This window comes from Duganella sp., assembly GCF_039595735.1.
GTDB lineage: Bacteria > Pseudomonadota > Gammaproteobacteria > Burkholderiales > Burkholderiaceae_D > Rugamonas.
The window spans coordinates 115,343-167,362 of record NZ_JBCNLB010000012.1; the positions used below are offsets into that span (position 1 = coordinate 115,343).

A 52,020-nucleotide genomic window follows, 5' to 3' on the forward strand; every position below is an offset into this window, starting at 1 on the left:
AACCTTCCTTGTAGCGCGACGCTTCGTCGCCGGCCTCGATCTCATACTTGTCGATGCGGTGCTCGATACCAGCCGCCACATTCAGCGGCTTGGCCCAGCCCACGTCAAACTCCTTGCTGGTCTCCAGCGTGGTGGTCAGCTGGCTGGCGATGAAGGCGCCGGCCCGGAACACGGTCGGCGTGTAGCCGGTGTCGTTGAACAGCGAAACGTTGCCCGAATCGGCCACGCCGATCTGCGCCTTGTCGCGGCCATAGGTCGAACTCAGGTCGGTGTTCCAGCCGGCCACCTTGCCCTTGATGCCCACCGTCAGGCCGAAGTCCTCCTGCTTCATGGTCTCCTTGGGCGAGAAGCCGGTCGGATAAATCTTCGGCAGGCGGCTCGGCAGACGGTAATTCTCGAACGCGCGCGCTTCCTTGCGGCCGGCGGTGAAGATGGTGTAGAACTGGCTGTCCGGCGCGAAGTCGTAGCCGAAGTTGGCGGTCATCACGTTCAGGTGATACTGCGCGTCGCCGGCAATGTGGTTGACGTGCGGGTAGTCCGGATGCTGGAACATGCCCGGATATGCCGCCATATTGGCCGGGTTGACCACGCGCGGATCGAGGCCGCCGCGATCGCTGTAGCCGTGGTACTTGGATTCCGCCGTCAGGCTCAGATAGGCGTCGGCAAACGGCTCCAGGCCGATATTGGCCGAGGCATCCGCCGTGCGGCCGCCGCCGTCCACATAGCCGCCGCCGGTGGCGCTGACCGTGCCGCCGTGGTTGTTCGACTTGAGAATGATGTTGACCACGCCGGCAATCGCGTCCGAGCCATACTGCGCGGCCGCGCCATCCTGCAGCACCTCGATGTGATCGATGGCCGACACCGGGATGTAGTTCAGATCAGCCGCCGCGCCGCCCTGGTACGGGCCGCCCAGCACCGCCAGGTTCGAGGTGCCGTGGCGGCGCTTGCCGTTGATCAGCACCAGCGTGTTGTTCGGGCTCAGGCCGCGCAGACGGGCCGACAGCGTCAGGTTGGCGGTGTCGCCGCCGAAAGCCTGCGCCGTGAACGATGGCAGGTTCTGCGCCAGCGCCTGGATCAGGTCCGGCTGGCCGGTGCGCTGCAGCGACGCCGCGTCCAGCACCTGGATCGGCGAGGCGCTGTTTTCCACCTTGATGCCGCTCGAACGCGTACCCGTCACGATCACCGCTCCCGCGTTGGGCGTGACGCCTGCATCGGCCGCTGCTGGCACGTCCTCGGCGTGCGCAACAAACGTCAGCGTGGACAACACGGCTGCAACGCCGATCTTGAGTGTGGCCTTATGCATATTTAAATCCCCATTTTTGAATGAAAAAAAGTAAGACCTCAACCGCAAACAACAAACTTATTTCTTGGCCGCGACCACCTCGATCTCGACCAGCCAGCCCGGATTGCTCAGGCCCGCCACCTGCACCACGGCGCGCGCCGGCAGGTTCGGTTGCGCACCACCGAAGTACTGGGTGTAGGCTTCCATGAAGCCCTTGGTGTCGGCCTTGCCGCCCTTGGCCGGATCGCCGACCAGGAACACCTGCATCTTCACCACGTCCGACATCTCCAGCTTCATGCCCTGCAGGATTTCCTTGATCTTCTTGAGCACCGTTTCAGACTGGGTCCTGGTGTCGCCGAAGGCTTCCAGGGAATCGCCCGGCGCATCCTTGTTGACCACCGCCGGCACCTGGCCGCTGATGAAATGGATGGTGGCGGTCGGCGGTATGGTCACCGCCAGCGCGATCGGAAAATCGGAGTTCGGAATCTTGTGGCGCACGATATCGGCCTTCGGTGCGGCGGCGGCGCTGCCGCAGGCGGCGGCGATCAACAAGGTGGCCAATGCTTTTTTCATCGTCATGTTCTCTCTCAGTGTTTGTTGGACATTACGGAATTGCCGAACGGGTCGACGCCCAGCGCGGTGCGCAGCGCGCCGACATCGGCCTCGCTCACACCATCGGCCTGGTTGCCCCAGTTGGAGCGCACAAAAGTCAGCACGGTGGCGATATCGCGGTCGCTCAGCGACTCGCTGAAATCCGGCATGCCGCCGCGCCCCTTCAGCAGCACGGTCGCCACCTCGCTGCCCTTGCCCTGCACGAACTTGCTGCCGGCCAGCGCCGGGAAGGCGCCGGGTATGCCTTTGCCGGTCGGCTGATGGCATGCCGCGCAGTTCTTCAGGAACAGCGCCTTGCCGTCCGTCTGCTGCGCCTGCGCCTGCGCGGCCAACGCCGTCAGCGCCGCCAGCGCCGTCATCAAAAGCTGCTTCATGCGCTGGCCCTTTCATGGATTTTGGCGATCTGCTGCCATGCCGATTCGATGGCGCCGGCCTGCCAGCCGGTCAGATAGCTCAGGTGCTCGCCGGCCAGCAGGATGCGGCCCTCGCCTTCCAGCAGCGTCGGATAGGCGGCGGCGCGGGTTTTCTCGGTCCACTCGGCCCAGCCGCCCAGGTTGTACTGCACCCGGTGCCACGCCACCGAGAACGCCGTCTCGAAGCTCTCGGTGTATTGCGGGAAGATCTTCTGGCCGGCCGCCAGTGCGAACTCGGCGCGTTCCTTGGGCGACAGCGCACTGATTTCAATGGCCTGCGTCTGGTACTGGTAATAACCGAGCAGCACGCCCTTCTTCTTCTGGAAGCCATACGACGGCACCGAAATGGTGTTGATGCCTTTCAGGTCGGTCATGATGTGGCCGCCGTAGATGTGGTCATCCTCCTCCCAGAAGCGGCGCTTCATCTGCAGGCCGATCTTGCCCACCGGCGCATACGCCACCGCGGCCACGGCCTTCTTGAATTTGTCCGAGAAATCGGTATCGATCTGGCGCAGCACCGACAGCGGTATCGCGCACAGGCAGTAGTCGGCGCTGATCGCGCTGACCTTGCTGGTGCCGGTGTCCTTGTAAGTCACCGTCACCCCCTTGTCGTTCTGACGGATGGTCTGTACCTCGGCCTTGTAGCGGATATTCCTGCCGACGCGTTTTTCAAACGCCCTGGCGATGGCATCCATGCCGCCCACCGGCTGGAACATGGTGTTCTGCATCGGGAAGTCCTGCACCGCGCTGTAGACGTTGCCCAGCTTCGACGCCAGCAAATCCTTGAAGCCCAGCGGGTCGGACGGCGTGCCGGGGTTCGCACCCGCACCGGGATTGACCGCCCAGCCACGGCCGCTGCGGCCCTTGTACTGCAGGTCGCCGGCGGACAGCGCGCCCTCGTGCTGCAGATAGTCCAGCAGCAGACGCTGATCATCGGCGCTCAGTTCCTGATCGAGCGCGTGATTCTTGACCGACTTGGCCAGCAACTCGGCCACATGGCCGCGCATATCGGCTTTCACTTCCTTGATGCGCACCCGCTTGCCGGCCAGCGGCCCGGCGTTTTCCGAATACACATAGGCGTGATCGTTATCGTTGATCATCACCTCCAGCGGGACCTCGAACAGCCTGGTGTAGTGCAGCGTCGACTGATGGTGCAGCGGAATGCGCCATGGGCCGTGGTTGATGTAATGGCCGTCATCGAAGGCGCAAGTCTGCTTCTCGCCGCCCAACTCGGTCAGGCTGAAACCCTTGCGCGCGGTCTGGCAGCGGCCGCCGGCAAACGCGCGCGCTTCCAGGATCTGCACCTTGTAGCCCAGCTTTTCCAGCTCGAAGGCGGCAGTCATGCCGGCCAGGCCGGCGCCCAGTATCAGCACCTTCTTGCCTTTGCCGCTGCCGCTCAGCGCCGGCGGCGCGGAAGCGGTGGAGGCAATCCCCATGCCCCACGCATTCATGGTATTCAACAGCAATCCGGTGCCGCCCACCGCCGCGGCCCGATACAGAAAATCCCTCCTCGTAAATGAACTAAACGATTTATACGGTTTTACTGTTTTACTATCCATCTGCTTCCTCACCAGTCTGCTGAAAGATCCTTGGGAGACTTGCGATCCCATAGTTCCTCTTTAGCAAACGGCGTGCCACTGCATGGACAAAAAATAAACCTGTTTCACGTATTTGTATCTATGTCCTTACATGCGCCCGCGGCGGGGCCGCAGGCGCAAGGACTTTATTTATGGGCCGCTCAGTTGACCAGACTGCGGAAGCCCTGCGTAGTGCTACGTAAGGCCGCGCCGGGAAGCGCTTTTTGAGTGCGCGGCAAGCGCGCGATTTCTGCTGCCGACAGATGTTGGTGCGCGGCACTGGCCTCGGCCAGGTGGCAGGCCTGGAACTGCAGCGGCGCGGCCGCGTCCAGCAGATACACCATATCCAGATTGGCCGGATCATAGGCCAGCTTGACGCTCCAGCTGCCGCGCAGGCGTGCCCGTTCGAACCAGCGCTCGTTGATGGCGCGGGCGCAGGTGTACAGGCTGTCGAACAGGGCGATGCCCTCGGCCGTCACGCTGGCTTGCGCCACCGGCATCAGGCTGCAGCGCAGCAGCTGCTCGGGATAGATCTTCAGGCCGCCGCCGCGATGCTCGCGCCCCCAGTCCCACAACTGGCGCGGGGTGGCGTTGCCGGCATGCGCCAGCTGCTGGCGGCCGTTGTAATACAGGATGCAGTCGATCACGATGCGGGTGAACTGTTCCACATCGAGCACGCCATCCAGCCGGCACGACGCCCTCGGCATGCCCGGCGCCAGCAGGCGGAAGCGCTTTTCCAGCACCGCGCGCCAGTCGTCCGGCCCCTGCTCCACCGCCATGCTGCGCAGGTTGAAATTATTCAGCAGCGTATCGCCGCTCCAGCCCAGCGTCAGCGCGGCATTGGCCAGCAGCGCTTCCGGCAGATGACGGCACGGCCACTGGTCAGCGTCGATGTTGCGGCCATAGCGCTGGCTGTAGTGCTGCTTGTCGGCGCCGCAGTTGGCCAGCGCCAGCATGGCCTGCGACCAGTGCACCTCGCCCAGGCCGACATACACCCCGCACACCATGCGGCTGAAGACGTCGGTCACCACATAGATCAGCGGGCGGCCGATGGCCTGATTGCGGTCCGCGCGCGACACCAGCTGCACCTCGGCGCGCAGCGCGTCCAGATAAAAGCCGTCGCCGGGCCGCCCCGGCGGCAGCGCGGACGCCGCCAGCGCCGGCGCCGCCGCCTGCAGCATGGCCGGCAGCGCGCGTGCCGCGCGCCGCGCCACCTCGGGCGGACGGTCGTCATCATGATCGAGCCAGTAATTGAACTGGCCAAAGGTCGGCACCGCCTTCATCAGGCCGGACGGCGTGGTCAGCACGCGGCCGGCGTCGGCGTCGATGCGGCGCTCGACAAAGAAATCCGCCAGCATCTGCTGGTACGCCCCCAGCCGCGAGAACTTGGCATGGGCGGCCGCATAGCGCGCCGTGGCGACGCGGAACACGCGGCGGATCTCCTCGTCCGCGTTCAGGCCCGGGCCGGCCTCGGTGCCGTTTTTACGCGGCCTGCCGCGCTTCACCCCGGCCGAGGACTGGCGTACCTTGCCGCGCCCGCCGGAGTTGCTGTAATCGGGCAGCAACGCATTGGGCGTCTGCCCGCGCTGCCAGTAGCGGCGCAAATAGCGGTAAATGGTGGGATGCGAGACGCCGTGCTGCGCCGTGGCCTGGGCGATCAGCGGGCCGCGCAGGCGCGCCTCATAAATCTGCGGCTCCTGCGCCACCAGCCCGGCGATGATGTCCCACGCGCGGGCGCGCAGTTGCAGGTGCTTGGGCGGCAGCAGCTCCTGGCTGACCACCACCAGGTAAGGGTCGGCCGGCAGCACGCTGGCGTGGCCGGCCTGGATGTCGGCGTGCAGCGCCGACAGCTGGATCAGCTCCACCTCCGCCGAACTGGCCGCCACGTCAAAGACATAGGCGTGGTTTTGCTCGGGAGCGATCCACAGGATGCGGACGGTGCGCGGCGACGGATGCGTATAGTGCAGCAGGTCGTTGCGCAGCAGCATTAGCGCTCCCGCGAGGAAAAGGAGGAGACATTAAACGGCCGCGTATCGACATAAATCGAGTGCAAGCCGGCCGGATTCGCCTCGCGCAGCATTTGCGGCTTGATCGAATCAACCAAGGTCGTCCACAGCTTCCTGAATGAAGTCATTGCCATGCTCCCATGCGTAACGTCTCCAGGTTGAAGGCGCTGATGCTGCCGCCACTTATCACGATTGTGCTATCACATATGCAATAAGTGGGCCAGCCGCCCTGCCGCTATGGAAGCCGCGGCGGACGCGGCCCGCCAAGCTTGCTTTTGGTGCAATGCAGCACCAGCATGGGGAAAGCAAACGGGGCCTTGCGGCCCCGTGGTGATCAATACTTCTTCTTCGGCTTGGCGCCCGGCGCCGGCTTCTTGGGCGGCGTGTGCTTGGCCGACTCCGGCGGCATGCGGTCGGCATGGCTGATCTTCAGCTGCGCGCCGCCCACCCACACCTTGCCCAGGTTGCGGAACATATCGTCCGGCATGCCGTCCGGCAGTTCCAGCATGCTGTGGTCGTCGAAGATCTCGATGCGGCCGATGTACCTGGCTTCCAGCCCGGTCTCGTTGGCGATGGCGCCGACAATGTTGGCCGGCGTGATCTCATGGTTGCGGCCCACCTCCACCCGGAACGCCGACATCGGCACCGCCAGCTTGCCTGGCTTTTCCTTTTTCTTCCTGGCGGGCGCCTCGTCGCTATCGTCGGCGGCCGCGCGCACGGCGCGGTCCAGCGGCGAGCCGGCCGCCTTGGCCGGTTTGTCGGCGCGCGCCGGCTTGGCGGCGGCTGGCGCGGCGGCCGGAGGCGGCGCCCCCTCGCCATCGACACTGATGCGCAGCGCCTGGCCGGCCACGCGGATGCCCGCCATCAGCTCCAGCGCTTCCTTGCTCAGCGTGTCCGGCATGTCCAGCACCGTGAAGTCATCGAAAATCTCGATGCGGCCGATGTTCCTGGAGTCGATGCCGCCCTCGTTGGCAATGGCGCCGACGATATTGCCCGGCTTGACGCCGTGCTGGTAGCCGACCTCGATGCGGTAGGTGCGCATGCCCGGCTCGGACTCGCGCGGCATGCGTTCCTTCTTGCCGAAACGCTCGCTGCGCTCCGGCCGCTCGGCGCGCTCCGGACGGTCAACGCTCTGGCGCGGCGGACGCTCTTCCCACTGGGTCTGCTGCTTTTTATCCAGCAGCAGCGGCACGTCGCCACGCGCCAGCTTGGCCAGCGCGGCGGCGATTTCCACCGCTGGCACATTGTGCTCCTGCTCGAAGTCCTCGATCAGCGACTGGAACTGTTCCAGGCCGCCCTCGGCCAGGGTATCGGTGATCTGCTGCTTGAAGCGGGCAATGCGCACATCGTTCACCGCCTGGATGGTCGGCAGCTCCAGCTGGCCGATCGGCTGGCGGGTGGCGCGCTCGATCATCTTCAGCAAGCCTTTTTCGCGCGGCGTGATGAACAGGATCGCCTCGCCGCTGCGGCCGGCGCGGCCGGTGCGGCCGATGCGGTGGGTATAGCTTTCCGGATCGTGCGGCACGTCGTAGTTGACCACGTGCGAAATGCGCTCCACGTCCAGGCCGCGGGCGGCGACGTCGGTGGCCACCAGGATATCGATCTTGCCGTCCTTGAGCATCTGCACCGTACGCTCGCGCTGCGCCTGCTGGATGTCGCCGTTGATGGCGGCCGCCGAGAAGCCGCGCGCCTGCAGCTTCTGCGCCAGTTCCTCGGTGCCCAGCTTGGTGCGCGAGAAGATAATCATGCCGTCGAAGTTCTCGGCTTCCAGGATGCGCGTCAGCGCGTCCAGCTTGTGCATGCCGGACACCAGCCAGTAGCGCTGGCGGATGTTCTCGTTGGTGCCGGTCTTGGCCGCCACCGTGATTTCCTTCGGATTGCGCAGATAGGTGTTGGCGATGCGGCGGATGGCCGACGGCATGGTGGCCGAGAACAGCGTGGTCTGGCGCGATTCCGGCGTCTCCTGCAGGATGCGCTCGACGTCGTCGATAAAGCCCATGCGCAGCATTTCGTCGGCTTCGTCCAGCACCAGCGTTTTCAGTTTGGACAGATCGAGCGAACCCTTGTCCAGGTGATCGATCACGCGGCCAGGGGTGCCGACCACCACGTGCACGCCGCGGCGCAGGGCCGACAGCTGCGGGCCGTAGCTCTGGCCGCCGTAGATCGGCAGCACGTGGAAGCCGGGAATGTGGGCGGCATAGGTCTGGAACGCCTCGGCCACCTGGATCGCCAGCTCGCGGGTCGGCGCCAGCACCAGCGCCTGCGGTGCGCTCTGTTTGATATCGATGCGCGCCAGGATCGGCAGTGCGAAGGCGGCGGTTTTACCGGTGCCGGTCTGGGCCTGGCCCAGCACATCCTGGTTATTCAGCAGCAGCGGGATGGTCGCCGCCTGGATCGGGGATGGCGACTCATAGCCGACATCATTCAGCGCTTTTAACAGCGGCGCGCCGAGATCGAGGTCGGAAAAAAGGGCAATTGGGGATACTGGGGAGGCAGACATGGCGTCACTCACAAAAATTGTTCGAATCGCCTAATTGCGAAAGAAATTGGTGCGTAGTTTACTCTGTCTGGGCCAACTCAGTGTTTTTTTGCCAGAATTAACCTCCAAATGCACGCTTTTCAGGAGTTTTCCATGATTCGTCCCTTGCTTGCCACCCTGTTCCTCGCCGGTTCGGCGGCGGCCGCCAGCTACGGCCCCCAGCTGGAAGGCTTCGCCTATCCGCACCCGCTGCACAAATACAGTTTTGCCTCCCAGGGCGTCAACCTGGAAATGGCCTACATGGACGTCGCGCCGGCCGCCGCGGCCAATGGCAAGACCGCCGTCCTCCTGCACGGCAAAAACTTCTGCGGTGCGACCTGGGAGCAGACCATCAGCGTGCTGACCAGGGCCGGCTACCGCGTAGTGGCGCCCGACCAGATCGGCTTCTGCGCCTCATCCAAGCCAGCGCACTACCAGTACAGCTTCCAGCAACTGGCCGCCAACACCAACGGCCTGCTGAGACACCTCGGCGTCCAGCAAGCCATCGTGGTCGGCCATTCCACCGGCGGCATGCTGGCCACGCATTACGCCCTGATGTACCCCGACGCCGTGACGCGGCTGGTGATGGTCAACCCGATCGGGCTGGAAGACTGGAAAGCGCTGGGCGTGCCGCCGATCAGCGTCGACCAGTGGTATGCGCGCGAACTGAAACTGTCGGCCGACAGCGTGCGCGCCTATGAACGCGCCACCTACTACGGCGGCAACTGGAAGCCGGAATACGAAAAATGGGTGGACATGCTGGCCGGGTTGAATAACGGTCCGGGCAAACAACTGGTGGCGTGGAACTCGGCGCTGATCTACGACATGATCTTCACCCAGCCGGTGGTGTATGAATTCCCGCTGCTGAAAGTGCCGACCACGTTGCTGATCGGCGATGCCGACACCACCGCCATCGGCAAGGACGTGGCGCCGCCGGAAGTGAAAGCCAGGATCGGCCGCTACCAGCTACTGGGCAAGGAAACCGCCAACAAGATCCCGCAGGCGCGGCTGGTGGAATTCAAAGGAATGGGGCACGCGCCCCAGATGGAAGATCCGGAAGCCTTCCATCGCGCGCTGCTGGCGGAACTGAATCGATAAATGCAGAAAAGACGGAGTTGGAATCCGTCTTCCCTCTTGCGCCGCCCAGGCCCGGAGGGTCCGGGGCGGCACGTCAGGCACGAGCGCTGCTTATGGGCTTACTTGCTGGCTGCAGGCGCCGAAGCTGCCGGGGCCGGGACCGAAGCTGCCGGTGCCGAAGCGGAGGCAGAAGCCGATGCGCTGGCCTTGTGTGCCTTCTTGTGCGTCGCCTTCTTGGCAGGTGCCGAAGCGGCTGGTGCCGAGGCGGCTGGCGTCGAAGCGGCGGCCGAAGCCGAGGCTGCAGCCGAAGCGGCAGGTGCTTGAGCGAAAGCAGCGGAAGCGAACAGGCCGGCGATCAGGGTGGCGATTACTTTTTTCATGATTCAGTCCTTTTAAGAATAATTTATATCGTTTATATCGTTACTTACTTGGCTGCGGGTGCTGCGGCGACGGCTTCTGCCGCTTTGGATTCTTTGACTTCCTTCTTGGCCGCGTGATGGACTTTCTTTTTGGCGGCGGGCTTCGCTTCGGTTTTTTCCGCCACTGCAGGCTTGGTTTCGGGAGCGGCAGGAGCGGTCGCAGGCGCTTGAGCGAATGCTGCGGTTGCGAACAGGCCGGCGATCAGAGAAGCGATTACTTTGGTCATGATGTTTTCCTTTTCGGGGTTTCGGCATCGGGACAATTCCCGTGTCGCATGAGCAAAAAACGCGACCCGCCACAGCGGAGTTGACGGCTATTACAAATGCTTACAATCAACAAGATTCGGGGTCAGCTCTGACATTCGGACACGGACTTCGCACAATTGATGAATATCAAAGCACGTCTATAAAAATCGAAGATGACTTCGCAGTCTGCCAGGACAGCGAAATTTAAGGACGCATTGATATTTCTCAAACGTCTTGCTGCGCTGTCCGAATGTCAGAGCTGACCCCGAATCTGGTCCTTGAGCGCCGCCAGCGCCATTTTTTCCACCAGCCCCGGCGCGATCAGTTTCAGCCAGCGCCCCAGCTTGCCCTTGGCCGACATCACCACCTCGCGCCGGCGCGACGTCATGCCTTCCACGATCAGCGACGCGCACTGCTCCACCGACATCGCCTTGTCCTCCTTCAGGCTGCTGCTGCCTAGCGCACCGCCAGCCGCGTTGAAGCCGCGATGGCGGATCTGGGTCGCCACCACACCCGGATAGGCGATGGTCACGCTCACGCCGTGCGGCTTCATCTCGATGCGCAGCGCTTCAAAGAAGCCGCCCATGGCGAACTTGGTGGCGCTGTAGGCCGTGCGTCCCGGCACGCCCACCAGCCCCGCCAGCGAGGACACCGCCACGATGCTGCCACGCGCCTGCTTCAGATACGGCAGCGCCGCATGCGTGCACCACACGCTGCCCCACAAGTTAATCCGCATCAGTTCCTCGTACCACGCCAGGTTTTCCACCTCCGAGAACAGCGCATGGGCCGAGCGCCCGGCGTTGTTCACCAGCGCATCGATGCGGCCGAAGCGCTGCACGCACGCCGCGATCAGGGCCACGCACTGTGTTTGCTGCGCCACATCGGTCGGCACCACCAGCGTCTGCGCGCCGGACGCCGCACACCGCGCCGCCACCTGCTCCAGCATGGCCGCATTGCGCGCAGCCAGCACCAACGCCACGCCAGCGCCGTGCCGGCGCGCCAGCTGACGCGCGATTTCCGCGCCGATGCCGTCCGATGCGCCCGTGATGATGATGGTTTTCATAGGTCTCCTTTGTTTGTGTGATTTACAGTAAGATTACCGCCTTCTGCATCACACCATGGAGTAAATATGCGTCTTCCACTGATCGCCCTCGCCGCGGGCCTCACTCTGCAAGCCCACGCCCAGCAACCGGTGGTGGCCGAGGCGCCGTTGCGCGCCCACCTGTCGCTGCTGGCCGACGACCTGTTTGAAGGCCGCGGCACCGGCCAGCGCGGCGGCGACCTGACCGTGCGCTACCTGGAGACGCAGGCCGCGGTCCTCGGCCTCAAGCCGCTGGCCGACGGCACCTACCGCCAGCTGGTCAAGGCCGAAGGCAGCAAGCTGCTGCCGGGCAGCTTCGCCCGCTTTACCTCGGACAGCGGCAAGATTCTCACCCCGGCCACCGGCAGCGAGATTCTGATCGGCACCATGGGCGGCAAGGAAGATATCACCATCGATGCGCCGCTGGTCTTTGTCGGCTACGGCGCCGTCGCCCCGGAAGAGAAGTGGGATGATTACAAGGGCGTGGACGTCAAGGGCAAGATCCTGGTCATGATGGTCAATGATCCGCAGCCGACCGCCGAAGAACCCAACCGCTTTGGCGGCAAGGCCTACACCTACTACGGCCGCTGGATGTACAAGTACGAGGAAGCGCTGCGCCAGGGCGCGGCCGGCGCCCTGCTGATCCACACCACGCCGTCCGCGTCCTATGGCTGGAGCGTGCCGGCCACCAGCTTCTCGCACGAGCGCTTCCACCTGGCCGGCAGCGGCAATCCGCTGGAAGGCTGGCTGCAGGAGGACACCGCGCGCGCCCTGTTCGCCGCTGGCGGCTTCGATCTCGACACCCTGCGCGCCCAAGCCGAGCGCCGCGACTTCCGTCCGGTCGACCTCAAGCTGAAGATGCATGCTGAAGTCAAAAGCAAGATCCGCCAGATCGAGCAATACAACGTGGTCGGCATCGTGCCCGGCACCGATCCCAGGCTGAAGTCGGAGGCGGTGGTGTATTCGGCCCACTGGGACCATCTCGGTATCGACGAGAGCAAGCAAGGCGACAATATCTGGAACGGCGCCATCGACAACGGTTCCGGCGTGGCAGCCCTGCTGGCCATGGCGCAGGCGGCGGTGCAGCATCCGGCCAAGCGCGCGCAGGTGTTCCTGTGGCCGGCCGGCGAGGAAACCGGCTTCCTCGGCAGCAGCGCCTATATGCGCAATCCGGCCTGGCCGCTGGATAAAACCACGGCCGACCTCAACCTGGATTCAATGAACTTCGTCGGCAAGACGCGCGACATCGGCGTCGCCGGCGCCGAGCGCAGCAGTCTGTACGATGCCGCCGCCGTGGTGGCCAAACGCATGGGACTGAAGCTGGCACCCGCGATTCCGGATCTGTCCGGCGCCTACTTCCGCGCCGACCATTTCAGTTTTGCCAAGGCTGGCGTGCCGGCGTTCAATGTCGGCTCGGCGGTGTTTTCAGGCGACGGTTATTTCGACTTCATCAAGGATCAGGAAAAATCGCGCGCCCGTCTGGTGGCATTTAAACAAGATTACCACCAGCCGTCCGACCAGTACCACGCCGACTGGGACCTGTCCGGCATGGTGCAGCAAGCGCAATTCACGCTCAACCTGGGCTACGAAGTGGCCAACGCGCCGAAAATGCAGACCTGGAAGGCCGGCGATCCGTTCGGCAAGGTCAAGCGTTAAAAAACTGCCACACGGAAACTGAGGATGTCCGCCTATAATTCAGGCAGACATGTTCAGGTGAACTATGAAATTCAAATCCGTGTGGCTTATTGTTTTGACCATGTTGACGGCGGCCGCTGCGTCCGCCGCCAACGTCAACTTCAACGGCGGCGCCGTCAGCAACTGCACGCTCAACGCCAGCACCTATAACTGCACCAATAGTTTCGCCATGGGCGCCACCGATGTGGCCGTGATTGCCAGCGGCTATACGGTGGTGATGACCAGCTTCTCGCCCAGCTACAACCAGGGCCTGAGCATCAGCGGCTCGGGCGCGCTGCAAACCAGCGGCAACATGGACCTGTCCAGCATTAATCCGGCCAATGTCAGCACCGGCGGCACCACGCTCACGGCCGGCGGCAGCTTCAAGCTGGGCTCCAGCACCACCATCAACGGCTCGGTGGTGGCGGCCAGTATCAGCACCAACTCGGGCGATACCATTACCGGTTCGGTCAGCGTGACCGGCCTGGCCGACCTGGGCTCGGCCATCAACATCAATGGCAACCTGAACGCGGGCTCGGTCAAGACCGGCTCGCCCGGCACCATCGGCGGCGCGATCACCGCCAGCACCACCATCGACATCGGCTCCCATCTGACGGTGGGCGGCAACATCAGCGGCACCACCATCACCACCACCAGCCCGGTCACGCTGAATGGTTCGGTCACGGCCAGCGTGGCGTTCACCCTGGCCTCGGGCAGCTCGGTGTCGGGCAATATCACCGCGCCCAAGGTCACGCTGAATGCCTCCGGCTCGACCGTCACCGGCAACATCTCCACCAGCGGCACGCTCGACATCGGCAGCGGCAACACGGTCAACGGCACGGTGAACGCCGCCACGCTGAACATGCGCGCGTCCGGCGCGGTCATCAACGGCGCCACCACCATCAGCGGTGACGTCGACATGGAATCGGGCAGCACCATCAATGGCGATCTCAAGGCGCGCAACGTCACTACCCACTCCGGTAGTGCCGTCATCAATGGCAATGCGGCGGTCAATGCGATTTATATCGACTGGAACAACAGCGTGACCGGCACCATCACCTGCACCGGCGCCCTCAGCGGGTCGGTGCCCTGCAGCTGCGTCAGCAAGCCGCAGTATTACGACTACACGCCACGCTGCGGCCCGGCCAGCGGCGGTGTGCCGCACCACTTCCAGATCAATCACAGCGGCAGCGCGCTGACCTGCCAGCCGCAGACCGTGACCGTCACCGCCTGCGCCAACGCCACCTGCACGGCGCCGCACTACAGCAGCAATGTCGATGTCACGCTGCAGCCGGGCGGCAAGACTTTCACCATCAGCGGCGGCGTGAACAGCGCGGCCACGGTGGAAGCCAATGTCGCCAAGGTTTACACCCTGTCGGCCGCCGCCAGTGGCGTCAGCAATGCCACCACCTGCGTCAACAGCGGCAGCGGCGCGGCGTGCGATATGGAATTCAAAAGCACCGGACTGACGGTGACTGGCACCAAACACGTGTCGATGGCGTCCGGCGCGCTGGTGACGCTGCAGGCGCTGACCGCCTCGCCCGGTGCGCCCAGTTGCATTCCACTGGTAAGCAACCAGACCGTCGATATCGACATGGCCTGCAGCTACCAGAACCCCGCCAGCGGCACCGTCGCGGTCGGCATGGGGGCCAAGAGCGTCAGCTGCGGTGCGAATGCTTTCGGCAGCACCGTCAGCGTGCCCTTCACCTTTGACAGCAACGGCAAGGCCACCACCAGTTTGCAGTACGCCGACGTCGGCAAGGTCGGCCTGAGCGCCAGCTATACCACGCCCCGATTCAACGCCACCGGCAACGGCGACTTTATCGCCGCGCCGGCGAAACTCCTGATCAAGGCAGACAGCGCAACAGCCAGCATCGGCCCGGACGTGGCGACCGCGGTGCCGACCAACGTCTTCGCCAAGGCTGGCGAATCGTTCAAGCTCACGGTCACCGCCGTCAACACCAGCGGCGGGAATACACCGAACTTCGGCAAGGAAAGCCCGGCCTCCAAGGTCAAGTTCGCGGCCAGCATCAACAACCCGACCGAAGTACCAGTGCCGACCGGCACCGGCAGCCATGGCGCGCTGAGCTACACCTTGCCTGCGTTGGGAGGCGGCAGCGGCACGACCGCCAATTTTGACAATGTCGGCTACCTCAAACTGACCACCGCGCTGGACGATGGCACCAGCGGCAACGGCTATTACCTGGGCCAGCCGCTGGCCAGCTTCCAGCCCACCGGCACCCAGTTCGTCAGCCGCTTCATTCCCGACCACTTCGATACCGCACTGATGACGGCCGATGAAATCAAGCTGGTTGGCACCAACACGCATATGGATTGCACCAACCTGGTGGACGGCGTCAATCCCTGCAAATACACCGGCGCCGGCAGCAGCTTCATCCACTCGAATCAGGCGTTCTTTGTGAAAGTGCTGGCCTACAACAAAGCAGGTGGGCTGACCAACAACTATTTCGGCGCGCTGGCCAAAGTCATCGCCATCAGCGCCATGAGCAGCAAAGGCGGCGCTACGCCGGTCAACGCCGCCGACGAGGCCATTACCTGGAGCGGCGGCGCCAGCGCCGTGCGCTTCACCTTCCCGGCCGACGCGCCTGGCGTGCCTGCCTCCGGTATCGGCTTGCTGACGCCCCCGCCGGCAGGCAGCGCCGCCAACCTGCCAGTCTTCAAGTTTTCCTCGGCGTACCCGGCCAACGTCCTGCCGGCCACCATCTACCTGCGCGCGTCCGACGCGGACGGCGTCAGCTCCAAGCGCACCGTGGCAGCGGACTCGGTGGAGGCGCCCCTGAATGTCGTGAGCGGACGTCTGCTGGTCGCCAATACTTACGGCTCGCCCAACGCAGCGTTGCCAGTCAAAGTCATGGCGCAGTACTACATGCCGGCCGGCTATGTGTTCAATGCGCTGGCCAATGGCAGCGGCATTGGCAAGACCGGCTTGTATATCAAATTCTATAACTGCCAGAAAGCACTGAAGGCCGCCGACGGTAGTTGCCTGGGCTCGGCCAGGCTGGCTGACGCCAATGCGACCCTTGCCATCACCAAAGGCGTCGGCAGCTTCAAGCTGGCTGCGCCGAACATCTCCAGCATTGGCACCGTCGATGTGCAGCTGATCAACGACAGCAACGCCCACCTGATTCCCTACCTGCCCAGCACCACCGGGCGCGAAACCTTCGGCGTCTACCGCTCCGGTCCGGTGGTCTACCGGCGCGAGGTGTATAACTGAGCGGCGCTGCAAGCGCGCGCAAAACGGAGTACGATGCCGCTTTCTGGACCACCCATCAAGGAACAGCATGGAAACCAACTCCAAATGGATCGATATCGAAACCGCTGACGGCAAGTTCGGCGCCTACCTGTCGCTGCCGCGCGGCGGCAAGGGCCCGGGCATCGTGCTGCTACAGGAAATCTTCGGCGTCAACCAGCATATCCGCAACGTGGCCGACCAGTATGCGGCCGACGGCTACGTGGTGCTGGCCCCGGACATCTTCTGGCGCCAGGGCCAGCGCATCGAACTGGGCTACGACGACGAGCAGTGGAAGCGCGCCTACGCGCTGATGCAGGCCACCGACTTCGACAAGGCCCAGCAGGATGTCGCCGCCACCGTCAAGGTGCTGCGCAGCCACGTCGGCGACGCCAGGGTGGCCTCGCTCGGCTTCTGCTTCGGCGGCCGCCTGTCCTACCACACGGCCGCCAACGGCCTGGTGGATGCGGCCGTGGCCTACTACGGCGGTGGCATTCAGAACGCGCTCGATCGCGCCCCGGACATTCAAGTGCCGGTGCTGATGCACTTTGGCGCCGAAGACAGCCACATCCCGCTGGATGCGGTGAAAAGCATTGCCGAACGCTTCGACCACAACGAGCAGGTGGAAATCCATGTCTACGACGGCGCCGAGCATGGCTTCAACTGCAACCACCGCGGCTCCTACCATCAGCGCGCCGCCGCCGAGGCACACGGCCACTCGCTGATCTTCCTGAGCGAGAACCTCTAAGCCAGCGCGCGCCCCATGGCGCGCTTCCAATCCGGCGCGCGGGGGCAACTCGGGGCCGGATTCAGCTATGTCCGCGGCGCTTTCAGGCGCCGCAGCTGCAACGTCACGCCGATCAGGAACAGCACAAACAGCACGCCGGTAATGGCTTTCAGTTCGGGGGCCTCGGCATTGGCCAGCAACGGCGCGCCCAGCGGCAGGCGGGTGGTGGTTTCCGTCACCGCCGGGATCATGTGGAACAGGAAGGTCAGCGAGTAGCTGACGATGGCCACCTTGGGCGACTTGATGCGCCACGCCAGCGCCAGCACCACCAGCGTGATCACGCCCAGCGCGTGCGGCTTGCCGAAACCGCCATGTTGATAGATGCCAAAGCCGGTCAGGCAGGTCAGCACGGTGGTCCAGATGTAGACCTTGCCCAGCGTGCTGGCCGGATCGATGTTCTTGTGCCGCACGAAGGCAATCAGCGCGGCTGCCACCGCGACCAGGCTAATCAGGGTGTGGATCACGCCCAGGTAAGTAAGACCGTAGATCATCGCGCATCCTTTCAGGGTTGATGCGCTGATCGTACACAGGATTGCGGCCGCGGTCGTACCACTAAAGGGCTATTGCGGCCTGCGTTAAAATGACGGCATCACTGTTGAGAATGGCATCATGGCGCGCTTGAAACTGGACTTCCCGGACGAGTTGTTTATTTTTTCCACCCAGCTGACGGTGCGCGTGACCGACATCAACGGCGCCAACCACCTCGGCAACGACTCGATGATTTCCATGATCTCGGAAGCGCGGGCGCGCTTCCTGTACGACTACGGCGTGCAGGAGACCGGGCAGGACGGCATCGGCATCATCGTCACCGACCTGGCCACCACCTACCGCGCCGAAGCCCATGCGCGCGACCAGCTGGTGTTCGAGGTCGGCGTGATGGACTTCAACCAGTACGGCGGCGACATCATCTTCCGCATCCGCCGTCCGCGCGACGGCAAGCTGGTGGCGATGGCCAAGTACGGCTTCGTCTTCTTCAACTACAAGACCAGCCAGGTCACGCCGATGCCGCCGGAGTTCCTGGCCAAGTTCCCCAAGGTCAACCGGCTGGATTAACGCCTGGCCACTTTCGGCACGATGGCCTGGTTGAACCAGTCGTCCAGCATCTGCTTTTCGTAGCGCAGCGGATCGCTGTCGAAGTAGCCGCCAAAGCGGTTCTGGTAATTCATGTTCGACAGCTGCTCGTCGCCGCTGCGCAGTACCTGGCCGTTCTGTTCCAGCGTGTACTTCAGGTGCACATGCGGCCAGTCGGCGCCGCCGTTCATGATGCGGATCTCGTCGCCGCCGCGGCGCGGATACAGGCGGCCGGCCAGGTCGATGTCCAGCACCTCCACCTTCAGCTGCTGCCCGGCCGGCAGCTTCTTGTCCAGCGTCTTGAAGTACTCGTTGAATTGCTGCAGCGTGCGCTCGCGCTCGATGGCGTTGCGCGGCACGTCGGTGTAGTCCTCCGGCTTGACGTAGCTGACCGACACTTGCGCCAGGGCGGCGCTGGAAGCCAGCAAGGCCGCGACGGCGGCCAGCACGGTTTGGTTCAATCGGCGCATGATGCGTTCCCCCCTTTGCATGGATATGAACAATATAGGCCGTTTCGCGCCCAAAATCCCGCGCTGAATAAGTTTGTTACCAATCGGCGCACAGCATGCATGTCACAAGCCTGTCATACCAGATCGATAATATTGCGGCCGGCCATAAACTACAACAGGGTACATACCATGACCGAGCAACTCGATACTTCCCGTCGCAGCATCCTCAAATTCCTCGCCGGCGCGCCCTTGCTGCCGCTGGCTGGCGGCAGCGCCACTGCCGCCCTGCTGTCCGCCTGCGGTGGCGGCGACGCCGCCGCCCCGGCCGCCCAGCTGATGTCCGTGAGCTTCTCCGGCATGGCGGCGCCATCGCTGGCCGACGCGCCGAAAATGGCCACCACCACCGTCGCCTCGGCCATGCAGGCGCTGTACTCGGACGGCAAGACCGTACCGTACAACCTGGCGTACCAGACCTTCTTCATCACCGGCGCGCAAGTGCCGAACGGCAGCGGCGGCACCATCCTGGCCGGCGGCTACTGGGACATCAACAACAAGCCGATTCTCGACCAGACCGATCCGTCGTCGCGCCAGTTCTTCTCGGACGCGCCGGACGGCACCTCGCTGCTCAAGCTGCCATCGACCACCGTGCCCAACATCAAGGGCAACGCCGTGTTTGCCGTGGTGCAGTTCGAATACACCACCCGCAACGTCAAGGGTGATTCGGTGTATGGCATGCTGCCGTCGCCGATCGCCATCCTGACGCTGGACCAGGACAAGACCACCGGCGCGCTGACGCTGGTGAAATACCACAACGTCGACACCAGCCCGGCCAACGGCCTGTGGATCACCTGCGGCGCCAGCCGTTCGCCATGGAACACCCACCTGTCGAGCGAAGAGTACGAACCGGATGCGACCACCATCGCCAGCAACACCCAGTTCGCCAACTTCTCGACCAATCTGTACGGCGACGCCGCCAAGGCCAATCCTTACCACTACGGCCACCTGCCGGAAATCACGGTCAATCCGGATGGCACCGGTTCGTGCAAGAAGCACTACTGCCTGGGCCGCATCTCGCACGAACTGGTGCAGGTGATGCCGGACGAGCGCACCACCCTGATGGGTGACGACGCCACCAACGGCGGCCTGTTCATGTTCGTTGCCGACAAGGCCAAAGACCTGTCCAGCGGCACCCTGTACGTGGCCAAGTGGAACCAGGTCAGCACCGACAACGGCGGCTCGGCCACGCTGTCATGGGTCAAGCTGGGCAGCGCCACCTCGGCCGAGATCAAGGCCCTGGCCGACCAGCTGAAAGCGGCCGACATCATGGACGTGAAGACTGCCGATCCGAACGACGCCAGCTACACCAGGATTCCGTTCAGCGGCAAGTTCAACTGGATCAAGATCAAGCCTGGCATGGAAAAGGCCGCAGCCTTCCTGGAAACCCACCGTTACGCAGCCTTCAAGGGCGGCAGCCTGGGCTTCACCAAGATGGAAGGCACCACCGTCAACGCCAAGGACAAGATTGCCTACTCGGCCATCGCGGCCATCGGTTCGGCCATGACCAACGGTTCGGGCGGCATCGCGATCAAGGGCCCGAGCGCGGGCGCCGTGTATGCGCTGAACATGAAGGGCGGCCAGGTCGACACCAGCGGCGCCGCCATCAACAGCGAATGGGTACCGGTCGACATGGCTGCCGTGCCGGCGCTGCTGAGCGAAGACCTGAAGACCGCCGACGCGCTGGGCAATCTGGCCAATCCGGACAAAGTGGCCAATCCGGACAACATCAAGTTCTCGGAAAAACTGCGCACCCTGTTTATTGGCGAGGACAGCGGCACCCACGTCAACAACTTCCTGTGGGCGTACAACGTCGACACCAAGGCGCTGACGCGCATCCTGTCGACGCCGTCGGGCGCCGAGTCGACCGGTCTGCACGCGGTGGACGACATCAACGGCTTCGCCTACATCATGAGCAACTTCCAGCATCCGGGCGACTGGGAAGCGGCGCTGCACGGCAAAGTGCAAGCCACGCTGGATCCGCTGATCCGCGCCAACTACCGCGACCGTTACGGCGCGGCGGTCGGCTACATCACCGGCTTCCCGGCGCTGAGCTTCTGAGCCACATCATTCCTTAGGTAATTCACAGCCCGCAAGCGCCAAGCGCTTCGCGGGCTTTTTTTCGCGCCAACGCTGCAACTGGGTCGCCAACAGTTTTTCATCGGGCAGCAACATGCGGTAGTCGGCGGCGATGATTTGACTGGGCAGGTTATCCAGCGCATAGCGTGCTTCGTCCGCGCCTTTGGCCGCGCACAGGATCAGGCCGACAGGTGGATTCTCGCCGGGTTTGGTCCAATGCTCCCGAGCATAATTCAAGTAGAGGTGCATTTTTCCGGCATCACCTGCATCAAACTTGCCAGTTTTAAGCTCAATAACGACCAGGCACTGCAGGCGGCGATGGAAGAACAGCAGATCGATGCGAAACCACGTATCGTCCAGCCGCAGCCGACGCTGCCGGCCGACAAAGGCAAAGTCGTCGCCCAGTTCCAGCAGAAAGTCCGCCATGTGCTGAATCAGCGCTTCCTCAAGATCGGACTCCGAATACTCGTCTTTCAGATTCAGGAACTCCAGCACAAAAGGATCCTTGATGGCTTCCTCTGGCGTGACGATATCCTCGGACCGCGTCTGCTCGCCCTGCCTGTTCATGCGCCCCTTGTTCGCAGACAAAGCCGTGCGCTCGTAGAATTGGCTATTCACCTGCCGCTCCAGTTGCTTGACCGACCAACCATTTCTCAGCGCTTCCGACTCGTAAAAAAGCCGCGCTTCAGGCTGCTTAACCGACATCAACCGAACATAGGCTGACCACGGCAACTCCAATTTGCCAGAAATCGTCTGGCAGATTTCCGGCCAGCACACATAGAAATTCCTCATCTGCTGCAAGTTCTGCCTGCTGAAGCCTCGGCCGAAGCGCTTGCTCAAATCTTCTGACAGTCTTATCAATAACTGGTCGCCATACAGTGCACGCTGATCGCCCTTCTGCTCATATTCCACAATACGCTTACCGATTTCCCAATAAGCCCGGGTCATCAATGAATTGACATGACGCGCGGCGCTGCTGCGCGAGGATTCAAGAAGTTCGACAATCTGCGCGTGAATGGCGTCGTAGTTGGCGATGAGCATTTTCTGCCCCTCCAAGGCGTGAGATTAAACAAATCCTAGCCTTGGTTAGCTGACCTCCTTTAGATTCAACGCAACCGAAACGCTCAGGCGATGGTGGCGACGGTTCCGCCTTCGGCGCGAATGGCGGCGCCGTTGATGACGGCGGCGCGCTCGCTGGCCAGGAAGGCCACCACGTTCGCCACTTCGTGCGGCTTGGCCAGGCGGTAGATCAGCGACGACGGCCGGTTCTCGGCCATGAACTTTTTCTCGGCCTCGGCGTACGACAGGTCCGGATTCACCGAGGAGATGAAGCCTTTCAGGCTTTCCGTCTCCGTCGGCCCCGGCAATACCGAGTTCACCGTGACGCGGCTGCCCTTGGTCAGTTCCGCCAGGCTGCGCGAGATCGACAGTTGGGTCGCCTTGCTCGCGCTGTAATGCGCCATGGCCGCCATCGGCGTCAGCGCGACTTCGCTGGAAATGAAGATCACCCGTCCATGGCCGCGCTCCAGCATGCCTTTCATGTAGGTGCGGGCCAGCCGCACGCCGCTCCAGACGTTGACCTCGAACATGCGCTGCCAGTCAGCGTCCGAGGTGGCGAAGAAATCGCTCAGCGCATACGTGCCCATGTTGTTGACCAGGATGTCCACTTGCGGATAGCGCGCTGCGGCCACCTGCTCGCTGCCGGCCACGCTCATGTCCGCCAGCAGCGGCAAGGCGCGCCCGGCGCCAAAGCGCTGGTTCAGGGCGGCCACCGCCTGCGCCACACCGGCTTCGCTGCGGCCGTTGATGATCACGTTGGCGCCGTCTTCCAGCAATTGCACGGCAATCGCATTGCCAGTGCCAGCAGTCGATGCGCTCACCAGCGCGGTTTTTCCTTGCAAGTTCAAATTCACGATGGGTCGTCAAAGTGGGTTGGAATGGCCGCAGTATGCGTTGTGCCGATTACTTTGATAATCCATCGCAATGGAATAATATTTAAGAATTCAATTCACAGATGAGTCAATATGGATAACCGCAGCGGCGAAATGATGGTGTTTGCCAGAGTGGTGGAAAGCGGCAGTTTTTCGGCCGTCGGCAAGCTGCTGGATCTGACGCCGTCCGCCGTCAGCAAGCTGGTGGGACGGATAGAGGGGCGGCTGGGAACGCTGCTACTGCAACGCTCCACCCGCCAGTTGACGCTGACCACGGAAGGCAAGCAGTTCTACGACAGCTGCGTGCGCATCCTGGACGATATCGAGGAAGCCGAACAAGGCATCGCCACCGGCAAGGCCGCCGCCCATGGCGCGCTGCGGGTGAATGTCTCGCTGCCGTTCGGCACCCACCAGTTTCTGCCGCTGATTCCCGAATTCAGCCAGCGCTATCCCGATATCCGCCTCGACCTGTCGCTGACCGACGCCCTGGTCGATCTGCAGCGCGAGCGGGTGGATGTGGCCATCCGCATGGGCACGCTGGCCGACGCCAGCTTTCAGGCCCGTCCGCTGGGCACCAGCCGGCTGGCGGTGGTGGCCTCGCCCGACTATCTGGCAGCGTGCGGCGTGCCGCGCCATCCCGACGATCTGGCGACGCATCGCTGCTTCAACTTCAACTTCCGCCGGGTGCGCGACGAGTGGCCGTTCCGCCTGGACGGGCAGACGGTCTACCGGCAAGTCGGCGGCGGCATGCTCACCAACAATGGCGAGACCATGCGCCTGCTGACGCTGAACGGCCTCGGCATCAGCCGCCTTGCCCTGTTCCACATCGGCCAGGACCTGGCCGACGGCAGGCTGGTTGAATTGCTGCCGGAATTCAATCCCGGCGATACGGAGGAAATCCACGCCATCTTCCGCCAGCAGCGTTACATGCCGCAGCCGGTGCGCGTGTTCATCGATTTTCTGGTGGAGAAACTGGCGCCCTAACGTGCGGCGCCCCCGGCCGATGCGGCGGCATAATGCAGCTGCATCCTTCCCCGGGAGAACCATCATGTGGAAACCAGCCTGCGCCGTCATCTTGAGCATCCATCTGGCCAGCTGCGGCGGCGGCTCGGTTTCCGTCGGCGTCGGCGCACCGATCCCGCCGCTCACGCCGACGCCCGCCGGCCCCGACACGCTGGCCTCGGGCTTCAAGGTGCCGTGGTCCATCGCCTTGCATGGCAGCACCCCGCTGGTGAGCGAACGCGACACTTCACGCGTCCTGGCCGTGGCGGAAAACGGCACCCTGACCACCATCGCCACCATTGCCGGCGTGAACGGCAGCGGCGAAGGCGGCCTGCTGGGCATCGCCGTGCGCGAGGGCTATCTGTACGCTTACTTCACGGCCGGGACGGAAAACCGCATCGCGCGCTTCCCGCTGAGCGGCGCGGGCAGCGCCACGCAACTCGGCGCGGCGCAGGTGCTGCTGAGCGGCATTCCCGCAGGCAGCACCCACAACGGCGGGCGCCTCGGCTTCGGCCCGGACGGCATGTTGTACGCTTCCACCGGCGATGCCGGCAACAGCAGCCGCTCGCAAGACCTGAGTTCGCTGGGCGGCAAGATCCTGCGCATGACGCCGGACGGCCGCATCCCGTCCGACAATCCCTACGCCGGCTCCTATGTCTACAGCTACGGCCACCGCAACGTGCAAGGCCTGGCCTGGGCCAGCGACGGCACCATGTACGCGTCCGAGTTCGGCCAGAACACCTGGGACGAGCTGAACCAGATCAAAGCCGGCGGCAACTATGGCTGGCCGGTGGTGGAAGGCAAGGCCGGCGACGCCAGGTACACCGACCCGCTGCAGCAATGGCCGACCGCCGACGCCAGTCCGAGCGGCATCGCCATCAGCGGCGGCAACATCTACCTGGCCAATCTGCGCGGCGAGCGCCTGCGCAAGGTGCCGCTGTCGGCCACCAGCACCGCCAGCGAGTTCTACGTCAAGGAATACGGCCGCCTGCGCGACGTGGTGGCCGCACCCGGCGGCCGGCTCTACCTGCTCACTAACAACACCGACGGCCGCGGCACGCCGCGCGCCGGCGACGACCGCCTGCTGAGCATCCCGGCGCCCTGACCGCAGCGTATTTACAAAAATCTTTGTTTTTAGATAGTAATATTGCCAAAAACGAAGTATTGTTGTGATCGCACATATGCGTTACAGAAGACTAACGCTGCGCCGTTGCGCCACACTGCGACGTACAATCAGTTGGGGAAGTGTTGTGTAAGGCAACGGGAATATTTATTGCCTGTTGTTAATGGCTTTGGGTCAGACTACAATCGGGAAATTCACCTCAGTCGTGTCATTTTGCGGAAGTTGTTCATATGTCTTTTTTGTCCTCAGCTGCGCCCAAGTTGGCACCGTGGAAAGTCCTGTTGGTCGATGACGAACCGGACATTCATGACATCACCAAGCTGACCCTGAGCCGCTTCCGCCTCGACGGCCGCGCCCTCACCTTCCTGCACGCTTACAGCGGCGCCGAAGCCAAGGAAGTGCTGGCGCGCGAGACCGATATCGCGCTGGTGTTCCTGGATGTGGTGATGGAAAAGGAAGACAGCGGCCTGGAAGTGGCGCGCTGGATGCGCGAAGACCTGGACAACCAGTTCACCCGCATCGTGCTGCGCACCGGCCAGCCCGGCCAGGCGCCGGAAGAACGCGTGATCGTCAACTACGACATCAACGATTACAAGGAAAAGACCGAGCTCGACCGCACCAAGCTGTTCACCACCACCTTTGCCGCCCTGCGCGCCTACCGCGACATCATGAAGGTGGAAGAGGCGCACCGCGCGCAAGTCAATTACCGCGAAGGCCTGGAGCGCGTGATCGCCGCCTCGGCCCACATCTTCCAGCAACGCAACCTGAAAGACTTCGCCAACGGTCTGCTGCAGCAGGTGGTGGCCTTGCTGCGCCTGGAGCACAGCATGCTGCTGCGCCTGCGCGGCGCCACCGCCATCAGCGGCGAAAACGATTACGAAATCCTGGCCCAGATCGGCGACGAGGAAGGCACGCTGCTGACGCCGCAAGTCATGGCCCAGCTGGACGCCGCCAAGAGCAACAAGATCTCGCGCGTGGAAGGCGACACCTACATCGGCTACTTCCCCAACAACAGCGGCAAGGCCTCGCTGCTGGTGCTGAAAGGCGTGGAAGAAATCTCGGAGATCGACACCAAGCTGCTGGAAGTGTTCTGCTCCGGCGTCGCCATCGCCTTCGACAACATCCTGCTCAACCAGGAAATCACCGACACCCAGGCCGAGCTGATCCTGCGCCTGGGCGACGTGGTGGAGTCGCGCTCGAACGAAGCCGGCAACCACGTGCGCCGCATGTCGGAAGTGTGCCATCTGCTGGCGCAGGCGGCCGGTCTGCCGGAAGATGAGGTGGCTGTGCTGCGCCACGCCGCGCCGATGCACGACATCGGCAAGATCGCCACGCCGGACGCGGTGCTGCTCAAGCCGGGCAAGCTGGATGCCGCCGAGTGGGAAATCATGAAGCAGCACCCGACCGTGGGCCTGTCCATCCTGGACGGCTCGCAGCGCCCGATCCTGAAAGCGGCCGCGGTGATCGCCCACCAGCATCACGAGAAATACGACGGCAGCGGCTATCCGCAGGGCTTGAAGGGCGAGGACATCCACCACTACGCCCGCATCGTGGCGGTGGCCGACGTGTTCGACGCGCTGATGCACAAGCGCTGCTACAAGGATGCGTGGCCGATCGAGAAAGTGGTCGACCACCTGCGCGAAGTCGCCGGCCACCACCTCGATCCGGTGTATGTGGACCTGCTGATCAAGAACATCGACAAAGCGCTGGCCATCAACGAACGCTTGCCGGATTGAATAAGCATATTAGCAATTGTTCGTAGGAACTAGATTTCCTTGCTCGTAAGATCGTGGTCTGTCTCCTCAGACCACGCAAGGAAATCACGATGTACAAACACGCCCTCCCGCCCCTGCTGCTGCTGGCTGAACTGCTGGCCGCGCTGCCGGCCGCGCACGCGCAAGACAGCGCGAATATCGATCAAGTGACCATCGTCGGCTCGCGCGCGCGCAACCGCACCGTATTCGATTCGGCAGTGCCGATCGACCGCTTTGGCGCACGCGAGGTCGAGAACGCCCTGTCCAGCGGCGAAGTGGGCGCGGCCCTGCAGGCGCTGGCGCCCTCGATCAATTTCCCGCGCATTGAATCCAGCGGCGCTGCCGACTCGGTGCGCGGCGTGCAGCTGCGCGGCCTGGCGCCCGACCAGGTGCTGGTCCTGATCAACGGCAAGCGCCGCCACGCCAGCGCCGTGCTGGATACCGAAAGCAGCTTTGCCGGCACCGTGCCGGTGGACGTCAACGCCATCCCGCCCGGCGCCATCGACCACATTGAAATCCTGCGTGACGGCGCCGGCGCGCAATACGGCAGCGATGCCGTGGCCGGCGTGATCAACATCGTGCTCAAGCAGCAGCGCAGCGGCGGGTCGGCCTCGGTCAGCTATGGCGCCAACCATACGCAGTTCGAACCGACCGGCGAACGCAAGACCGACGGCCAGACCGTCATCGTCAACGCCGACTACGGCGTGCCGCTGGGCGACGCCGGCTACTTGCGCTTCGGCGCCGAAAGCCGCAGCCGCAACCCGACCCAGCGCGCCGGCGCCAGCGACGCCGGCTGGACCTCGTGGAACGCGACCCCGGCCGATCTGGCGCTGGACGGCAAGGTGGTATTCAAATCGGGCGACGCGCAATCGCACAACAACTACGCCTTCTACAACGCGCTGCTGCCGCTGAGCGAGCGTGTGGATGCCTACTCCTACGCCACCGTCAACAAGCGCCAGTCGGACGGCAGCGCCTACTTCCGCTATCCGGGCGATCCGTCCAACGTGCTGGCGCTGTACCCGAACGGCTACCGTCCGGTGACGCATGGCGACGCCAGCGACGTCAGCGTGGTGGCCGGCGCGCGCACGGCCAGCGCCGGCTGGAACTGGGATCTGAGCGCGCGCCACGGCAGCAACATCTTCCACTATGACCTGAGCAACTCGGCCAACGCTTCGCTCGGCGCGCAAAGCCCGACCAGCTTCCATCTGGCCACGTTTGACTATCGCCAGAACGCAGTGAATGCCGACCTTACCCGCGCGCTGAACTGGGGCGTGCCGCTCAACCTGGCGCTCGGTGCCGAGTATATCCGCGAGACTTACACCAGCGCGCCGGGCGATGCGGCCTCCTACGCCGCCGGCCCCATCACCGATGCGCCGCCGGGCGCGCAAGCCGGCCCGGGCTTGCGCCCGCAAGACGCGTTTGACGGCAGCCGCGATGTCCGCTCGATCTACGCCGATATCGAAAGCGACCTGACCAGGCAGCTGCTGGTGGGCGCCGCCGCGCGCTATTCGGACTACAGCGACTTCGGCAGCGCCAGCACCGGCAAGCTGTCGGCGCGCTACAAGTTCACCGAGCAATTCCTGTTGCGTGCTTCGGTATCGAACAGCTTCCGCGCACCGGCGCTGGTGCAGACCGGCTTCCGCTTCTCCACGCTCAACTTCAACAGCGACGGCAGCGGTTTGCAGACCGCCTCGCTGCTGCCGGCCAGCGATCCGCTGGCGCGCGCGTTCGGCGCCCAGGCGCTGAAGCCGGAAAAGTCCACCAACCTGTCGCTGGGCCTGGCGTGGAAGCCGGCGCGTGCCACCAGCTTCACGCTGGACGGCTACCGCATCCGCATCAAGGATCGCATCACCCGCACCAGCGACCTGCAAAGCGATGCCGCCACCGCCTATCTGGCCGGCATCGGCCGCAGCGATATCCAGTCGGTGGCCTACCTGGCCAACCTGCTGGACACCACCACCACCGGCCTGGACGCGGTGCTGAACCACGACCTGACGTTCACCGGCGCCAGGCTGAACCTGAGCGCCGCATTCAACCTGAACCAGACGCGCATCGACCGCGTGCACCAAACTTCAGCGGCGCTGGCGAAGATCGATCCGGAGCTGAGCGTGCTGACCGACAGCAGCCTGTTCCGCATCCGCAATGCCTCGCCCAAAAACAAGCTAGTGCTGGGCGCCGACTGGCAGGCGGCCGGCTGGAGTGTGCAGGCGCGCGCCACGCGCTTCGGCCCGCTGAAGGATTTCTCGTATGACGACCAGGCCGAAGTGATCGACGGCGTGCACGCGCAGCGCTTTGGCGCCGTGTGGACGCTGGATCTGGAGGCGCAATACAAGTTCAGCCAGCAGCTCACGCTGGCGGTCGGCGCCGACAATCTGCTGGACCGCTATCCGCAGCGCGTGCGCGCGACCAACAACGCCACTTACGGCGGCGCCCTGCCCTACAACTTTATCAATCCGATCGGCGTGAATGGCGCATACTTCTACGGCCGCCTGCGCTACACCTTCTAAAGGAATCCCATGAAAAAACTGTTGACCGCCCTTGCCCTCAGCGTGGCCTTCGCCGCACCGGCCTGCGCCGCCAAAAACGCCCTGGTGCTGCAAACCGACTTCGGCACCTCGGACGGCGCCGTCTCCGCCATGCGCGGCGTGGCCTATGGCGTCGATGCCAACCTGACCGTGGCCGACCTGACCCACAACATTCCCGACTACGACATCTGGGTCGGCGGCTACCGCCTGTTCCAGACCGCGAACTACTGGCCGGAAGGCACGGTGTTCGTGTCGGTGATCGATCCGGGCGTCGGCACCACGCGCAAATCGGTGGTGCTGAAGACCAAGGCCGGCCGCTACTTCGTCGGTCCGGACAACGGCCAGTTCACCCTGATCGCCGAACGCGACGGCGTGGCCGAGCTGCGCGAGATCGATGAGAAAGTCAATCGCCTGGCCGGTTCCGGCGAGTCGTACACCTTCCACGGCCGCGACGTGTATGCCTACGTGGGCGCGCGCCTGGCTTCGGGCAGCATCAGCTACGAGCAGGTGGGGCCGTCCCTGCCGGCGGCATCGGTCATCAAAATCCCGTACCAGAAGGCGGTGCTGGAAAACGGCAAGCTGCGCGGCATCGTGCCGGTGCTGGACGTCAAGTACGGCAACGTCTGGACCAATATTCCCAAGGCGCTGTTCGAGCAGCTGGGCGTCAAGGAGCACGAGCCGCTGCGGGTCCGCCTGTTCCACAACAAGAAGCTGGTCAACACCGTGGTGGCGCCGTATGAGCACACCTTTGGCGGCGTGGCCAAGGGCAAGCCGCTGGTCTACCTGAACAGCCTGCTGGACGTGTCAATCGCCCTCAACCAGGGCAATTACGCGGCCAAAAACAACATCAATTCCGGCGTGGAGTGGGAAGTGGAAGTCAGCAAGGCAAAGTGATAGGACGCGCCTCTGCCTGATGGCGGAGGCAGCAAAAAAGCATGATGTTCCCTGCTAGTATCGGCGCTTTCCCAGACCAGAAAGGAACATCATGAAATCTCGCTTCATTCTCGGCGCCGCCGCGATCGCCGGCGCATTGGCCTTCCCAACCGCCTTTGCCGCAGAGGCCAAGCCGACCGTGGTACTGGTGCACGGCGCCTTTGCCGACTCATCGAGCTGGGATGGCGTCACCGCCAAGCTGGAAAAAGACGGCTACACCGTCATCGGCGCCGCCAACCCGCTGCGCAGCGTCAAGACCGATGCCGCCGCCGTGGCCTCGGTGCTGAAAAGCGTGAACGGTCCGGTGGTGCTGGTGGGCCACTCGTATGGCGGTTCCGTGATCAGCGCGGCGGCCGCCGGCGCCGCCAACGTCAAGGCGCTGGTGTATGTGGCCGCGTTTGCGCCGGATGCCGGCGAAAGCGCCGCCGCCTTGGCCGGCAAGTTCCCGGGCAGTACGCTCGGCCCGACGCTGGCGCCGCCGGTGGCGCTGGCCGATGGCAGCAAGGACCTGTACATCCAGCAAGCCAAGTTCCACAGCCAGTTTGCCGCCGACGTGCCGGAAGCCAAGGCGCGCCTGATGGCCGCCGGCCAGCGTCCGATCACCGACGCCGCGCTGAACGAAGCCTCGCCGGCGCCGGCCTGGAAAACCATTCCTTCGTGGTTCGTCTACGGCAAGGCCGACAAGAATATCCCGGCCGCCGCGCTGGACTTCATGGCCAAGCGCGCCAATGCGAAAAAGACGGTGGTGATTGACGGCGCCTCGCACGTGGTGATGACCTCGCACCCGGCCGAAGTGGCCAAGCTGATCGAGGAAGCGGCCAGCGCCAAATAAGTCAGTGCTGGTTTTCCTGCTGCTTCACCATGCGTTCGGTCATGGCACGCAGCGATTTCAGCGCGTTGGTGACGAATTCAATCTGCTTGTCGTCTTCCGCGCGCTGGGCATCAAACGGCGGCAGCGGCATCTGGAACGGATTGGCGGCGGCCTGGGCATCGGCATCGGCCGACGCCTGTTGCTCGGCATACGCGGCATAACCGTCGCCATTGTCGCTGGCCGCCGTGTCCGGCGCAGCGCTGTCCGGTGACGCCTTCAGGATGCCAGCCGCCTGTTTCAGCTGGCTGGCCAGGTCTTTCAACTGCTGCAAGACAGCCTTGGCGTCCTTGCCGCCAAACAGCAGCAGCATGCGCCGCAGGGCGTCGATCTGCTTCTTGATTTCGGCCACGCGTTCGCGCGCCAGGGATTTCTGATCCTGGTCGGCGCGGCGCGACAAGGCATCAATGGCCTCGGCATTTTTCTTGGCCATGTCCAGCTGCTTTTGCAACAGCTCCAGATAGGAGTCGGTGCCGTCGTTGAAGCCGGATGAGCTTTGGATGGTGATGGGTTGCATGAGTCAATCTCGCAAAAGGCTGGTCGCTCTTATCTGATACAGGCGACACCGGCGGCGTTCGCGTTAAACTCATGCTTTTCCTACAACCATGGGTCTGCCATGAACCAGACGCTGTCCCGCCCGGCCCTGATCAGTTACTACCTGGTGATCCTGTTGCTGGTGGCGACCCCAACGTTGTTACTCTGGCACCAGTTCGGCATGACCAGGACGCTGGAGATCTCCCCCCGCCATCCGCACGCGGTCGCGCTGGCGGATGACAGGAAGGAATTAAACGGCGATTCGGTGTCGACGCTGATACGCACCGACGATGCGCTCATCATGCAGTGCCAGCCGGGCGCCGCCGCCGTCTATCGGTTTTGCAAGATGCAATTTCTGGTGGGCGATCCGACCAAGGGCGTGGACTTTTCCCAGTTCGACACGATTACCTTCGACATGCGCTATGCAGGCGAGCCGAAAGTCTTCAAGCTGCATTTGTTGAATTTTGAACCGGAGCTGTCCGTTGTCGGGAACTGGAACTCGCAGCGCTTTAACGAAGCCGAAATTCAATTGCCGCCGCAGCCGGTCTTCACTATTCCGGTCAACGTGGTGCACACGGCGGAGTGGTGGCGCAGCTCCAGCAAAGTGCCTTTATCCCAAAGCTATACGCGGCTGGACCACGTCACGGCGATCGAACTGTCCACCGTCACGCTGACTCCCGGGCAACCGGTCACGATGGAGGTGCGCTCGATCAAGTTCCGCGGCAAATGGATATCGAAGACCAATCTTCTGATGGGCCTGGTCTCGGCCTGGATCGGCTGCGGCCTGCTGGGCTTGTCGCTGGGCCTGCTGCACTTGCGCTTCAGCCTGTCGGCCAGCAATTCACGCCTGGAAAGCCTGACCGCCATCGATCGCGAACGCAAGGCGGCCGAGGCGGCGCGCGAGGCGGCGCTGGCCGAAGCACTGCGCCTGGCGCACCAGCGCAGCAACTTCATCGCGCAGATGAGTCATGAATTACGCACCCCGCTGAATGCCATCATGGGCTACACGCAGCTGCTGCGCAATAACCGCCAGCCGCTGACCGAACAGCAGGCCACCAGCCTGGCGACCATCCACGAGAGCAGCCAGCATCTGCTCAGCCTGATCAACGACATCCTCGACCTGGCGCGGGTGGAAGCCGGCAAAATGGTGCTGTACCCGGCCGCCACCTCGCTCAGCGTTTTCCTCAAGGGCGTGGTCGACATCATGCGCGTCAAGGCCGAGGAGAAAGGCCTGAGCTTCAGCTACCAGCTTGCCGCCGATCTGCCGGCTGCCATCACCATCGACCAGACCCGCCTGCGCCAGGTATTGCTCAACCTGCTGGGCAACGCCGTGAAGTTCACCGATCGCGGCACGGTGTCGCTGCGGGTGCTGCCGGCGCCGTCCGCGCCCGACCCGGCCGTCGATGACGGCCAACCCTGCACCGGTCTGCGCTTCGAGGTGGCCGACAGCGGCATCGGCATGAGTGCCCAGCACCTCGGGCGCATTTTCCAACCCTTCGAGCAAATGGGCAACATGGAGCGGCGCGAAGGCGGGGCGGGTCTGGGCTTGGCCATCAGCCAGCAACTGGTGCGCCTGATGGGCGGCACCATCGCGGTCGTCAGCGCGCCGGGCAAAGGCAGCACCTTCTCCTTCGAACTGCTGGCGCCGGTGGCGGCCAACAGCCCGGCCGCCGCGCAGCCGGCGCAAGCCATGGTCGGCTACGAAGGCGAACGCAAGCGACTGCTGATCGTCGATGACGTGCCGCAAAACCGCGCCATGCTGGTGGATTTGCTGCACTCGATAGGCTTTGTCGTGGCCGCGGCCGAGAATGGCCTGGAGTGCCTGGTCTTGCTGGACAGCTTCCGGCCCGAGCTGATCATCATGGATGTCATGATGCCTTTGCTGGACGGCAACGAGACCATGCGGCGCATACGCAAGATGCCGGCCTCGGCGCACACGCCGATCATCGCGGTGACCGCCGGCGCCAGCCAGGACGATGAATCGCGCTGCTTTGAAGCCGGCGCCAACGCCTTCCTCGTCAAGCCGATCGATCACGCAGCCCTGCTGCACACCATCGGCACTTTGCTGTCGCTGAGCTGGATTGCCGACGCCGCCCCGGCGCAACCCGGCAACCTGGTGGAGGACCATGGCGCCAGCCTGGTGGCGCCGCCGGCCCAGGAAATCGAGGCGCTATGGCAACTGGCGCAGCTCGGCAACATGCGCGAGATCAGGAAGTGGGCCGACTACCTGCAGGCGCTCGATCCGGCCTACGCGCCTTTCGCGGAGCGCCTGCATACTCTGGCGCGGGGCTACCACTCGCTCGCGCTGACGGCCTTCGTGCTGCGCTACCGCGATGAGCCGGCGCCGCCGCAGCCGTGAAGTCACTTGCGCTTGATCTTGGGGAAACGCAGTTTGTAATGCAGGCCCATGCCCGGCGCGCTCACCACTTTCACGGTGCCGCCCAGCGCGCCCGTGACCAGGTTGTACAGGATGTGCGCGCCCAGTCCGCTGCCGCCCGAGCCGCGCTTGGTGGTGAAGAAGGGATCGAACAGCTGTGACAGGGTGCTGGTGTCCATGCCGACGCCATCGTCGCTGTACTCGAAGTCGACAAAGTCGCCGTCGACCTTGCCGCTGATCTTGATCTTGCCCGACTGCCCTTCCTCGAAACCGTGCACCAGCGAATTGACCACCATATTGGTGACGATCTGCGAGACGGCGCCGGGGAAGCTGGCCATGTTGATGTGCTCCTCGCAATTGATCTCGACCTGGATCGGCTTGCCCTTGAGCTTGGGCTGCAGCGACAGCAGCACCTCGTCCAGGTACTTGCGCAGGTTGAAACTGCGGATATCGTCGGACGACTGATCGACCGCCACCTGCTTGAAGCTGCGCACCAGCGCCGCCGCGCGCTGGGTATTGGTGGTCATGATCTTGAGCGACTGGTCGATGATGTCGAAGAACTGGTTGAGGCCGTCCTCATCCAGGGTGCCATTCGCCAGGTCTTCGCGCGTCAGCTTGAGTTCCTCCACCAGGTGGCTGGTGGCGGTCACGCAGATGCCCAGCGGCGTGTTGATCTCGTGCGCCACGCCGGCCACCAGCCGGCCCAGCGAGGCCAGTTTTTCCTGCCGCACCAGTTCACCCTGCGCATCCCTGAGCGAGGTCAGCGCGCTTTCCAGCGCGGCATTCTGTTCTTCCAGCTGTTCTTTCGACAGGCGGATCTGGCGGTCGGCCTGCATGCGCGCGATCGCCACCGCCACGTGGCTGGCCATGAAGGCCAGGATGTCGAGGTCGGCCTGGGTGTACTGCACCTGGTCGTCATAGCTTTGCACGACGATCACGCCATACGCCACGTCGCCCAGCAGCATCGGCGCGCCCATCCAGCTGTGGATATCGACATTGCCGAGCGGATGTTCCATTTCGCCGCTGTCCACCAGCGCCTTGAAGCCGGCGCGGTCCAGCAGCATGGCCTGCTTGCGCTGCAGGATGTAAGAGGACATGCCGACGCCATAATCGAAGCGCTTGACCGGCACCTGCTCGTCCTTCTCGTCGACAAAATAGGGAATGCTGATTTCCCGGGTGTCCGGGTGGTACAAGGCCATCAGGAAATTCTTGGCCGGCACCAGTTCGCTGATGATCTGGTGCAGGCGCATGTTCAGGCGGCTGCCGCCGGTGGCGGTGGCCGACAGGTTGGCCAGCTCGTACAGGCCGCGCTGGATATTTTCCGCGCGGCGGCGCTCGGCCACCTCGTGCTGCAGCTGAGCGGTGCGCTCCTGTACCGCGCGCTCCAGCCGGTCCACGCTCTGCAAGCCCTGCAGCGCGCTGGACACATGGTGCGAGATCAGCGAGAACAGCGCCTGGTCTTCCTCGCTGAAAGTGTGTTCCTTGTCATAGCTCTGGATCACCACCGCGCCCAGCACCTGGTGGTTCTGGTCCAGCAGCGGGCAGCCCATCCAGTGCTCGGCAATGGTGCCGATGCCGAAGTTGGCATTGTCCTCGCGCTTGGAGACGTGCTCGGCGGCCGTCATGATGATGGCTTCGCGGTTCAGGATCACCGCGGCCGTGGGCGACTTGCCGGGCACCAGCTCAAACAGCTCGTCGCGGCTGGGCGGCTCGTCCACTTCGTCGACGTAATACACAAAGCGCACCAGATTCGGCGGGCCGTCCTCGTTGCTCAACGCGACAAAAAAGTTGGCCGCATACATGATGCGCCCCAGCGCGGCATGCACGGCCTGCAGGAATTCACTGATATCGGTACAGCTACTGGATTTCTGCCCGATTTCGAGCAGCACGGTTTGGACGGCTTCCAGCCGGGAGAGTCGACTTTCCATCATTTTCCTATGTTATGGCCATTGCGGTACATGCGCATAGGAAATACTAGCAGGTCCGGCCCGGTCTGGGCCAGCGCCATGATGCGCTCAGAGCCGGGCAACATGCGCTGCCCGGCTTGCGCATTTGCGCGGTGACGTCTACTTAGGCAGCGTCCGAGGTTTTACGCTTTCGACGCGCAGCCACTGCGCCGACCAGGCCCAGGCCGCCCAGCAGCATGCCGTAGGTCGCTGGTTCCGGCACAGCGGTCACGGTGGCGCTACCGGTGTAGGCGCCAGCGGCTTTCGACAGCACGGTGCCGCTCACCAGCAGGAAGTAGTTGCCAGCGGCCAGCGGGCCGGTGCTCAGTTCCCACTGATCGGTTTTGCCGGTCGACAGCTGGGTACCTTTCAGCACCAGGCCGTTGTCGTCGAACAGGCTCAGGCCCAGAATGTCCAGACCGTTTTTAGCATTGCCGGACGACGAGAAGGTGTCGGCAAAGATTGAGCTGCCCGCGCTCAGGGTGAAGGTGTAACGTTCGGCAAAGGTGTTGCCGGCATTGTTGCCGGTGATCAGGTGGCCGAAGAAGTCGCCACCGCTGCTCAGGTCCAGCGCGACATCCGGATTGCTGATATCCGCTGCCATGGCACCTTGTGCCATCAGGGCTGCGCCAGCCACAACTACTGCGCCTACGATGCGTTTTGCTGTTTTCATGAAACCTCCTTTAATCAAAAAAAAGCGGTGTGAATACACCGCGCGAGGAGATTGCAATTTAACAGCAGAGCCCGTCAAAACAGGCCCCGCACGATTGATTGTTACAGTCGCTTACACGTTTATTTAACGAAATCTTAATTCTATTCAAGCATTAGAGCTTGCAAGAACTAAGTTACATTTAAGCTAATCTTAAGGCTTTTTAAAGCCATTTTCTACCCACATGGAAGCAGATGTTGCGCTGAGTTTAAAGCTGGGCGCCACCCGCACGCGCGCCAGCTCTTCGCCATACTGGTCGACTGCGCTCAGGGTAGCATAAGGTTCGTCCTCGTCGGGGGTAATGTCGAGACACACCTTGACCGGCCCCTCGTCCGTCCCCACCGTCACATTCTTGTGCAGCTGGGCGTGCAGTTGCTGCTCATGGCGGCGGATCACTTCGCTGGCGGTCTTGACCAGCGTATTGAAGGCATTCACATCCAGCGGCTTGGGATTCTTCTTGTCGCGCCCCATGGTCCACGGCCCCACCAGCGCCGGCTCCGGCTCGCCATCCTTGATCATGGCCACGGCCCAGCCGTCGTCGTCTTCATTCTTGATCACGCGGGCGGTCCAGCCATTGCCCTGCCACAGGCGGTCTTCCTGCACCAGGGCGTCGTCGTCGGATTCGGGGTAGTCGTTGCTCATACTTATGGTCGTTTCGAAAGAAAAGTCGGGGTGGAATAATAAGCGGCTCGCCCCGTAACAACAATAGGAAGCCGACCATGAACCGCAAGATTTTATCCGCCCTGCTGGCCGCCACGTGCGGCAGCGCCTGCGCCCAGAGCAGCGTCCAGCTGTATGGCCGCCTCAACGTCGGACTGGAAAGCGTGCAGAACGACGGCGTGCGCGTCTCGCGGCTGAGCAACAACCGTTCGGTGCTGGGGTTCCGCGGCGAGGAAGACGTCGGTGGCGGCGTCAAACTGCTGTTCCAGATCGAGGGCACGCTGTCGCCCGACACCGGCGCCGGCAGCCCGGCCGCGCGCGACACCCGTCTCGGCATCAGCGGCAACGGCGGCACCTTGTTTGCCGGCAACTGGACCACGCCCTACAACGGCGCCACCGCCAGCCTCGATCCCTACTATCCGACCACCGCCGGCTACATGAGCCTCATGGGCAACGGTGCTGCGGCCACCGTCAACAACATCAGCGACACCTCGTCCTTCGACCGCCGCCAGCAAAACAGCGTGCACTACTGGACGCCGCTATGGCACGGCCTGCAATTGCGCATCGCCCAAGGCGTGAGCGAGGAACGCCCGGCCAGCGGCGCCAGACCGTCGCTGAGTTCAGCCGCGCTGGTGTACGAACAAGGCGCCTGGTACGCCACCGCCGCCTACGAGCGCCACCATGCATACCAGGGCCCGGGACTGAACGACAGCGCCGCCAAGCTGGCCGCCGCCTACCGCTGGGGCGATACCCGGGTGGCGCTGGCAGCCGAGCGGCTGCGCTATGAAACGGCGGCCGGCACCCTGGCGCGCCACGACGTCTATCTGTCCGTCACGCAGCAGATCGGCCGCCACGGCATCAAGCTGGGCGTCGCCCATGCCGGCAATGGCAGCGGCAGCGCGCCGGACGGCACCACCATCGGCTTCGCCCGCAAGGGCGCGGACACCGGCGCCACCCACGCCACGCTGGGCTATGACTACACCCTGTCCAAACGCAGCGCCGTATATGCCTATTACAGCCGCCTGGCCAACCGCCGCAACGGCGTGGCGGACTTTGCCATCAACAGCCTGGGCGCGCAACCGGGCGCCACGCTCAAGGGCGTGGTGCTGGGGCTGCGGCACAATTTCTGAGCACAGCGCAAAAGCCCGCAACGCATGCGGGCTTTTTTGATGCGGTCTCAGGCGACCTCAGCAGGTCATGCAAGGTGGCCGCTCGGTGATGGGCGGCTTCAGCGGCGTGATGCGCGGGTCGATGGCCGGCTCCGGCATCTGGTAGCTGAACGGCGTGATGATGATAGGCGGTATGGTTGGAGGCGCCGAGGGCGGGCCTTTCGGGCCTCCGCCGGACAGGCGCTGGGCGCTGCGCTGGCGCCGTGTACATTGACGTACCGAAGGGATCGATTGCCCCTCGCTCATTGCTAGCCAAGCCATGTTCATGCCCTCCATGTGCAAGTGAGATTATCAGTTTAGACCACCATAACTTTAAATCAAGGGCTAATCCCGCCTGCGGCACCGCTCATCGCGGCGTCCGCGCGTTCCATCCCGCAAATCCGCCAGTCTGTCGCAATCCGATGGCTGATGCGGGCCGGCCCCGGTACAGTTCCATCATGCCAAACGGCATGGACAACATAACGAACCGGGGTAACGCCATGAATAGCAAAGCCAAAAAACTGATCTTCGCCACCCTTATCTTCCTGCTGGCTGTTGCCGCATGGCAGTCGGTGTTTGGCGACGGCATGTCCGTCAATATCGACGGCGATGAAATCGACGGTCCGCTGGGCGCGGTGCTGGCGGTGATGTTCGGCGGCGCCGGCATGCTGCTGGCCGGCGTGATCATGACCTGCGTGGCGATCTTCCTGTGCGTGCTGTTCGCCAGCCTGGGCATCCTGGCGGTGTTTGGCGTCGGCCTGGCGGCCGTGGTGGCGGTGGCGGTGGTCTCGCCCCTGCTGCTGCCGCTGCTGATCCCGATCGGCCTGTACTGGCTGTTGGTCAGCCGCCCGCGCAAGCAGCGGAGCATGCAACAGCCGGTCTAAAGTTTTAAACCGGAAGCGGCCGGGACCTGATGCCCCGGCCGATCCGCCTCCGCATCCATCAATTCCACCCGGTTACGGCCGCCACGCTTGGCGCAGTACAGCGCCTGATCCGCCCGGATCAGGGCCGGGTTGCCACCAGGCGCCGCCCCGCCCATCGCCGCAATCCCGATGCTGACCGTGATGTCCAGCGTGTGGCCATCGTCGAGCAGCATCGGCGTCTGTTCCACCCGCTGGCGCAGACGTTCGGCAAACACCGCTGCCGCATCCAGATCGGTGCCCGGCAGCAGGATGGCAAATTCCTCGCCGCCGATGCGGCCCAGCATGTCGATCTTGCGCTGGCCTTCGCGCATCAGGTCGGCCAGCTGGCGCAGCACGGCGTCGCCGGCCGCGTGACCATGTTCATCGTTGATGCGCTTGAAGTGGTCGATATCCAGCAGCAGCACCGCCGCGCAGGCGCCGATGTCGCGTTGCAGCCGGCCCTCCTCTTCCTGCAGCCGGCCCATGAACTCGCGCCGGTTTGGCAGGCCGGTCAGGAAGTCGGTGGTGGCCAGCACGCGCAGTTCGTCGTCCATGCGGCGCCGCTCGGTGATGTCCAGCGTGGAGACGATCACGAAATCCAGGCTGTGCGTGTGGCCTGGCATCACCAGCAGGGTCAGTTCATTCAGGCGCGCCACGCCATCCAGCCGCTCGAAACTGCCCTCGCAGGCAAAGAAGTGCTGGCCCTGCGCCAGCGCGGTGACGGCGCGGGCGAAATTCGGCAGGGCGGCGGCGTCGAAGTTTTGCGCCAGCGTCAAGCCGCTCACATCTTTACGGCCCGGCGGCGCCGCCACCTGCTCCAGCGCGGCCGCGTTGACGTCCAGGATGCGCACCAGCGACGCCAGCCGGCGCAGCTGGCTCGGATTGGCCTGCAGGTAGGCGGCCAGGTCGTCCACGCCAGACAATTCCAGTTCGGCCAGCGCATTGCGCAGCGCCGACCAGTCCTGCTCCCACAGCGCCACCGGCGCATGGTCGTACAGGCTGCGGAAGCGCGCCTCGCCGGCACGCAGCGCCACCGCGGCCTGCGCCTGTTCGATGGCAATGCCGGCCAGCCGCGCGCCCTGCTCGATCAGCGCGATGTTGGCCAGCGTGGGCAGGCGCGCCTCGCGGTGATAGATGGCAAACGTGCCCAGCACCGCGCCGCTGGTGCTGACGATGGGGTCGGACCAGCATGAGCCCAGCCCCGCCTGCAAAGCCAGGTCGCGATATTCCGCCCACGACGGCGCGCTGCGGATATCTTCCACGATCACGCGGCTGCGCGTCAGGATGGCCTGGCCACAGGCGCCCAGGCCGCTGTGGATGGACTTGCCGTGCACGGCGGCGTTGAAGAAGGCCGGCAGGCTGGGCGCCGCGCCGACCAGCAAATGTTCGCCGTCTTCGTCCAGCAGCAGAACGCTGCACAACATATCCTCATGGTCGGCCTCCACACCCTGCACCACGCTTTCCAGAATGGTTTGCAGCGGCGCGCCGGTGGCCAGCAATTCCAGCACGTGACGGCGGGTCTGTTCGCGCTGCTCGATGCGGGTGCGCTCGGTAATGTCGCGGAACGACCAGATGCGCGCCGGCTCGCTGCCCAATTGCAGGCCGCGCGTGTGCTTTTCGATCACCCGGCCATCCTTCAGATGCAGCACCTCGTGCTCTTCCGCCAGCGGCGCGCCGCGCTGCACGCCCGGCAGCAGCATCTGTGCCGGCTCGTCCAGCCGCAGGCCGCAGTCCGGATGGCGCAGCTGCGCACACATATGCGCCATCAGCACCGCACCGTCGCTTTGCCAGTCCAGGTGCTCGGGCACGTTCCACAACTCGCGGAAGCGGCGGTTGGAGTTGAGCACGGTGCCGCCCAGGTTGTCGACCAGGATGCCGTCCACGGTGGAATCGAGAATGCTGCGCAACATGGCCTGGCTGCGCTGGGCGCTGTCGGCCAGCACCAGCAGCGTGGTCTGGCCTTCCTTGAGTTCCTCGGCCAGCGCGCTGCTGCGCTGCTGTCCTTCACGCGCGCGCAAGCGGCCGCGCGCCAGCAGCCACGTCAGCCATGCCAGCAGCCCGCTCAGGGCCAGACCCAGGCCGCCGATCTGCTGTGCCTTGTCGCTGCGCGCCGGCGCCGCCGACGGCAGCATGGCGATGCGCAGTGTCCACCGATGGCTGGCTATGCTGATCTGCTGGCGCGTGAAGCGCAGGCCGTGGCTGGCGTTGGGCGCGCTGTCGTGCATCAGCTCATCCGGATTGATGCGGTCGCCGTCGTAGATTTCCACATCCAGCGCGGCCGCGCGCGGCCCGCCCAGCCCGGCCATCAGGTCGCCCACGCGGAACGGCGCGTACACCCAGCCGCTGATGGCGGCGCGCCGCTCCGCCAGGGTGCCGGTCGGCTGCGGATGGTTATACACCGGCAGCACCACCAGGAAGCCGGCCTGCTCCGGCGCACCGCCCTCCTGCACCAGGCGGATGCGCGCGCTCATGGCGGGCTGGCCGGAATCACGCGCCTGCTCCAGCGCGGCACGCCGGCGCGGCTCGGAGGCGGCATCGTAGCCGAAGGCGCGCCGGTTGCTGCCGCTGAACGGTTCAATGTAGACGATCGGCGCATACCAGGCGCGCTGGCCCGGCGGGAACACCTGGTAATCAGGAAAGCCGCCGCGCCGCACAATGGCCTGATGCGCCGCCAGCTGATGCGGTCCGATCAGCTGCATGTAGCCGACCCCGTGCACGCCGGGGAAGTGGCGGTTCAGGTCTTGCCCGGTGAGATAGGTCTGGAACTCGTCGCGGTCGACCTGCAGCGAGCTGGCAAACAGGCCCTGCACGCCGTACAGCACCTGCACATAGGTTTGCATGCGCTGGTCGAGATTGTTGACCAGTTCGCGCACGCGGCCATCAAAGTCCGCTTGCGCGTCCTGCTCGGCGTCGACGCGGGCGCTGTGCCACAACACCGCGGTGACACCCAGGCAAGCGCTCAGCACCAGTGCCGACAGGACCACTGGCGACAGCAGTCCCTGCAGCAGGCGGTGCAGCCTTGCCTGGGCGTCGGCGGGCATCTACACCTCCGTGCCCACGAACTGGTGGTAGCCGCGCGCGCGCAGGGCGCAAGCCGGGCAGGTGCCGCAGCCATAGCCCCAATCGTGCAGCGCGCCGCGCTCGCCCAGATAGCAGGTGTGGGTACCGTCGCGGATCAGGTCCACCAGCGCCTGGCCACCCAGTTCCTGCGCCAGTTCCCAGGTTTGCTTCTTGTCGCGCCACATCAGCGGCGTTTCCAGCTTGATGCGCGTGTCCATGCCAAGGTTGAGCGCCACCTGCAGCGCTTTCATGGTGTCGTCGCGGCAGTCCGGGTAGCCGGAGAAATCGGTTTCGCACATGCCGCCCACCAGCACCGTCAGGCCGCGGCGGTAGGCCACGGTGGCGGCGACCGTCATGAACAGCAGATTGCGGCCGGGGACAAAGGTGTTGGGCAGGCCATTGGCCTGGGTTTCGATGGCGATATCGTGGGTCATCGCGGTTTGCGAGATGACCGAGATCAGCGACAGGTCGATCATGTGATCTTCGCCCAGCTTCGCGTCCCAGTCGGCCGAGTGCGCGCGCAGGCTTTGCAGCAGTTGCGGACGCACCGTCAGTTCAACCGCGTGACGCTGGCCGTAGTCGAAACCGATGGTTTCAACGCGCGCGTAGTGTGTCAGCGCCCAGGCGAGGCAGGTGGTGGAGTCCTGGCCTCCGCTAAACAGGACCAGGGCGGAATCGGTAGGCAGCATAAGTTTTTCCAGATGAAGCAATATTATTAGTACGCCATCTTTTGGGCCAATCCGGTAACATGCGCCTAGCGCACATCTACTTGGAGTTTCATGTTACCGGCATCGCCAGCAAAAAAATGGACAGGATCACGAATTTTGGCACAAGTTGTGGCAAAAGGGTCCGCCGGCCTCGGCGCAGCCGTACTGAGCGTGGCGGTACAGGCGGCGGACGGCCTGAAATACGAGGTGCGCATCGACGCTCCCGGCGACGTGCGCCAGCTGCTGGAGCATAACCTCGACCTGGTGCGCTTCCGCGGCAACGACCGCATGGACCGCGAACAGCTGCAGCGGCTGGTGCGGGTGGCGCCGGAGCAGATCCGCACCCTGGTGGCCACCGATGGTTACTATTCCCCGGTGGTGAGCGCGCGGCTGGACCGTGATACCGGCACGCCGCTGGTGCTGGTCAAGGTGGAACCGGGCGAGCCGGTACGGGTCGGCGCAGTCGATTTGACGCTGCAGGGCTTTGCCGCCAACCCGGATCAGCCGGCCGACAAGCAGTTCGACGTCAACGCGCTGAAGACCGCCTGGCCGCTGAAGCAAGGGGCGGTATTCCGGCAGGAGGATTGGGAGACGGCCAAGCGCAGCACCTTGCGCTCGGTGGTGCAGACGCGCTATCCGCGCGCGCAGCTGGTGGACAGCCAGGCCACGGTGGACCCGGAGGCCCGTCTGGCCAACCTGCGGGTGGTGATCGACAGCGGGCCGGAGATGCGCTTCGGCGAACTGCGCATCGAGGGCTTGAAGCGCTACCCCGCCTCGGTGGTCAGCAACCTGAATCAGATCCACCCCGGCGATTACTACAGCGAGGCGGCGCTGCAGTCGTATCAATCGCGCTTGCAGGACACCGGTTATTTCGCCAGCGTGGAAGTCAGCGCGGACATGAGCGCGATCCTCAACGAGCAGCTGGACGCTGCCGCCATGACGCCGGAACAAAACGCCACCGCGCCGATGGCGCCGCTGCCGCTGCTGGTGCGTGTGGTGGAGAACAAGCGCAAGAACGTCAGCGCCGGTATCGGTTACTCGACCAACACCGGCAACCGCGCCTCGCTCACGTACGACGACTTGTCGGTGTTCGGTCTGCGCATGAAAAGCGCGCTGACGCTGGAGACCAAGAAGCAGACTGCCACCAGCAATTTCTACTTCCCGATCACGCCGGAAGGCTATAACGACAGCATCGGCGCCTCGTTTGAGCGCAGCGACATTTCGGGCGAGGTAACCAGCGTGGCCAGCCTCGCCGGCAAACGCACCTGGGGCACGCCGCTGCTCGAACGCAGCCTGACGCTGGAGCTGCTGACTGAAACCAAGACCATCGGCGGCATCCCGTCCAGCCAGAGCAAAAGCCTGCCGCTGACGTACGGCGTCACCTGGCGCAAGCTGGACAACCTGCTATTCCCGACCAAGGGCTATGCGCTGAATGCGCAACTGGGCGGTGCGCTGTTGCCGGTGCTGACCGACGAGGCGTTCGTGCGCGGCTATCTGCGCGGTGTGACGTATCTGCCGCTGGGTACCAGTTCGAATGCGATTTTCCGCGGCGAGGCGGGCGCGCTGGCATCGCGCGACAAGAGCGGCGTGCCGGCGGTGTATCTGTTCCGCGCCGGCGGCGACCAGTCAGTGCGCGGCTATGGCTACCAGGAGCTGGGCGTGCCGCAGGATGGCGCGATCACCGGCGGCCGTTACCTGCTGACTGCCAGCGCCGAGTACCAGTACTGGTTCAAGCCGCAGTATGGCGCCGCGGTGTTCTATGACGCCGGTAATGCCGGTGATTCGTTCAGCGACCTGCATCCCAAGTCCGGCTACGGGGTCGGCGCGCGCTGGAAGAGCCCCGTGGGTCCGATCAATGTCGATATCGCGTATGGCCATGCCGTGCACAAGGCGCGCTTGCACTTCTCGCTGGGGTTCACTTTCTGATGGACGAGCAAAACAACCATTCACAGGACGGCGCACCGGCGCCGGCGCCGCAACAGCGCCGCTGGCCGCGCCGCGCCGCCATCGGGCTGGGCGCGCTGCTGCTGTTGCTGGCAGGGGCGTTCTGGCTGCTGGGGCGCGAGTCGACCTTGCAGCAGCTGGTGCAGCGGATTTCGAATGCCAGCGGCGGGCAGATTGCGGTCAGCGGCGTATCGGGCTCGCTGTATCACCGCATGCATATCGATAAGCTGGTGTACCGCGACAAGAGCACGGTGGTGACGGCGGAGCAGATTGATATCAACTGGTCGCCGTTGCAGTATTTTTCGGAAGGGCTGACGATCAGCGAGCTGCATGCGCGCAGCTTGGTCGTGCAGAGCATGGGGCCTTCCGAACCGGCGAAGATGCCGGCGTCATTGGCCTCGCCGATCCGGCTCAGCATCTCCGACGGGCGGCTCGACAAGCTGACCTTGAGCAGCGAGGCAGGCAGCGACGTGATCGAACGCCTGCGCTTCAAGCTCGACGGCGACCGCAGCGCGTGGCGACTGCAGCAAGCAGCGGCACACACGGCGTTTGGCGATATTCAGGCCGAAGCCACCATTGCCGGCGCCAGGCCGTTTGCGCTGCAAGGCAAGGCCACGCTGACGTACGCCCCTGCGGGCGGCACGGCGGCAAGTGCTGCTGCGGCGCGCGGCACGGCGGCAGGTGGCTCCGGCGCGGCGGCGAAAGGCGGCGTGGTGGCAGGCGGCGCGCGGGTGGATGTGCAGGTGGGCGGCGACCTCGCGCTGATGACGCTGAAGGCGCAGGGCGCGGCGAATGGCGCAAGCGGCGAAGCGGTAGTCGCGCTGGCGCCGTTTGACGCCATCATTCTGCGCTCGCTCGACCTGACCGGCCGCGATCTTGATCCCGCCGGCTTCGACGCCAGCTGGCCGCAAGCCAGATTCAGTCTCAAGCTGACCGCCGCCATCGCCAAAGACCAAAAGCTCTCCGGCCAATTCGCCCTGCTCAACCAGGGCAAAGCCGCGCCACTCGATCAGGACGGCCTGCCGCTGCAAGCCTTCAGCGGCCGTCTGGACGGCACGCTCACTACCTCGCTGCTGGACAACGTCCTGCTCGATCTCGGCCCGGCCGGCAAATTCACCGGCGGCGGCAAGGTCCAGCGCAGCGGCCTGGAGGCCGGCATTGACGCCGCCACCTTCAAGCTGCACACCGATCGCATCGATCTGAAGAACCTCCACACCAGCATCAACAAGACCGCCGCCGCCGGCGACATCACGCTCGCCAGCACGCCGACCAGACAAACGCTGGCAGCCGCGCTGGCGGACAAAGGCTTGCGCCTCGACCTGCAAGCCACGCTGGCCGACGCTCAACTGCAACTGCATCAAGCCCGGCTGCAAGCGAAGAAAGGCAGCATCACCGCCACCGGCCAGGCCAGCCTGAAAGACAAGCAGGCCTTCAGCGCTAAAATCACCACCGACCATTTCGACCCGTCCGCGCTGGGTACCGGCTATCCGATTGCGGACCTCAACGCAGACATCAATGCCAGCGGCGTGCTGGCACCGGCATGGCAAGTGGCGGCAGCCTTCCAGATCAAGGGCAGCAAATTGATGGGCCAGGCCTTGAGCGGCAACGGCAAGCTGAATGCCGATGCGCGCCACATCAGCGGCGTCGATGCGCATTTGTCGCTGGCGCAAAACACGGCGGACGTCAGCGGCAATTTCGGCGCGCCGGGCGAGCAGCTGCGCTGGAAGATCGACGCACGTCAGCTATCGGCGGTCAGCAGCGATTTACTGGGCGCGGTCACCGCCAGCGGCGTGGTCACCGGCAGCATGGACGCACCGCGCAGCAGCTTTGAAGCGGATGCCAGAGGCCTGGGCTTCGCCTCCGCCAAGCGGCCATCGGATAGCTTGATTCGCGCGGCCGGCGATGTGGTGGTAGTCAAAGGCACGCCGGAAGTGAAACTGAACGGCGGCATCCAGCGCGTAAACCCTGCTGCGTTTGGCGCCGCGCAGGCAGGCGCCATCAACGCTACCTTCAGCGCCGAAGCGCGGTTGGCGGATGACTGGCGCGCAGGCGTGAACCTGACCTTGCAACCGTCCACGTTTGCCAACGCGCCGCTGTCGGGCTATGCGAAGCTGACGGCATCCAAGGGCAGCATCGGCAATGCGGATGTGGATCTGCATCTGGCGACCAACAGTGTGACGGCCAAGGGCAGCTTTGGCAGCGCGCTCGATAAGCTGGAGTGGAAGCTCGATGCGCCGCAACTGGGCGCGCTCGGGCCGCAGTTCGGCGGCGCATTGCGCGCCAGCGGCACCTTGTCCGGCACCAGCGCACGCCCTGCCTTGGCACTGACGCTCAACGGCAGCAACCTGCGCGCGCCCGGCCAGCAGGAAATCGGCAGCATCAAAGGCAGCGCAACGCTAGGCAATACCATCGCCATGGCCAACAGCGCGGCAACGGGGACCGCTGGCGGCGCGACGCCCGGGACGGCAGCAGGCGGCGGGTCGCGCAGCACGGTGGCAGCCCGCGGCGGTGCGGTCGGGCGAGGAGCTGGGACGGAGATCATGGCCGACGTGCCGCTCGTCAGCGACATCGAGATCACGCGTTACGTGTCGCCGGCCATCTCGCTCGACAAGGCACGCTTGCAGACGAGTGGCTCGCGCTCCGCGCACGTCATCCAGCTAAGCGCCAGCAACCCGGACTTCGATGCCGCCATCCGCGTCAAGGGCAGCTGGGCCGACGACACCTGGACCGGCGCCATCGACACCCTGCAAAACCGCGGCCGCTTCGCCCTCACCCTGGCCGCGCCAGCGCCGCTGAAGCTGGTCGCGCCCGACGACACCGGCGTGGCCGGCCTGCTCAAGCCGGAACAGATCGCGCTGGGCAGCACCACCATCAACCTGCCGGCCGGCTCCGTGCGCATCGACTATCTTGAAAAAACCGGCGCCACCTGGCGCAGCAAAGGCCAGGCCGCCGGCGTGCCGGTCAACTACCTGGCCCAACTCTCCGACGCCTGGCGCGACAACGTCCGCAGCACCATGACCATCGGCGCCGACTGGGGCCTCGACCTGCAGGCGGCCACCCGCAGCCTGGCCGGCGGCGTCCACGTCTACCGCGAACAGGGCGACCTCACCATCACCGGCGCCGACCTGCCGCAAGCCCTCGGCCTGCGCACGCTGGACGCGCGCGCCGACGTCACCGACGGCACCCTGCGTGTGCAACTCAACATCGACGGCACCCGCGCCGGCCAGGCGAAACTCGACGGCAGCGCCCAACTGCAAAACGGCCGCCTGGCCGACGACAGCAGCTTCACCCTGAACGGCAGCGCCAACATGGGCTCCCTCGCCTGGCTGGCGCCGCTGGCGGGCCAGCCAGGCCTGGAAATCGACGGCACGCTGAAGATGGCCATCACCGGCGCCGGCACCATCGCCGCGCCCCAACTGAACGGCGACATCACCGGCGATAAGCTCAGCGTCAACTGGCTGGACCAGGGCATCAAGCTGCGCAACGGCCAGTTGCAAGCCCACCTCACCGGCGACCAGCTGCAACTGCAAAAGCTGGCCTTCGACGGACCGCAGGGCCGCGCCCAGGCCGACGGCTGGATACGCTACGCCAGCAACGAAGCCACCATGCAGCTCAAGCTCAGCGCCGACAAGCTGGAAATGCTGTCGCGCCCCGACCGCACCCTCACCGTCAGCGGCACCAGCACCCTGACGCGCGACGCCAGACACTTCCAGCTGGACGGCAAATTCCGCGCCGACCGCGCCAACATCGAACTGGCTGGTGCCGACACGCCGACGCTGAGCGACGACGTGGTTATCATCGGCAAAGGCAAGGCGCCGGTCAAAGCCGCGCAAGGCATGCCGCTGAATATCGATGTGGAGGCGGATCTCGGCAACGACTTCACACTCAAGAGCAAAGGGCTGGAAGCGCAACTGGCCGGCGCCGTGCGCATCCGCGTGGCCGACCGCCGTCCGCCGCGCGTCAACGGCAGCATCCGCGTGGTGAACGGCACCTACGCCGCCTACGGTCAGAAGCTGGTGATCGACCGCGGCGTGATCAACTTCACCGGCGCCTACGACAACCCGGGCCTGAACATCCTGGCCGTGCGCCGTCGTCCGGAAGGCGAAGCGCTCAGCGAAACCAATGTGGAAGCCGGCGTGGAAGTGCGCGGCACCGCGCTGGCGCCGCAGGCCAAGCTGGTGTCCACGCCAACCGTCTCCGACAGCGACAAGCTGGCGTGGCTGGTGCTGGGCCACGGCATCGACAACACGGCCGGCAACGACATGGCGCTGCTCAGCACCGCCGCCGGCGCATTGTTTGGCGGCGCCGGCCAGGGCAAGCTGGCCAGCGCGCTGGGCGTGGATGAACTGGGCGTGGGACAAGCGGCCGGCACCTCGACCGCCGGCGCGGCAACGGGACTGCAGAATACCGTGGTCACGGTCGGCAAGCGCCTGTCGGCGCGCGCCTATCTGAGTTTTGAACAGGGCGCCAGCACCGCGACCAGTCTGGTCAAGCTCAAATACAAGCTGAACCCGCGCATCACGCTGCAGTTCCAGACCGGCACCAACAACGCGCTGGACGTGCTCTACACCTGGGCGTTTGACTAGCTCGGATTGTGATCCGGGACCGGATCATCCTGCGGCGCCGGATGCGGCACATTCGGCGGCGCGGGATCATCCACAGGGACGACAGGATCGGGGGCGCGGTGAAAACATTTCATGATCGTCACTCCAGGCGGGAATACTGCCCCCATTCTACGCCGTTGCGTGTTTCACGTATTTCTCCAGCCAGGCATTGGTTTCATACAGCATCTGCATGATGGACTCGCGCGCGCGGTAGGCGTGCGACTCGTTCGGCAGCATCACCAGCCGCGCCGTGCCGCCCAGGCCTTTGATGGCCTGGAACATGCGTTCGCTCTGCAACGGGAAGGTGCCGGAATTGCTGTCCTCCGCGCCGTGGATCAGCAGCAGCGCATCCTTGATCTTGTCCGCGTAATTAAACGGCGACATGGACTGATACACATCGCGCGCCTGCCAGTATGGCCTTTCCTCGGACTGGAAACCGAATGGCGTCAGGGTGCGGTTATACGCCCCGCTGCGGGCAATCCCCGCACGGAACAAACGCGTATGCGCCAGCAGGTTGCCCGTCATGAACGCGCCGTACGAATGGCCGCCGATGGCGATGCGATGACGGTCCGCCACGCCGCGCCGCACCACCTCGTCGACCGCCGCTTCGGCTGACGCCACCAGCTGCGGCAGATAGGTGTCGTTCGGCTCCTCGTCGCCAGCGCCGACGATAGGGAACGAGGGATTGTCCAGCACCGCGTAACCCATCGCCAGGAACACTGCGGGTCCCCAGTAACTGACCGCGTTGAAGCGGTACGGCGAACCCGTGGTCTGGCTGGCCGCGCCGGCCGATTTGAACTCCTGCGGATAAGCCCACATCAGCATCGGCAGCGGACCGTCGCGCGCCGCGTCGTAACCGGGCGGCAGCATCAGCGTGGCGGTCAGCTCCACGCCGTCCTTGCGCGGATAGCGGATCTGCTCCTTCACCACGTCGCGCAGCTGCGGCGTCGGGTGTGGATAGTTGGTCAGCGCGGTCAGCTGCTCGCCTTCCGGCTTGGTCAGATCGCGCAGATAGTAATTCGGCCGCTCGGTGGGCGACTCGCGCGTGGTGAGCAGCAGCGTGCCGTCGTCGTTGAGCACTGCGGCCACGTTTTCAAAATACGGTGCGGCGCTCTGGAACAGGCGTTCCTTCTGGCGCGTGGTCAGACTCAGACGGTCGATAAAGGGACGGTCGCCTTCCGGCGTGGCGCCCGCGCCATCCAGCAGCACGGTGGTGCCTGGACCAATCAGCAAACGCGGGAAACCATTCGCGTCCGCGCGCATCACCGGCGAACCGGGACTGTTGTAGCGGTCCTCGTAAGAGCCGGCGATGATCAGTTCCGGCGGCGTGGACAAATGGCCCGGCGCGATCATCCACTGCTTGTAATCGCGCGTCTTGTGCCAACGCTCGTTGATCAGCGCCACATCGTCGCGGCCCCACGCGATGCCGGCGTAGCGCATGGTGAGGCGCGCCAGCACCAGCGGCGGTTCGCGGAACGGCGCCGCATGCATCAGCACCAGATCGCGGATGCCATCGATCACTTCGCGCGCAGGATCGCCGCCGTCCTGCGCCTCCGCCCACACCAGCGCAGCCGGCGCATCGGCGCGCCACGACACGTGGCGCACGCCTTCCGACACCGCGTCATTCCCCGGCGGCAGACCCTCCTCCAGCGGCAGATCGGCCACCGTGTGCACCACGTCGCCGTGCATGTCGCGCACTTCCAGCTTTTCGCCAAAGCTGGAGGCCGGCACGATGTAGGAGTATGGCCGCGTGATGCTTTGCGTGAGCAGGTACTCGCCGCTGGGCGCGATCGAGGTGCGCGAGAACTGCCCCGGCGCGCCGATCAGCCGCGTTTTGCCATGCAGGTCGACGATGGCCATCTGCACCGTGATGTAATACTCGAACAGGCGCGCGTCTTCCTCGTTCTTCAACAGGTCCTGATAGGTGCGCAACTGACGCACATGACCGTCCGAGGTGCTGTCCTGCTCTATCGGTCCGGAAGGAATCCCGCTGGACACCGGCGGCTTGCCGATGCCGGCCGGGCGCCAATGCACCAGCAGGCCGCTGCTGTCCGGCAGCCAGTTGAAGCCGCGCGTGAGCACCGCCGACAAAGGCTGCGGCGACAGCTTGCGCGCCTTGCGTTCTGCGATATCGAGCACCCACAGCTCCACTGAGCCACGCTCGCCCTGCAAGGCGACGTGGGTGAACGCGAGGTAGCGCTGGTCCGGCGACCAGCTCAGGTCCGCCAGCCGCAGGCCGCGCGGCAAGCCGCGGAGGCGGCTCTCCTTGCGCGTGCCCACCTCCAGCAGCGACAGGTCGGTGCCGAACGAAAAACGCGAGGAAGAACAGGTGCGCGGATTGATGCGCAAGCCGGCCAGTTTCAATTCCGGCTGCGCCACTTCGGCGATGCCGGGCAGCGGCGGCGTTTGCACCACGGCGGCGATGTTGCGTTGAGGGCTCAAGCTCAATGCCGGTGCGCGCGGCGCATCGACGATGGCTTGCAAGGCAGCAGGCGGCAGGCGGTAACCGCCCTGCTGGGCGCCGGCTTGCGGCGAGGCGGCCATCAGGCCAAGATTCAGGGGCAGCACAGGTAATGGTTTGTTCATGGAGATCCTTTCGATCCGAACGGGCTGCTAAAGTCCAGTTTGCTTATGCTGATCGTGATTGTCAATCAGTGCCGTACAATCACGGTTTTAAGCTTTCGCATTCGGACAGATT

Annotated in this window: 39 protein-coding genes (1 of these 39 running past the window's edge); 17 read left to right on the forward strand and 22 right to left on the reverse strand. The window is 64.4% G+C overall.

From position 1 onward, the window contains the following. The 7 genes from ABDW57_RS19320 to ABDW57_RS19350 all read right to left on the reverse strand — a co-directional run. Positions 1 to 1,303 carry the 5' portion of a TonB-dependent receptor gene (locus tag ABDW57_RS19320; protein WP_343731802.1) on the reverse strand. The gene continues 1,139 nt to the left of window position 1, outside the view, so only the first 1,303 of its 2,442 coding nucleotides appear in the window; its start codon is at positions 1,301 to 1,303; the stop codon falls past the left edge of the window. 57 nt (positions 1,304 to 1,360) lie between these two features. Further along, on the reverse strand, positions 1,361 to 1,855 hold the full coding sequence (locus tag ABDW57_RS19325) for a RidA family protein (protein WP_343731803.1): 495 nt from the start codon (positions 1,853 to 1,855) through the stop codon (positions 1,361 to 1,363). Positions 1,856 to 1,869: 14 nt separating this feature from the next. Continuing rightward, a complete protein-coding gene (locus ABDW57_RS19330; RefSeq protein WP_343731804.1) occupies positions 1,870 to 2,268 on the reverse strand; it encodes a cytochrome c in 399 nt (132 codons plus the stop codon). Beyond that, entirely contained in the window at positions 2,265 to 3,917 is a 1,653-nt protein-coding gene (locus tag ABDW57_RS19335) for a flavin monoamine oxidase family protein (RefSeq protein ID WP_343731805.1), read from the reverse strand. The genes ABDW57_RS19330 and ABDW57_RS19335 overlap by 4 nt, the downstream gene beginning before the upstream one ends. Before the next feature lie 128 nt (positions 3,918 to 4,045). Further along, the gene (locus ABDW57_RS19340; protein WP_343731806.1) at positions 4,046 to 5,872 is read right to left on the reverse strand and encodes a Mu transposase C-terminal domain-containing protein; all 1,827 of its coding nucleotides are present in this window, start codon (positions 5,870 to 5,872) and stop codon (positions 4,046 to 4,048) included. Next, the gene (locus ABDW57_RS19345; RefSeq protein WP_343731807.1) at positions 5,872 to 6,018 is read right to left on the reverse strand and encodes a hypothetical protein; all 147 of its coding nucleotides are present in this window, start codon (positions 6,016 to 6,018) and stop codon (positions 5,872 to 5,874) included. The genes ABDW57_RS19340 and ABDW57_RS19345 overlap by 1 nt, the downstream gene beginning before the upstream one ends. 206 nt (positions 6,019 to 6,224) lie before the next feature. Then, complete coding sequence (locus ABDW57_RS19350) at positions 6,225 to 8,390, reverse strand: DEAD/DEAH box helicase (protein ID WP_343731808.1); 2,166 nt, start codon at positions 8,388 to 8,390, stop codon at positions 6,225 to 6,227. 132 nt (positions 8,391 to 8,522) lie between these two features. Here ABDW57_RS19350 and ABDW57_RS19355 point away from each other — a divergent pair, with 132 nt between their 5' ends. Then, complete coding sequence (locus ABDW57_RS19355) at positions 8,523 to 9,506, forward strand: alpha/beta hydrolase (RefSeq protein WP_343731809.1); 984 nt, start codon at positions 8,523 to 8,525, stop codon at positions 9,504 to 9,506. A gap of 98 nt (positions 9,507 to 9,604) precedes the next feature. On the opposite strand, the gene ABDW57_RS19360 is transcribed toward ABDW57_RS19355, so the two are convergent. From ABDW57_RS19360 to ABDW57_RS19370, 3 genes are all read right to left on the reverse strand, one after another. Next, positions 9,605 to 9,865, reverse strand: coding sequence for a hypothetical protein (locus ABDW57_RS19360; protein WP_343731810.1), 261 nt, complete (start codon positions 9,863 to 9,865; stop codon positions 9,605 to 9,607). Between the two features lie 44 nt (positions 9,866 to 9,909). Next, a complete protein-coding gene (locus tag ABDW57_RS19365; protein ID WP_343731811.1) occupies positions 9,910 to 10,131 on the reverse strand; it encodes a hypothetical protein in 222 nt (73 codons plus the stop codon). 272 nt (positions 10,132 to 10,403) lie between these two features. Beyond that, entirely contained in the window at positions 10,404 to 11,213 is an 810-nt protein-coding gene (locus ABDW57_RS19370; RefSeq protein WP_343731812.1) for an SDR family oxidoreductase, read from the reverse strand. Between the two features lie 66 nt (positions 11,214 to 11,279). On the opposite strand from ABDW57_RS19370, the gene ABDW57_RS19375 reads away from it, so the two are divergent. The 3 genes from ABDW57_RS19375 to ABDW57_RS19385 all read left to right on the forward strand — a co-directional run bounded on the left by ABDW57_RS19375 (position 11,280) and on the right by ABDW57_RS19385 (position 16,903). Further along, positions 11,280 to 12,887 (forward strand): M28 family peptidase, encoded by a 1,608-nt coding sequence (locus ABDW57_RS19375; RefSeq protein WP_343731813.1) that lies wholly within the window; start codon positions 11,280 to 11,282, stop codon positions 12,885 to 12,887. A gap of 64 nt (positions 12,888 to 12,951) precedes the next feature. Beyond that, positions 12,952 to 16,140 (forward strand): DUF6701 domain-containing protein, encoded by a 3,189-nt coding sequence (locus ABDW57_RS19380; RefSeq protein ID WP_343731814.1) that lies wholly within the window; start codon positions 12,952 to 12,954, stop codon positions 16,138 to 16,140. Between the two features lie 67 nt (positions 16,141 to 16,207). Further along, positions 16,208 to 16,903 (forward strand): dienelactone hydrolase family protein, encoded by a 696-nt coding sequence (locus ABDW57_RS19385; protein ID WP_343731815.1) that lies wholly within the window; start codon positions 16,208 to 16,210, stop codon positions 16,901 to 16,903. A gap of 65 nt (positions 16,904 to 16,968) precedes the next feature. Here the strand turns inward: ABDW57_RS19385 and ABDW57_RS19390 are convergent, their stop codons facing one another. Continuing rightward, positions 16,969 to 17,433, reverse strand: coding sequence for a hypothetical protein (locus ABDW57_RS19390; RefSeq protein ID WP_343731816.1), 465 nt, complete (start codon positions 17,431 to 17,433; stop codon positions 16,969 to 16,971). A 118-nt stretch (positions 17,434 to 17,551) separates the two neighbouring features. On the opposite strand from ABDW57_RS19390, the gene ABDW57_RS19395 reads away from it, so the two are divergent. Continuing rightward, entirely contained in the window at positions 17,552 to 17,995 is a 444-nt protein-coding gene (locus ABDW57_RS19395) for a thioesterase family protein (RefSeq protein WP_343731817.1), read from the forward strand. Here ABDW57_RS19395 and ABDW57_RS19400 read toward each other — a convergent pair. Continuing rightward, positions 17,992 to 18,483, reverse strand: coding sequence for a DUF3016 domain-containing protein (locus ABDW57_RS19400; protein WP_343731818.1), 492 nt, complete (start codon positions 18,481 to 18,483; stop codon positions 17,992 to 17,994). The two genes, ABDW57_RS19395 and ABDW57_RS19400, sit on opposite strands and share 4 nt — an antisense overlap. A gap of 168 nt (positions 18,484 to 18,651) precedes the next feature. Between ABDW57_RS19400 and ABDW57_RS19405 the strand changes: the two genes are divergently transcribed. Then, positions 18,652 to 20,577 carry an alkaline phosphatase PhoX gene (locus ABDW57_RS19405; protein WP_343731819.1) on the forward strand — a complete coding sequence of 642 codons (1,926 nt, stop codon included), beginning with the start codon at positions 18,652 to 18,654 and terminating at the stop codon, positions 20,575 to 20,577. 6 nt (positions 20,578 to 20,583) lie between these two features. On the opposite strand, the gene ABDW57_RS19410 is transcribed toward ABDW57_RS19405, so the two are convergent. Together ABDW57_RS19410 and ABDW57_RS19415 are read right to left on the reverse strand one after the other, a co-directional pair. Beyond that, positions 20,584 to 21,636 (reverse strand): PDDEXK nuclease domain-containing protein, encoded by a 1,053-nt coding sequence (locus ABDW57_RS19410; RefSeq protein WP_343731820.1) that lies wholly within the window; start codon positions 21,634 to 21,636, stop codon positions 20,584 to 20,586. Positions 21,637 to 21,719: 83 nt separating this feature from the next. Beyond that, positions 21,720 to 22,508 (reverse strand): SDR family NAD(P)-dependent oxidoreductase, encoded by a 789-nt coding sequence (locus ABDW57_RS19415; RefSeq protein WP_343731821.1) that lies wholly within the window; start codon positions 22,506 to 22,508, stop codon positions 21,720 to 21,722. A gap of 111 nt (positions 22,509 to 22,619) precedes the next feature. Here ABDW57_RS19415 and ABDW57_RS19420 point away from each other — a divergent pair, with 111 nt between their 5' ends. The 6 genes from ABDW57_RS19420 to ABDW57_RS19445 all read left to right on the forward strand — a co-directional run bounded on the left by ABDW57_RS19420 (position 22,620) and on the right by ABDW57_RS19445 (position 30,695). After that, the gene (locus ABDW57_RS19420) at positions 22,620 to 23,510 is read left to right on the forward strand and encodes a LysR family transcriptional regulator (protein WP_343731822.1); all 891 of its coding nucleotides are present in this window, start codon (positions 22,620 to 22,622) and stop codon (positions 23,508 to 23,510) included. Between the two features lie 64 nt (positions 23,511 to 23,574). Then, a complete protein-coding gene (locus ABDW57_RS19425; protein WP_343731823.1) occupies positions 23,575 to 24,633 on the forward strand; it encodes a PQQ-dependent sugar dehydrogenase in 1,059 nt (352 codons plus the stop codon). A 248-nt stretch (positions 24,634 to 24,881) separates the two neighbouring features. Continuing rightward, complete coding sequence (locus ABDW57_RS19430; protein WP_343731824.1) at positions 24,882 to 26,387, forward strand: HD domain-containing phosphohydrolase; 1,506 nt, start codon at positions 24,882 to 24,884, stop codon at positions 26,385 to 26,387. Positions 26,388 to 26,476: 89 nt separating this feature from the next. Further along, entirely contained in the window at positions 26,477 to 28,912 is a 2,436-nt protein-coding gene (locus ABDW57_RS19435) for a TonB-dependent receptor (RefSeq protein WP_343731825.1), read from the forward strand. A gap of 9 nt (positions 28,913 to 28,921) precedes the next feature. Further along, entirely contained in the window at positions 28,922 to 29,824 is a 903-nt protein-coding gene (locus ABDW57_RS19440; RefSeq protein ID WP_343731826.1) for an S-adenosyl-l-methionine hydroxide adenosyltransferase family protein, read from the forward strand. 91 nt (positions 29,825 to 29,915) lie between these two features. Then, complete coding sequence (locus ABDW57_RS19445; protein ID WP_343731827.1) at positions 29,916 to 30,695, forward strand: alpha/beta hydrolase; 780 nt, start codon at positions 29,916 to 29,918, stop codon at positions 30,693 to 30,695. A gap of 1 nt (position 30,696) precedes the next feature. Here the strand turns inward: ABDW57_RS19445 and ABDW57_RS19450 are convergent, their stop codons facing one another. Further along, positions 30,697 to 31,248, reverse strand: a complete 552-nt coding sequence (locus ABDW57_RS19450) for a hypothetical protein (RefSeq protein ID WP_343731828.1) — start codon at positions 31,246 to 31,248, stop codon at positions 30,697 to 30,699. A gap of 99 nt (positions 31,249 to 31,347) precedes the next feature. Between ABDW57_RS19450 and ABDW57_RS19455 the strand changes: the two genes are divergently transcribed. Further along, positions 31,348 to 33,624, forward strand: coding sequence for an ATP-binding protein (locus ABDW57_RS19455; protein ID WP_343731829.1), 2,277 nt, complete (start codon positions 31,348 to 31,350; stop codon positions 33,622 to 33,624). A gap of 2 nt (positions 33,625 to 33,626) precedes the next feature. On the opposite strand, the gene ABDW57_RS19460 is transcribed toward ABDW57_RS19455, so the two are convergent. The 3 genes from ABDW57_RS19460 to ABDW57_RS19470 all read right to left on the reverse strand — a co-directional run bounded on the left by ABDW57_RS19460 (position 33,627) and on the right by ABDW57_RS19470 (position 36,939). After that, entirely contained in the window at positions 33,627 to 35,570 is a 1,944-nt protein-coding gene (locus ABDW57_RS19460) for a GAF domain-containing sensor histidine kinase (RefSeq protein ID WP_343731830.1), read from the reverse strand. A 142-nt stretch (positions 35,571 to 35,712) separates the two neighbouring features. Beyond that, complete coding sequence (locus ABDW57_RS19465; RefSeq protein WP_343731831.1) at positions 35,713 to 36,261, reverse strand: FxDxF family PEP-CTERM protein; 549 nt, start codon at positions 36,259 to 36,261, stop codon at positions 35,713 to 35,715. Positions 36,262 to 36,450: 189 nt separating this feature from the next. After that, a complete protein-coding gene (locus ABDW57_RS19470; protein WP_343731832.1) occupies positions 36,451 to 36,939 on the reverse strand; it encodes a hypothetical protein in 489 nt (162 codons plus the stop codon). Between the two features lie 77 nt (positions 36,940 to 37,016). On the opposite strand from ABDW57_RS19470, the gene ABDW57_RS19475 reads away from it, so the two are divergent. Then, complete coding sequence (locus ABDW57_RS19475; protein ID WP_343731833.1) at positions 37,017 to 38,087, forward strand: porin; 1,071 nt, start codon at positions 37,017 to 37,019, stop codon at positions 38,085 to 38,087. Between the two features lie 57 nt (positions 38,088 to 38,144). Here ABDW57_RS19475 and ABDW57_RS19480 read toward each other — a convergent pair whose 3' ends face one another. Then, positions 38,145 to 38,387 carry a hypothetical protein gene (locus tag ABDW57_RS19480; RefSeq protein ID WP_176645775.1) on the reverse strand — a complete coding sequence of 81 codons (243 nt, stop codon included), beginning with the start codon at positions 38,385 to 38,387 and terminating at the stop codon, positions 38,145 to 38,147. A gap of 218 nt (positions 38,388 to 38,605) precedes the next feature. Here ABDW57_RS19480 and ABDW57_RS19485 point away from each other — a divergent pair, with 218 nt between their 5' ends. Continuing rightward, positions 38,606 to 38,989, forward strand: a complete 384-nt coding sequence (locus ABDW57_RS19485) for a hypothetical protein (protein ID WP_343731834.1) — start codon at positions 38,606 to 38,608, stop codon at positions 38,987 to 38,989. Here the strand turns inward: ABDW57_RS19485 and ABDW57_RS19490 are convergent. After that, positions 38,986 to 42,048, reverse strand: coding sequence for a CHASE domain-containing protein (locus tag ABDW57_RS19490; protein ID WP_343731835.1), 3,063 nt, complete (start codon positions 42,046 to 42,048; stop codon positions 38,986 to 38,988). The genes ABDW57_RS19485 and ABDW57_RS19490 overlap by 4 nt on opposite strands. Continuing rightward, positions 42,049 to 42,756, reverse strand: a complete 708-nt coding sequence (queC, locus tag ABDW57_RS19495) for a 7-cyano-7-deazaguanine synthase QueC (protein ID WP_343731836.1) — start codon at positions 42,754 to 42,756, stop codon at positions 42,049 to 42,051. Positions 42,757 to 42,846: 90 nt separating this feature from the next. Between queC and ABDW57_RS19500 the strand changes: the two genes are divergently transcribed. After that, positions 42,847 to 44,700, forward strand: a complete 1,854-nt coding sequence (locus ABDW57_RS19500; RefSeq protein WP_343731837.1) for an autotransporter assembly complex family protein — start codon at positions 42,847 to 42,849, stop codon at positions 44,698 to 44,700. Then, positions 44,700 to 49,304, forward strand: coding sequence for a translocation/assembly module TamB domain-containing protein (locus tag ABDW57_RS19505; protein WP_343731838.1), 4,605 nt, complete (start codon positions 44,700 to 44,702; stop codon positions 49,302 to 49,304). The genes ABDW57_RS19500 and ABDW57_RS19505 overlap by 1 nt, the downstream gene beginning before the upstream one ends. Positions 49,305 to 49,451: 147 nt before the next feature. Here the strand turns inward: ABDW57_RS19505 and ABDW57_RS19510 are convergent, their stop codons facing one another. After that, positions 49,452 to 51,908, reverse strand: coding sequence for a prolyl oligopeptidase family serine peptidase (locus tag ABDW57_RS19510; protein WP_343731839.1), 2,457 nt, complete (start codon positions 51,906 to 51,908; stop codon positions 49,452 to 49,454). Positions 51,909 to 52,020 lie beyond the last annotated feature (112 nt).

Excerpts from the sequence above, each read along its gene's own strand:
- ABDW57_RS19325 (WP_343731803.1), bottom strand. The coding sequence starts at position 1,855 with ATGAAAAAAGCATTGGCCACCTTGTTGATCGCCGCCGCCTGCGGCAGC.
- ABDW57_RS19365 (WP_343731811.1), bottom strand. The coding sequence starts at position 10,131 with ATGACCAAAGTAATCGCTTCTCTGATCGCCGGCCTGTTCGCAACCGCA.
- ABDW57_RS19385 (WP_343731815.1), top strand. The coding sequence starts at position 16,208 with ATGGAAACCAACTCCAAATGGATCGATATCGAAACCGCTGACGGCAAG.
- ABDW57_RS19460 (WP_343731830.1), bottom strand. The coding sequence starts at position 35,570 with ATGGAAAGTCGACTCTCCCGGCTGGAAGCCGTCCAAACCGTGCTGCTC.
- ABDW57_RS19455 (WP_343731829.1), top strand. The coding sequence starts at position 31,348 with ATGAACCAGACGCTGTCCCGCCCGGCCCTGATCAGTTACTACCTGGTG.
- ABDW57_RS19375 (WP_343731813.1), top strand. The coding sequence starts at position 11,280 with ATGCGTCTTCCACTGATCGCCCTCGCCGCGGGCCTCACTCTGCAAGCC.
- ABDW57_RS19345 (WP_343731807.1), bottom strand. The coding sequence starts at position 6,018 with ATGACTTCATTCAGGAAGCTGTGGACGACCTTGGTTGATTCGATCAAG.
- ABDW57_RS19370 (WP_343731812.1), bottom strand. The coding sequence starts at position 11,213 with ATGAAAACCATCATCATCACGGGCGCATCGGACGGCATCGGCGCGGAA.
- ABDW57_RS19450 (WP_343731828.1), bottom strand. The coding sequence starts at position 31,248 with ATGCAACCCATCACCATCCAAAGCTCATCCGGCTTCAACGACGGCACC.
- ABDW57_RS19470 (WP_343731832.1), bottom strand. The coding sequence starts at position 36,939 with ATGAGCAACGACTACCCCGAATCCGACGACGACGCCCTGGTGCAGGAA.
- ABDW57_RS19355 (WP_343731809.1), top strand. The coding sequence starts at position 8,523 with ATGATTCGTCCCTTGCTTGCCACCCTGTTCCTCGCCGGTTCGGCGGCG.
- queC (WP_343731836.1), bottom strand. The coding sequence starts at position 42,756 with ATGCTGCCTACCGATTCCGCCCTGGTCCTGTTTAGCGGAGGCCAGGAC.
- ABDW57_RS19350 (WP_343731808.1), bottom strand. The coding sequence starts at position 8,390 with ATGTCTGCCTCCCCAGTATCCCCAATTGCCCTTTTTTCCGACCTCGAT.
- ABDW57_RS19465 (WP_343731831.1), bottom strand. The coding sequence starts at position 36,261 with ATGAAAACAGCAAAACGCATCGTAGGCGCAGTAGTTGTGGCTGGCGCA.
- ABDW57_RS19445 (WP_343731827.1), top strand. The coding sequence starts at position 29,916 with ATGAAATCTCGCTTCATTCTCGGCGCCGCCGCGATCGCCGGCGCATTG.
- ABDW57_RS19490 (WP_343731835.1), bottom strand. The coding sequence starts at position 42,048 with ATGCCCGCCGACGCCCAGGCAAGGCTGCACCGCCTGCTGCAGGGACTG.
- ABDW57_RS19330 (WP_343731804.1), bottom strand. The coding sequence starts at position 2,268 with ATGAAGCAGCTTTTGATGACGGCGCTGGCGGCGCTGACGGCGTTGGCC.
- ABDW57_RS19340 (WP_343731806.1), bottom strand. The coding sequence starts at position 5,872 with ATGCTGCTGCGCAACGACCTGCTGCACTATACGCATCCGTCGCCGCGC.
- ABDW57_RS19335 (WP_343731805.1), bottom strand. The coding sequence starts at position 3,917 with ATGGGATCGCAAGTCTCCCAAGGATCTTTCAGCAGACTGGTGAGGAAG.
- ABDW57_RS19505 (WP_343731838.1), top strand. The coding sequence starts at position 44,700 with ATGGACGAGCAAAACAACCATTCACAGGACGGCGCACCGGCGCCGGCG.
- ABDW57_RS19500 (WP_343731837.1), top strand. The coding sequence starts at position 42,847 with ATGTTACCGGCATCGCCAGCAAAAAAATGGACAGGATCACGAATTTTG.
- ABDW57_RS19480 (WP_176645775.1), bottom strand. The coding sequence starts at position 38,387 with ATGGCTTGGCTAGCAATGAGCGAGGGGCAATCGATCCCTTCGGTACGT.
- ABDW57_RS19485 (WP_343731834.1), top strand. The coding sequence starts at position 38,606 with ATGAATAGCAAAGCCAAAAAACTGATCTTCGCCACCCTTATCTTCCTG.
- ABDW57_RS19425 (WP_343731823.1), top strand. The coding sequence starts at position 23,575 with ATGTGGAAACCAGCCTGCGCCGTCATCTTGAGCATCCATCTGGCCAGC.
- ABDW57_RS19380 (WP_343731814.1), top strand. The coding sequence starts at position 12,952 with ATGAAATTCAAATCCGTGTGGCTTATTGTTTTGACCATGTTGACGGCG.
- ABDW57_RS19400 (WP_343731818.1), bottom strand. The coding sequence starts at position 18,483 with ATGCGCCGATTGAACCAAACCGTGCTGGCCGCCGTCGCGGCCTTGCTG.
- ABDW57_RS19420 (WP_343731822.1), top strand. The coding sequence starts at position 22,620 with ATGGATAACCGCAGCGGCGAAATGATGGTGTTTGCCAGAGTGGTGGAA.
- ABDW57_RS19435 (WP_343731825.1), top strand. The coding sequence starts at position 26,477 with ATGTACAAACACGCCCTCCCGCCCCTGCTGCTGCTGGCTGAACTGCTG.
- ABDW57_RS19390 (WP_343731816.1), bottom strand. The coding sequence starts at position 17,433 with ATGATCTACGGTCTTACTTACCTGGGCGTGATCCACACCCTGATTAGC.
- ABDW57_RS19440 (WP_343731826.1), top strand. The coding sequence starts at position 28,922 with ATGAAAAAACTGTTGACCGCCCTTGCCCTCAGCGTGGCCTTCGCCGCA.
- ABDW57_RS19360 (WP_343731810.1), bottom strand. The coding sequence starts at position 9,865 with ATGAAAAAAGTAATCGCCACCCTGATCGCCGGCCTGTTCGCTTCCGCT.
- ABDW57_RS19430 (WP_343731824.1), top strand. The coding sequence starts at position 24,882 with ATGTCTTTTTTGTCCTCAGCTGCGCCCAAGTTGGCACCGTGGAAAGTC.
- ABDW57_RS19510 (WP_343731839.1), bottom strand. The coding sequence starts at position 51,908 with ATGAACAAACCATTACCTGTGCTGCCCCTGAATCTTGGCCTGATGGCC.
- ABDW57_RS19395 (WP_343731817.1), top strand. The coding sequence starts at position 17,552 with ATGGCGCGCTTGAAACTGGACTTCCCGGACGAGTTGTTTATTTTTTCC.
- ABDW57_RS19475 (WP_343731833.1), top strand. The coding sequence starts at position 37,017 with ATGAACCGCAAGATTTTATCCGCCCTGCTGGCCGCCACGTGCGGCAGC.
- ABDW57_RS19410 (WP_343731820.1), bottom strand. The coding sequence starts at position 21,636 with ATGCTCATCGCCAACTACGACGCCATTCACGCGCAGATTGTCGAACTT.
- ABDW57_RS19405 (WP_343731819.1), top strand. The coding sequence starts at position 18,652 with ATGACCGAGCAACTCGATACTTCCCGTCGCAGCATCCTCAAATTCCTC.